Source organism: Kitasatospora sp. NBC_00039 (assembly GCF_045160625.1).
Taxonomy (GTDB): Bacteria; Actinomycetota; Actinomycetes; order Streptomycetales; family Streptomycetaceae; genus Kitasatospora.
Genome location: NZ_CP108289.1, coordinates 7,237,460 through 7,293,530, shown reverse-complemented (window position 1 = coordinate 7,293,530; position 56,071 = coordinate 7,237,460). Strand labels below are relative to the sequence as shown.

The window sequence follows — 56,071 nt, the reverse complement described above, 5'->3', positions numbered from 1 at the left end:
CGGCAGCGCACCCGGCTCGCCCGGCGCTGAAGGCGCACCGGACCCCGAGCCCCCGACCCGCTGAGCCGCCCCCGAGTCGGCCCGCCCCGCCGGCGGGCCGGCCGCCTGCCGGTCGACGGCCGCGACGGGACATGCCTCCGGGCGTCACTCCGCACCCTGGAGTGACGCCCGGAGGCCGTTTCGGGGGGGCTGCCCGGGGGCAGCCCGCAGGGCCGTCAGCCCTGGGTCAGGTGGCGGCCGATGACCAGCCGCTGGATCTGATTGGTGCCCTCCACGATCTGCAGCACCTTGGCCTCGCGCATGTAGCGCTCGGCCGGGAAGTCCTGGGTGTAGCCGTAGCCGCCGAGCACCTGGACGGCGTCGGTGGTCACCCGCATCACCGTGTCGGTGCAGAACAGCTTCGCCATCGCCGCCTCCTTGGAGAACGGCCGGCCCGCGTCGCGCAGGCGCGCGGCGGACAGGTAGAGCGCGCGCCCGGCCTCGATCTGGGTGGCCATGTCGGCGAGCATGAAGGACAGGCCCTGGAAGTCCGCGATCGGCCGGCCGAACTGGCGGCGGGTGCGCGCGTAGTCGACGGCGAGGTCGAGCGCGGCCTGGGCCACGCCTATGGCACAGGCGGCGATGCCGAGACGGCCGGAGTCCAGGGCGGCGAGGGCGATCTGGAAGCCCTGGCCCTCGGCGCCGATCAGCCGCTCACGGGCCACCCGGGCGCCGTCGAAGTGCAGCTGGGCCGTCGGCGAGGAGCGCATGCCCATCTTGTGCTCCGGCGGGGCCGCCGAGAGGCCGGCCGTCGAACCGGGCACCAGCAGGCAGCTGATGCCGCGCGGGCCCGGCTCGCCGGTGCGCACCAGGGCGCTATAGAAGTCGGCCTGCCCACCGTGGGTGATCCACGCCTTGGTGCCGCTGACGACGTACTCCTCGCCGTCCAGGTCGGCGCGGGTGCGCAGCGCGGCGGCGTCGGAGCCGGACTGCGGCTCGGAGAGGCAGTAGGCGCCGAGCTGCTCGCCGGAGAGCATGCCGGGCAGCCAGGCGGCGCGCTGCTCGTCGGTGCCGAAGGTGGCCAGGGCGTGGCAGGAGAGGGTGTGCACGCTGACGCCGAGGCCGACGGCCAGCCAGCCGGCCGCCAGCTCCTCCAGGACCTGGAGGTACACCTCGTAGGGCTGGTCGCCGCCGCCGTACTTCTCCTCGTACGGGAGGGAGAGCAGGCCCGCCTCGCCGAGGGTGCGGAAGACCTCGCGCGGGAAGCGGCCGGCGGCCTCGTCCTCCGCCGCGTGCGGCTGGATCTCGCGCTGGACCAGGTCCCGGGTGAGGCTCAGCAGCTCCCGGGCCTCCTCGGTCGGCAGCTGGCGGTCCACGGCTTTCGCAGGGGAGGGGGTCATGGCGGCTGGTCGCCTCCTCGTTCGGGCGGCGGGCCCTGGTGTGGCGGGCCCGACGCGGGTGTGGCAGGTCGGCCCGACCGGCACCGGATTGCGGTGAACGGCCGTTCACATGCGTGGCGAAGTGAGTATGCCCGATCCCGGCGCTGCCGTCACGAGCTGCGGTGCAGCACTGTCCGTACCGGCGTACGGACCGCCGTAGGGTGGCCGATGTGGCTGCTTCCGAAACCTCCCGCACCCCTCCCGGCATCCGGCCCGGTGCGCCCGCCGCGGACCTGAGCGCGCTGGCCGCCGAGCTGCGCGCGCTGGCTCCGTCCTGCGGGCCGGTGCGGCTGGTCGCGGTGGACGGGCACGCGGGCTCCGGCAAGACCACCTTCGCGGGCCGGCTGGCCGCGGCGCTCGGGGGCGCCCCGGTGGTCCACCTGGACGACCTGGCCACCCACGCCGAGCCCTTCGGCTGGACCGGACGGCTGCGCGCCCAGGTGCTGGAGCCGCTGGCGGCCGGGCGGGACGCCGCGTACGAGGTCTACGACTGGACCCTGCGCCGGTTCGCCTCGACGGCGGCGGTGCCGCTCGCGCCCGTGGTGCTGGTGGAGGGGGTGGGCGCCGGGCGCCGGGCGGTGCGGCCGTGGCTCGCCAGGCTGGTCTGGATGGAGCTGGCGGCCGAGGACGCCCGGCGGCGCGGCGAGGAGCGGGACGGCCCGGCACTGGCGGAGTTCTGGGAGGGCTGGGCGCGGGCCGAATCGGCTCATTTCGCCGCCGACCCGAGCCGCCCGCACGCCGGGACGACGGTCGACGGAGTGACCGGGCGGATCTCGCCGGGCACCGTCGGTGAACCTTCAACAAGCCCTTGACCTGCGGTATCACCAGAACGTAGGTTCTCCTCAGTTGCCGGACTCGTTGAGCGGGCAACATTCGGACGCGGCATCCCCGGCTTGTTCCCCCGTGAGCCGGGGGTGCCGTCCCCCTTTCAGCGCCGGCGGCGGCCGGTGGGCCCCGCACGGTCGTGGAATCGACCGGGACCAGCCGGTCGACGCCCCCGGCCGCGCCCTCCTCCGCCCGATTGCGTGGAGCACGGGGCAGGGTCAGGACGCCTGCGACGCTCGGCAGGTCAGGTCCCCGGCCGGGAGCCTGCCCGTGGTCAAGTAGGCCGTGGTGCTCCCGGTCGCACAGGAGTCGCTGGTGATGCCGTAGACGCCGTGCCCCTCGCCTCCGGCGACGGTGACCATCCGGGAGCCGCGCAGGGCCCGGTGCATGCCCTGGCCGGCCGCCAGGGGCGTCTGGGGATCCCACTCGTTCTGCAGGACAAGTGCGCCGGCCGTGTTGTCCACCGTCGTCCCGGGCTCGCTGCCCTCCTGCCAGAAGGCGCACGGCTTGACGGCGGACGCGAAGTCGCCGTACAGCGGGTACCGGGCCCGGTCGCGGACCGCGTCGCGGCGGTACTGCTCGGGGTCGCGCGGCGTTGGCGCGCCCGATGCCGGGAGGGAGCGGCCCGGTCCCTTCTCCGCTCATCGGTCGTTCTCCCGTCAACCGGTCAGGACACGATCCTGGTCTGCGGGGTGTCGGGTGCGCATCGCGGGAAGGCGGGAGAAATCGCTCCCCCGATCGGGGGAGGCCGCCGGTGAGCAGGGAGGTCATACTGCCGATCATGATCACGGGAATCCGGCCGCTGCTGCGCGGCTCCACGTATTCGGGTGTGTTGTTCGCCTATGGCGGCGCGTTGGCGAGCCTTCCGCTGCTGCCTCTGGCCATGCTGCCGGTGCTGGCGTGGCGAACCGCGCCCTACGGAGTGCAGGTTGTCCTGGTCCTGCTGGCCTGGGCGGCACTGATCGGTGCGGTCGGGCTGGCCCGCACCACGCGGCGGGTGCTGGTCGTGTGCGCCCGTCGTCTACTGCGGGTGCCGTTGCCGGATCCCGTGGCCGGCCGTCGGCCCGCGGGCCCGCCCGGCACCGGGCCGGCTCCCACCGGGCCGACCGCCGCCGTGCCGTCCGGCACCGATCGCTGGCGGACTCCGGTCTGGCTGCTGCTGCACGTGGCGGTGGGGTGGACGGGGGCGCTCGTGAGCGGCGTGCTGCTCGCCGCGGGCCTGACCCTCCCGGGGGGCTGGACCGGCGCCGAGGCGGGGCTGAGTCTGTTCGGCCGGTCGGTGCAGGTGGCGGACGGCTGGATGAGCTGGGTGGCGGCGGTCGGCTGCGTGCTGGTGGCGGCGGCCGGGTGCGTGGGGGTGACGAGCGCCCTGCGGTGGTCGGCGCCGAGGCTGCTGGGCCCGTCGTCGGCCGAGCGGCTCGCGCTGGCCTCCGAGCGGGAGCTGCGGCTGGCCGAACGCAACCGGCTGGCCCACGAGTTGCACGACTCGATCGGGCACACGCTGACGGCGGCCACGATCCAGGCGGCGGTGGCGGGCGAGGTGCTCTCCGCCGATCCGGTGGCGGCACGGGCCGCGATGCGCAGCATCGAGGAGTCGACCCGGGCCGCGCTGGAGGATCTGGACTACGTGCTGGGCGTGCTGCGCGAGGAGAAGGCGGGGACGGCGCCGACCCGGACCTTGGCGGACCTGCCCGAGTTGCTGGAGCGGTTGGGCCACGCGGGCGCGGTGGTGGAGCCGGAGCTGTCGGGCGAGCTGGCGCAGGTGCAGGGGACGCTCTCCCGGGCGGCGTACCGGATCCTCCAGGAGGGGCTGACCAACGCGTTGCGGCACGGGGCGGGCGGTCCGATCGAGGTCCGGGTGGTGGCCGCGTCGGACGCGCTGGAGCTCAGTGTGGTCAACCGGACCGGGGCGGGGGCAGCGACCGGCAAGGGCCCGGGCGCCTTCCCCACGTCCGGGCACGGCCTGCCCGGACTGGCCGAGCGCGTGCGGCTGTTGCACGGCGAGCTCGACGCCGGCCCGGACGGACCGCAGCGCTGGCGGCTGGCTGTCCGGCTGCCGGTACGCTTGTCGGCATGATCGGCTCTGAGACGAGCGCATCCGTCACGGCCGGTCCGGGCCTCGCCCCGACCACCCCGACCGTCACCCCCGTCACCCCTGTCACCCTCCTGATCGCGGACGACGACGAGGTGACCCGCAGCGGTCTGCGCACGCTGCTCGCCGCGCAGCCGGGGATCACGGTGGTCGGCGAGGCCGCCGACGGCGTCGAGGCCGTCGAACAGGCACAACGGCTGCGGCCGGACGTCGTCCTGATGGATGTGCGGATGCCGCGCCGCAACGGGATCGAGGCCACGCGGCAGCTGCTTGCCGAGTCGGCCGAGCCGCCGAAGGTGGTGGTGATCACCACCTTCGAGAACGACGACTACGTCACCGCCGCGCTCAGCGCGGGGGCCGGCGGGTTCGTGCTCAAGCGGCTCCCGGTCCGGCAGATCGCTGAGGCGGTGCGGGTGGTGGCGACGGGGGAGGCGATCCTCTTCCCGGCCGCCCTGCGCCGGATGGTCGCCGCCCGCCCGCTGGGCTCCGCCGAGGCGTTGCCGAAGGCGGCGTTGACGGGGCGGGAGGAGGAGGTGCTCCGGCTGATGGCCACCGGCCTGTCCAACCCGGAGATCGCGGACTCGCTCACGGTGAGCCTGGAGACGGTCAAGACCCACGTCGGGAACGTGCTGACCAAGCTCGGCGCGCAGAACCGGACCCACGCGGTGGTGATCGCGTACGAGTCCGGCCTGGTGGTGCCGGGATTCACCGGCTGACGCGGCCGGACCCGGACGTGGGTCGGGCCTCGTCGCCTGACGCGCCCGGACCTGCGCCCGGTGCGAGGCCGTGCGGGTTTCCGGCCAGGGCGCACGCCCGCCTGCCGGCTCGGACTCCGGTTCGAACCCGTCCGACCCGTGCGAACGCCCAACAACCGCGCCCCCGATCGCATTTGACTGCGCGCGGCACCCTTCCGGATCAGCGCCGCGCCGGTACGATTCCTGGCAGGCGCATTGGCGCCCCGGGGGCTTCGACCACCGGCCGGCTCTCCGCACGCGACGCGCCGGCCGAGCCCCGAGGCACACCGCGGGGGGCGTGAGTGACGACGGTGGACAGTTCCGACAGCAACAACGCGGGCGGCCCGGCTCCGAACCGGCTCGCCGACCGGGCCTGGCTGCGCGCCATGGACGCCTACACGGCGGGCGCCTACGCCCGTGCGGAGGAGGAGTTCCGCGCGGCCGTCCGGCTGGACCCGGGGATGGCCGACGCCTGGCTCGGCCTGCACGCCCTGCGCAGCGACACCTCCGGGGCGCTGCTGGCGATGTACCGCCACCAGAAACGCTTCGGCGAGCAGCGCAGACTCCACCGCCGCCCGCTCAGCTCCTGGTACTGGCTGGGCTGGTGGGTCCAGCCGGTCCTTGAGGACGCCCGTGACCTGGCGCTCGCGCACGCCTCGCACTGGCTGGACGGCCGCCATCTCGCCGAGCTGGACCAGGCGTTGGAGCAGTGCCCGGCCCCGAGCGAGGACCCGTCCGCGCGGTTCCTGCACGCCTGCCGCTCCTACCTGTTCAAGGACTGGGAACAGCTGATCCGGGACACCGACCGGTTGCTGGACGACCCGCTGCTCGGCATCGAGGCCGGGCTCTTCGCCGGGATGGCACGGGTCCGGCTGGACATGTGCGCGCAGGCCCAGGCACCCCTGGCGGCCTCGCTCGCCCGCTGCCGCTCCGAACAGCCGCAGCGCAAGGAGCTGCGGTACTGGCTGGCCCGGGCGTACGAGGGGGCCGGGCGCAGCGCCGCCGCGCTGCCGCTCTACCGGGCGGTGCACCGGGCCGATCCGGCGTTCATGGACACCGCGGCACGGCTGGCGGCGATCTCGGCCGAGGACGGACTGGTCGACGGGCTGCTGGACGCCGTCGGCGGGGGCGGCGGCCGCGAGCCCGGGGGCGCCATGTCCGGTGAAGAGGCGTTCGACGCGGCCGAGTCGGACGCGGCGCTGTCGGACGCTGCGGAGGCGGAGGCGGCGGGCCCGGAGAGGGCGGGGGCGGACGTCGCGGGGTACGGGACTCCCGGGTTCGGCCCGGGGACGTTCGAGGCCTCGGCGTTCCCCGGGGACGCCTTCCCGGCCGAGGAGCTCCCGGCCGGGGACTTCCCGGGTACTGCGTTCCCGGCAGGGGAGTTCCCGGCCGAGGTGATCCCGGCCGAGGTGATCCCGGGTGGGGCGTTCCCGGGTGGGGCGTTCCCGGCCGGGAACCCGGCGTCCGGCGAGGAGGCGGCCGGGCCCGCCGAGGCGGGGGCCCCGCCACTGGCCGCCGGCGAGCGGTCCGGCTCGGCCGTCCCGCCCGCCGCCCCGGCTCCCGCCGCCGGGCAGGTGCCGGGCCGGGGCGAGTCCCTCCCCCGGGTCGCGAGCACCTTTGCCCCCGAGGAACGGGAGGGCGGTGAGCGGGAGCTGGACGAGGCCCTGGCAGAACTCGCCCGGATGGTCGGCTTGGAGCCGGTCAAGCGGCAGGTCCGGGCGCTCTCCGCGCAGCTGCGGATGTCCCGGCTGCGGGCCGCGCAGGGCCTGCCGGTCCAGCCGCCCAAGCGGCACTTCGTCTTCTCCGGCCCCTCCGGCACCGGCAAGACCACCGTGGCGCGCATCCTCGGCCGGGTCTTCCACGCCCTCGGCCTGCTCTCCGGCGACCATCTGGTCGAGGCCCAGAGAGCCGACCTGGTCGGCGAGTTCCTCGGCCAGACCGCGGTCAAGGCGAACGAGCTGATCGACTCCGCGCTGGACGGCGTGCTCTTCATCGACGAGGCGTACAGCCTCTCCAACTCCGGCTACAGCAAGGGCGACGCGTACGGCGACGAGGCACTGCAGGTGCTGCTGAAGCGGGCCGAGGACAACCGCGACCGGCTGGTGGTGATCCTGGCCGGCTACCCGGAGGGGATGAACCGGCTGCTCGCCACCAACCCCGGCCTCAACTCCCGCTTCACCACCCGGGTCGACTTCCCCAGCTACCGCCCCGGCGAGCTGACCGCGATCGGCGCGGCGCTCGCCGGCCGGGACGGCGACGGCTGGGACGAGGACGCCGCCGAGGAGCTGGCCAGCATCTGCGCCCATGTGGTGCGCGAGGGCTGGATCGACGACCTCGGCAACGGCCGGTTCATCCGCACCCTGTACGAGAAGTCCTGCGCCTACCGGGACCTCCGGCTCTCGCTGCTGCGCGAGCCGCCGGGCCGCGAGGACCTGGCGACGCTGCGGCTGCCGGACCTCGTACAGGCCTACGGCGAGCTGATCGACGGCCGGGGCTGACTCCGCCGCCCCCGGCCCCCGTCGCCGCTCAGCCGGCCAGGACCTTGGCCTCCCGCTCCGGGTCCAGGCCGACCACCGGCCGGTCCGGGCGCTGCGGGGCCGTGCCGCCGATGGACCGCAGCCAGGCCCAGGTGTCCGCGACCGTCTCCGCCACCGGCCGGCAGCGCAGCCCGGCGGCCACCGCCTTGGCCACGTCGGAGCCGTGCATGGCCTCGTGCAGCTCGCCCGGCGGCGTCCAGACCGGCAGGTCGCTCCACGGCTCGATGCCGGCCGCCAGGATCGCCCCGGGCTCGGTCCAGCGCAGCTCGGCGTCCGAGCCGGTGGCCCGGACGCAGGCCTCCAGCAGCCCGCCCATGGTGGCGTGCCCCTGCGGACTGACCAGGTCGTACGCGCCGCCGAGACCGGCCGCCAGGGCGTCGAGGGTCCAGACCGCGACGTCGCGGGCGTCGATGTACTGGATCGCGAGCTCGCGCGGGCCCGGGGCGAGCACCGGGCCGCCGCGGGCGATCCGGCCCAGCCACCAGGGCAGCCGGCCGATGTTCTCGTACGGGCCGATGATCAGCCCGGCGCGGGCGAGCAGGGCCCGGTCCCCGAGGGCGTCCAGCAGAGCCAGCTCGGCGCCCCGCTTGGCCTGCGGGTACGGCACCTCGCCGGCGTCCGGCGAGCCCTCGACCAGCGGCGCGCTCTCGTCCGCCCCGGCCGGGGTCGGGTACGTGTACACCGACCGGCTGGACACGTACGCGTAGCGGCCGATCCGGCCGGCCAGCAGGCGGGCGCTGTCGCGCACCGCCGCGGGGGCGCCGGACCAGGTGTCCACGACGGCGTCCCACTCCCCCTCGGCCAGCGCGGCCAGGCCGCCCTCGGCCGTGCGGTCCCCGTGCAGGGCGCGTACGCCCTCCGGGGGCTCGTGCGTCCCCCGGTGGAAGACCGTCACCTCCCATCCCCGGGCCAGCGCCTCCTCCGTGACGGCGCGACCGACGAATTCCGTTCCACCCAGCAGTAGAAGCCTCATGCCGACCACCCTGCACAGAGGGTGGCCGGCATGGGAACAGGCGAACGCTCAGAGCGGAATCGCCCACAGCGGAATGCCCGGTGGCGGATCAGGCGGCGGAGCGGTGGTCCGGGTCGTGCACCTCGCCGACCAGCTCCTCCACCACGTCCTCCAGCGTGACCACACCGAGCGTGCGCCCGTCCTGGTCGAGCACGGCGGCCAGGTGGCAGGCGGCCCGGCGCATCGCGCCGAGCGCGTCGTCCAGCAGGAGCGTGCCGCGCAGCACCGTGATCGGCCGCCAGAGGCGCGCCGGAACGGGAGCCGACTGGTCCTCGACGTCCAGGATGTCCTTGAGGTGCAGGTAGCCGAGGTAGCCCTGCCCGGCCGGGTCGCCGTCGGTGACCGGGAACCGTGAGAAGCCGGTGCGCAGCGCCAGCTCCTCGACCTGCGCGGCGGTCACCTTGGTGTCCACGGTGACCAGCTGCTCGGGCTTGAGCAGGACGTCGGTGACCGGGCGGCGGCCCATCTCCAGGGCGTCCTCCAGGCGTTCCTGGCGGTCCTCGTCGAGCAGACCGGCGTCCCGGGAGTCGAGCAGCAGGTACATCAGCTGCTCGGTGGTGAAGACCGACTCCACCTCGCCCTTGGCCTCGACCTTGAACAGCTTCAGCACGCCGTTGGCGAAGGCGTTCAGGAAGCGGATCACCGGCGTGAGCCAGCGGGCGAGCCGGTCCAGCGGCGGGCCGAGCCAGAGCGCGGCCTTCTCCGGGCCGGCCAGCGCCATGTTCTTCGGCACCATCTCGCCCATCACCATGTGGAGGTAGACCACCACGGCCAGCGAGATGCCGTACGACAGCGGGTGCATCAGGCCGGACGGGATCCCGATCGCGTGGAACGGGCCCTCCAGCAGGTGGGCGATGGTCGGCTCGGCGAGGGCACCGAGGCCCAGCGAGCAGACGGTGATGCCGAGCTGGGCGGCGGCGAGCATCGCGGAGACGTTGGAGAGCGCGTGCAGCACGGTGCGGGCACGCCTGTTGCCGGCGTCGGCGAGCGGTTCGATCTGGCTGCGCCGGACCGAGATGACGGCGAACTCGGCGCCGACGAAGAACGCGTTGCCGAGCAGCAGCAGGACGGCGACGGCCAGTTGGAGCGCGGTCATCGGGTCCCGTCCTCGTCGTCGCCGAACTGGTGCTGGCCGTCGGTGCGTTCGACCCGCACCCGGCTGGTGCGGTGGCGGTCCACGGCCTCGACGGTGAACCGCCAGCCGGGCAGCTCGGCCTGCTCGCCCGGGACGGGCAGGCGGCCGAGCAGGTCGGAGACCAGGCCGGCCAGGGTCTCGTACGGGCCGTCGGGGGCGTGCAGGCCGATGGCCTCCAACTGGTCGATCCGGGCGCGGCCGTCGGCGGCCCAGACGGGCTGCCCGCCGACCGGTGGCAGCGGGACCAGCTCGGGGGTGTCGGCCGGGTCGTGCTCGTCCTGCACCTCGCCGACGATCTCCTCGACGATGTCCTCGACGGTGACCACGCCGGCGGTGCCGCCGTACTCGTCCACCACGATGGCCATCGGCTGGAGGCGGCGCAGCTGGTCGAGCAGCCGCTCGGCCGGGAGCGTCTCGGGCACCAGCAGCGGCGGCACGGCGAGCTCGCCGACGCGCACCAGGCCGCGGCGGGCGGACGGGACGGCGAGGGCGTCCTTGAGCGTGACGGTGCCGGTGACCTCGTCCAGGCTGTTCGTGTAGACCGGGAAGCGGGAGAGGCCGGTGGCCCGGGTGAGGTTGAGCACGTCGGCGGCGCTGGCGTCGCGCTGGAGGGCGGCGACGTCCACGCGCGGGGTCATGACCGACTCGGCGGTCAGCTCGCCCAGGCCGAGCGTGCGCACGAACAGGGCGGCCGACTCCTCGTCTATCGCACCGGCCTTGGCCGAGTGCCGGGCCAGCGAGACGAGCTCGGCCGGGGTGCGGGCGTGGCCCAGCTCCTCCTGCGGCTCGATCCCGAAGGCACGGACGGTGCGGTCCGCGGAGCCGTTCAGGAAGCTGATCAGCGGGCGGCAGGCGCGGGAGAAGGCCATGTGCGGGGCGGCCACCGCGCGGGCCACCTGGAGCGGCCGGGAGATCGCCCAGTTCTTCGGGACGAGCTCGCCGATCACCATCTGCACCACGGTGGCCATCATCATGCCGACGACGACGGCGGCGGCGCGGGCGGCGCCGTCGGACAGGCCGATACCGGTGAACACGGGCTTCAGCAGCACGGAGAGCGCCGGCTCGGCGAGCATGCCGACCACCAGCGAGGTGACGGTGATGCCGAGCTGGGCGCCGGAGAGCTCGAAGGAGAGGTGGCGCTGGGCCCTGGCGACCCGGCCGGCCGGCGCGTCGCCGGCCTCGGCGGCACGCTCGACGGCCCCGCGCTCGACGGTCACGAAGGCGAACTCGGCGGCCACGAAGAGGCCGTTGGCGAGGATGAGCAGAAGTGCCGCGAACAGCAGCAGCCAGGCGGTGATCACAGTGCCGCCTGCCTTCCGGTGGTCGGAAGTGGGGCGGCGTGGGTACTACCGGACGGATCGTCCATGGACGGGGGGTGTCACTCCTCTGGTCGTCGGAAGCAGGGCCAGGGGACCGCCGGCGGTGCGCTTTGCCCTGCTTTTACCAGCGTAGACGATACCCGTACGGCCGTCGGATCCGTGTTCGGACGGGCCGCCCACGGCTTCGTGCGGCCTGCCGGGCCCTCTACGACGCCGGGGCCCTTTACGGCCGTGCCCTCGGCGGCCGGCCGGTCAGCGGCCGTGGTGCTCGACCAGGTCGCGCAGCGCGCGGGCGTCCGCGATCGCCTGAGCCTTGCCGACGCCGGACTGGATGCCGACCACCGCGAGCGAGGTGCCGTCGGCGAGGTCGAGTGTCGCCCACGGGTCGCCCTGACGGAAGTTGACCCGGACGATCTCGGCCCAGCCCAGCCGGCGACGCCGGACGAAGTTCACCACGGTGACGCCCTCGGCGTCCGCGCTCACCCGCGGGCGGGCCAGCATCAGGCCGGCGGCGGCGAAGAAGACCCCGCTGAGCACCATCATGATCCGGTCGTTGAGCTGCCAGCTCGCCGGGAGCGCGACCGCGATCACGGCGAACAGGACGACCAGCAGCGCGCAGACCGGCAGCAGCACGGCCCGGGTACGGCGCGGTGCCCAGGTGACGGGGAGCTCGGCGGGGGTGGACACGTGGGGTCTCCGGGGGTCGTTCTGAGGAGGTCCGGCCTGGGGGAGGCCGGCGGAAGGGGTGGGGATGCCGGCCGGCGTCCCCACCCCATTGAACCGGTACCCGGCTCCGCGCCGGCGACCGCCCCGGGGGCCGGAGGCGGCGGGCGGTCAGAGGCGGCAGGCGTGGATGTTGGTGACCAGGATCGCCCGGGCGCCGATACCCCACAGATCGTCCATGATCCGCTGGGCCTCCTTGCGGAGCACCATCGAGCGGACCGCGACCCAGCCCTCGGTGTGCAGCGGCGAGACGGTCGGCGACTCCAGGCCCGGGGTCAGCGCGACGGCCGCGCCGACGTTCTCGGCGCGGATGTCGTAGTCCATCAGCACGTAGCGGCGGGCCACCAGCACGCCCTGCAGGCGGCGCAGGAACTGGTCGACGCCGGCGTCCTCGCCCGCGCCCTTGGGGCGGATGACCACGGCGTCGGAGACCAGGATCGGCTCCCCGAACACCTCCAGGCCGGCGTTGCGCAGGCTGGTGCCGGTCTCCACCACGTCGGCGATCACGTCGGCGACGCCCAGCTGCACCGCGGTCTCCACCGCGCCGTCCAGCTTGGTCACGGTCGCCTTGACCCCGTGGTCGGCGAGGTGCTGCTCGACCAGGCCGGTGTAGGAGGTGGCGATCCGCAGCCCCTCCAGGCCCTGCACGTCCTTGACGTCCACGCCCTCCGGGCGGGCGAAGCGGAAGGTGGAGCCGCCGAAGCCGAGCGCCAGCACCTCCTCCGCGTTGGAGTGCGAGTCCAGCAGCAGGTCGCGGCCGGTGATGCCGACGTCCAGGCGGCCGGAGCCGACGTACACCGCGATGTCGCGCGGGCGCAGGAAGAAGAACTCGACCTGGTTGTCCGGGTCGACGAGGACGAGCTCCTTCGGGTCCTTGCGCTGGCGGTAGCCGGCCTCATGGAGCATCTCCGCCGCCGGACCCGAGAGCGAACCCTTGTTGGGGAGGGCGATGCGCAGCATGGAGGTCGGTTCCTTACCTGTTTTGGTGGGGTGGTGCGGTTTCTCTGGACCGGTGACTAGAGGTACTTGTAGACGTCGTCGAGCGTCAGCCCGCGGGCGACCATCATCACCTGAAGGTGGTAGAGGAGCTGGGAGATCTCCTCGGCGGTCTGCTCGTCCGACTGGAACTCGGCGGCCATCCAGACCTCGGCGGCCTCCTCCACGACCTTCTTGCCGATCGCATGGACGCCCTGCTGGACGAGCTGCGCGGTACGGGAGGACGAGGGGTCGCCGGTGGCGGCCTTCTGCTGGAGCTCGGTGAAGAGCTCCTCGAATGTCTTCGAAGCCATGATGGACTCACCTTACGGCGTGCGGGCTTACAGGCGGTAAACGATCCCGGACCGTGGACAGTCCAATGGACATCCACGGTCCGGGGTCCCGTACGCGGGTTCGCGGGGAGCGCGCGCGGGGTCGGCTCAGAGCGCGCGCAGGGCGGCGGCGGTGGCCACGGCGGCGGTGACGGCCTCGTGTCCCTTGTCCTCCGCGGAGCCCGGCAGACCCGCGCGGTCCACGGCCTGCTGCTCGTTGTCGCAGGTCAGGACGCCGAAGCCGACCGGAACGCCGGTGTCCACGCTGACCTGCGTGAGGCCGGAGGCGGCCGCCTGGCAGACGTAGTCGAAGTGCGGGGTGCCGCCGCGGATGACCACGCCGAGGGCGACCACGGCGTCGTAGCCGCGCTCGGCGAGCCGCTTGGCGGCGACCGGCAGCTCGAAGGTGCCGGGGACGCGCAGCACCGTCGGCTCGGCGATGCCCAGCTCCTTGAGCGCGCGGTGCGCGCCGTCCAGGAGGCCGTTCATCACCTGCTCGTGCCACTGGGCGGCGATCACGGCGACCTTGAGGTCGGCGGCGTTGTCGATGGTCAGCTCGGGGGCGCCGTGGCCGCTCATGGGCTGGTCCTCTTTCGGGGTGCGGGGTCGGTCGGGAGGTGGTTCGGGTTCAGGAGCCGAGGCCGGGCAGGTCGTGGCCCATCCGGTCGCGCTTGGTGCGCAGGTACCGCAGGTTGTGCTCGCCCGCCGGGGTCTCGACCGGCTCGCGGCCCTTGACCTTGAGGCCGTGCTCGGTGAGCGCGGCGAGCTTCTCCGGGTTGTTGGTCAGCAGGGTGAGCGAGCGCACCCCGAGGTCCCCGAGCATCTGCGCGCCGATGCTGTAGTCGCGGGCGTCGGCGGGCAGGCCGAGGTCCAGGTTGGCGTCGACGGTGTCGCGGCCCTGCTCCTGCAGCTCGTAGGCGCGCAGCTTGTGGGCCAGGCCGATGCCCCGGCCCTCGTGGCCGCGCAGGTAGAGGACGACGCCGCGGCCGGCCTCGGCGACCTTCCGGAGCGACGCCTCCAGCTGCGGCCCGCAGTCGCAGCGCAGCGAGCCGAACACGTCGCCGGTCAGGCACTCGGAGTGGACCCGCACCAGCACGTCCTCGCCGTCCGGCAGCCGGCCGTCGGCGTCCAGGCCGCCCGCGACCAGGGCGAGGTGCTCGATCCCGTCGATGCTGCCCTGGTAGCCGACCGCGGTGAACTCCCCGTACGCGGTGGGCAGCGCGGTGACGGCGGCCCGGTCCACGTGCAGCTCGGTGCGGCGGCGGTAGGCGATCAGGTCCTCGATCGAGATGATCGCCAGGCCGTGCTCACGGGCGAAGGCGACCAGCTCGGGCAGCCGCGCCATGGTGCCGTCGTCGTTGACCACCTCGGCGATGGCACCGGCCGGCGCCAGCCCGGCCAGGCGGGCCAGGTCGACGGCGGCCTCGGTGTGGCCGGGGCGGACCAGCACACCGCCCTCGACGGCCCGCAGCGGGAAGACGTGCCCGGGGCGGGTCAGGTCGGCCGGCTCGGTGCCGGCCGAGGAGAGCAGCCGGACGGTACGGGCGCGGTCGGCGGCCGAGATGCCGGTGTCGACCCCGTCGCGGGCGTCTACCGAGACGGCGTAGGCGGTGCCCTTGCGGTCCTCGTTGACCTGGGTCATCGGGGGCAGCTTGAGCCGGTCAAGCTCGTCGGCGGTCATCGGCACGCAGATCACGCCGGAGCTGTAACGGATGGTGAAGGCCATCAGCTCGGGGGTGGCCGCGGAGGCGGCGAAGACGATGTCGCCCTCGTTCTCGCGGTCCTCGTCGTCGACCACGATCACGGCGCGGCCGAGCGCGATGTCGGCGACGGCCCGCTCGACCGGGTCGAGCACGAGGTCTTCGGCCACGAGGCCTTCGGTGGCGCGGTCGGTGCTCATGCGGAGGCTCCCTGGAGGACGGTGGCGGACGAGGTGCGGGGCTCACGGGTGCTCAGCCACCAGGAGCGCAGGCCGAGCAGCACCAGAACGAAGTAGATCGAGTAGGTGAGGCCGGAGAAGGAGTAGCCGCTGTTGAAGGCGAGCGGGACGCCGACGACGTCGACGGCGATCCAGGCGAACCAGAACTCCACCCAGCCGCGGGCCTGGGCGACCATCGCCGCCAGCGTGCCCACGAAGATGTAGGCGTCCGACCAAGGGCTCCAGGACAGGCTGGGGTTGGCCAGGAACAGCCAGGCCAGAGCACCCGTGCCGAGCGCGGTGCCGGCCACCAGGGCGGCCCGCTCCGGCCAGCTCGCGAACCGGACGGCGATCCCACCGGTGCCGCGGCGGCCGCGCTGCCACTGCGTCCAGCCCCAGGCGGCCGTGGCGACGACGATCAGCTGCTTGCCGATCAGGCCGGGCACATGGCCGTTCAGGTACGCCGTGATCAGCACGAGGCCGGAGAGCAGCTGCACCGGCCAGCTCCACACCGAGCGGCGCCAGCCCAGCGCGAGGGCGGACAGCCCGAGCAGGTTGCCGAACATGTCGGCCCACTTCACGTGCTCACCGAAGACGGTGAACGCTTCTCCACTGAGCCAGTTCACTGGGACTCTCCGGTCGTCTCGGCGGCGATCGTGGGGGGAAGGGTGCGCGATTCGAGCAGGCGCTCCACGTACTTGGCGAGCACGTCGACCTCGAGGTTGACGCTCTCGCCGACGGTCTTGGCGCCCAGCGTGGTCAGCGCGAGGGTGGCGGGGATGAGGCTGACGGTGAAGCTGTCCCGGGCCGCCTCGACCACGGTGAGGCTGACGCCGTCCACGGTGATCGAGCCCTTCTCCACCAGGTAGCGGGAGATGCTGTCGGGCAGCGAGAAGCGCAGCACCTCCCAGCGGAGGTTGCCCTCCGCGTCTCGCTCGCCGGGCTCACGGCCCAACAGGGCGCCGGTGGCGTCGACATGACCCTGCACGAGGTGGCCGCCGAGCCGGGCACCGAGCGCCATCGCCCGCTCCAGGTTGACCCGCGAGCCGGGCTTCAACTCGCCCAGGCTGGACCGGTGCAGCGTCTCGGCCATCACGTCGGCACTGAACTCGCCCGTCTCGGCGGCCAGTTGCTCGGGGCTGTCGACGACGGTGAGGCAGACGCCGTTGACCGCGATGGAGTCGCCGTGGTGCGCGCCCTCACAGACCACCGGGCCACGCAGGCGGATACGCGAGGAGTCGCCGATCTCCTCGATCGACACGACCTCGCCGAGCTCTTCGATGATGCCGGTGAACACCCGGGTTCTCCTCGCGCTTGGGGCGCGGACTCCGGGGCGGCATGGGAGAGGACACGGACGGGCACGGGTGCACGAGCCCCGGGGCACGACCCGTCGCCGGGGTGCCGCAGAACCGCCGGGAGAGAGCTCTCCCGTCGCACACCTTCCCGAGGCCCACCGGGGGACCACGGGCACTGCTCTTCGTCCGCCGCGCACGCCTCCCATCCGGACTTTAACCGTCGGTCCAGGAATTTCACCTGGTCAACCGGCCGCTGGCTGCGGACGGGTCGCGGACTGTAACCGCCGGTTCGGATTTTCACCGACCCCGGAGTGCGCTGAACGTCACTGCTACTACTGACGTCATTGTGCCATGATCCGCGCGAAGCGAGGGAGACACTTCCGCTGTGGTCTGTTTCACGTACGGCGCGGGAATGCGCCGGGCGCGCGGGCGACGGATTCCGGCCGCCCGGCGCGGGGCCGCCGCCGTCCGTCAGGGCTCCAGCAGCGTCACCTCGGCGTGGTGGCGACGCTGCTGTGCGGCGTCCCAGTCCCCCGTGCAGTAGACGGAGAGGCGCTCGATCGCGCCGTCCCGGACGTCGGCGCGCAGCAGTTCGCGGCAGTACTGGCGCTCGCCGTCCTGCTCCCAGCTCTCCTCGACCTCCAGCACGAACCCGGCGTCGGTCAGGTCCAGCCGGTGGCGCGGGACGCTGCCGGGCGCCGGGTGGCCGCTCCGCCGAAGGGCGACCAGGCCGTCGACGCCGCGGGACTGCAGGCGCCAGGACGGGACGGTGAGGTCGCAGAACACGTCGGGGCGGAAGAGGCCCTCGGGCGGGGTGCCGGTCTCCAGGAAGGCGATCAGGAGGGTCGCTAGGCGGTCGGTGGTGGTGGCGGTGGTGGTGGCGGGCGCGGCTGCCGTGGTCGTCATGGTGCGGCCCTCCTGGTCAGGCTTCGGCGCCGGCGGCGATGCCGGCTTCGGCGGGCGGGGTGGCGCTGGGGGCCGGGGTGGCGCTGGGGGCTGCGGCGGCTTGGGCGGCTTTGGTCGCGGCCAGGTTGCGGCCGACCACGGCCATGGTGTGCTCCAGCGCCTCGGTGGGGCTGAACTCGATCAGCTCCGTCCCGGCGAAGATCAGCGGGAGGTGGCCGGGGGCGCCGTAGTAGGCGTCGCCCGCGCGGTAGGCCTCGTCGTGGTCGGCATAGCGGAACACCACCTTGCCGGTCACCACGACGCCCCAGTGCGGGCTCTGGCAACGGTCCTGCGGGAGGCCGGCGAAGAGCGGGCCCGGGTCCACGTCCGCCTTGTGGGTCTCGAACCCGACGGTGTAGCCGCCGAGTTGGGCGTAGCGGCCCTCGATGACCGGTTCGTCCAGCGCGAGCTCGGCCTCGGCCTTGGAGATGCGGGGCATGGCATCCTCCTCGGGTGGTTCGCCCGCGGGGCGGTTCGTCCGTGGGCGGTTCGTCTCTGAGGAGGAGGCGTGAGGAACGGGCGCACGATGTGAGGCGGGTCGTCGTCAGGTCTGCCAGTGGACGGGCTGCTCCGGCTCGTACACGCAGAGTGTGCCGGTGCGGACGGCGTTGGCCAGGTGACGGCCGAGGGCGGGGTGGGCACGCGAGACGCGGTCGATGGCGGCGCGGATCCTGGCGGTCACGGCCGTCCGGGCCCGTTCGGCGGCCGAGCCGGTGCGGCGCACGCGCCCGCCCAGTCCGTAGGCCGCGGAGAGCTGGCCGACGAGCGCGTCCCGTTCGACGGCGATCCGGGCGGAGCGCTCGGCGTCCCCCGCGGCGTCGGCCTCGGCGGCCTCCTCGTCCAGTTCGCCCAGTCGGCGGCGGTAGGCGGCGCGAGCGGAGGCGTCGATCAACTCGCCGGTGTCGGTGGGGTGGTGGAGGCCGAGCGCGGCCTCCACCGTTTCGTCCGCCGCGGCGGCGGGCCTGGGGGTCGCCAGGTCCAGGGCCGGGACGGGCGTGCCAGGGTGGGAGAGGAGAGTGGCCAGGTCGTGCAGGCCCTTGCTGTCGGGGAGCCGCACCTCCTCCCCCGCGTACCGGAGCTGCCAGAACTCGCCCTGGCGGAGGAAGATCCGGCCGTCCTCGGCGGGCGGACGGCCGGCGCCCGCCTCCTGGGCGATCCGGTCGGCCAGGCGGGGTGCGCCGAGCGCGCGGGCGGTGGCCAGCGCCCGGGTGAAGTGCTCGCGGGCGGTGGCGGGTTCGCCGAGCGCGGTGGCCAGCAGGCCGAGGTGCCGGTGCACCGGGCCGCGGACGGCGGCCGCGATGCCCTCGACCGCGAGCAGGTCGCGACAGGGGTACAGGGCGTCGTAGAGCTCGCGGGCGAGCGGCTGCAGTTCGGCCTCGGCGGTCGTCCCGCCGACGAGCGCGAGCGCCTCCGCGGCCTGGGCCATCATCGGCAGCCACTCGCTGTCCACCGGGGCGGACGCCAACAGCGGTGCCACGGCCGCGAGTCGGCGCCCCGCATCGGCGCGGTCGCCGAGCTGGGCGGCGATGAGCGCCCTGGTCACCCGGGGCCAGACGCCCGGCAGGCTGTCCAGCGGGGGTGGTCCGGCGAGCAGCCGGCCCAGCTCGTCGGACGCGCCCGACTCCGCACAGAGGCACCAGCGTTGCGTCGCGCCGAGGACGGCGGCGTTGGCGCTGCCGGCCCGCCCGCCGAGCTCCGCCGTCTCCGCGAGGGCGGCACGGCAGTCGGCGTACCGGCCCTCCAGCAGGGCCCGCATGCCCCGCCAGAGCGGCACGTACCACGTGTAGAGCGGTCGGCCCAGCGCCCGGGCGCCCGCTTCGTACGCCTGGATCTCGGCGTACGCCTCGGCGGCCTCCCCGCGCTCCAGCAGGGCGACCAGGCGCAGGCGCCGGCCGAGCAGCTCCAGCTCCCGGTCCGGCTCCGGCAGCCCCCGCGCGAGGTCCACGATCTCCCCCGCCCAGGCCCGCCGTTCGCCGCAGTGCGCGGGCCCGGAGCGGGCGTCGCAGAGCGCGGAGAGCGCGTACGCCAGTACGGCGTCGTCCCCGCTCCCCCGCGCCGCACGGACCGCCTCCTCGGCCAGCGCGAGACGGTCCCGCTCCGGCTCGACCAGCGCGTCGGCGACGGAGAGCCGCGCGGTCACGGCGGCGAGCAGCGCGGCGTGCGGGGACGGGGTGGGGTGGGGGTCGTCGGATGCGCTCGTGCCGCCGGGCGGTCCGGGGGCGGGCGGCGCGGGGGCGGGCGGTCCGGGGGCAGGCGGCGCGGGGGCGGGCGGTCCGGGGGCAGGCGGTCCGGGGGCAGGCGGTCCGGGGGCTGGCGAGGCAGCCAGGAGGCGGGTGCGGGCCTCGCCGAGAAGGTCGATCTGCGGGCGGTCGAGGAGGTCCACCTCGAAGCCCGCGGGGCCGGAGCCGAGGCCGAGGGCGGCGCGGGCCAGGAGGTCCGGGCGGTCGGCGCGGCGGGCGGGAGCGGCGGCGGCGAGGAATGCCTCGCGGCTCTCCTCCCGCCGGCCGGCGCCGAGGCGCGCGGTGCCGAGGCCGAGCAGGAGCGCGGCTCGGCGGAAGTCGTCCGCGCCCGCCACCTCCCCGAGCGCCGTCAGGGCCCGTTCGTACCACTGGGCCGCGTCCTCGAAGGCCAGCAGGCCGGCTGCTCGGTCCGCCGCCCGTCCAGCGAACTCCGCTGCGGCAGTGGCCTGTTCGGGCCCGGCCTGGAGGAGGTGGCGGGCGGCCTCGGCCGGGCCGGTGTCGCGGCCGCGGTCGGCGAGGGCGGCCAGTACCGCGCCCGCGCGGCCGTGCAGGGCGGCGCGTTCGGCCGGGCCGAGCGCGTCGTGGACGGCCTCCCGCATCAGCTCGTGCCGGAACCCGCCCACACCCGGCTCGTCCAGCGTCAGCAGGCCCTCCGCTGCCGCGGCGGCGAGCAGCGGCCTGAGCGCACCGAGTGGTACGGCGGCGAGTTCGGCGAGCACGTCCAGTCCGAAGCGGGTGCCGAGCACCGAGGCCGCGCCGAGGACCCGCGCACACTCGCCCGGCAGTTCGTCCAGTCGCGCCGCGACCGCCGCGCGGACGGTCGCGGGCAGCGGGTCCGGCCGTCCGGCGCCGCCGTGGCGCAGCAGTTCGGTGACGAAGAAGGCGTCTCCGCCGGTCCGGTCCAGCAGCTCATGGACGGCCGCCGGTTCGGTGCGTCCGCCGGACGCGGCGGCGAGCAGCGCCCGGACGTCCGGCTCGGTGAGCGGGCCGACCGGAAGCGTCCGGCCGGCTCGCAGGAGCGCGGCCCGGGCGGCGGTGCGCCCGGGCCAGGCGGCGCCGTCGTCGCGGGCGGTGGCGAGCAGCAGGGCGGGCGCGGTGCGCAGCGCGGCGGCGAGTTCGGTCAGCAGGCGCAGGGAGGAGACATCGGCCTCGTGGACGTCGTCGAGGACGAGCAGCAGCGGGCGGGAGGCCGCGCCGGTGCGGAGCAGTTCGGCGAGGTCGCCGCCGAGGCGCTGCCGGGCCGCCTCCGGGTCGGCGGTGCGCGGACCGGCGGCAGGCGCACCGGCGGGCGCGACGGAGGGGGCCGGCTCGCCGAAGACCAGGGCGCGCAGCCCGGGCGAGGCCCCGACCAGCCGCCCGCAGGCGGGGTCGGCGGCGGCGAGCTCGCGCGCGGCCTGCGACCAGGGGCCCAGCGCCCCGGAGCCCGCGCGGCCGCCGGACTGCGGCGGGCACCAGAGCCAGAGCACCCGGCACCCGTCAGCCCGGCGTACCGCCTCCTCGGCCGCCCTGGTCTTGCCCGCGCCGGCCGCGCCGGTCAGCACCGTCAGGCCGCCCCGGCCGGCACGCGCGTCGGCGACCGCCGCCGCCAGCTCGGCCAGCAGGTCGGCGCGGCCGACGAAGGGAAGCACAGGCATCGGGCCGTCCTCTCACCGGGGCCGGGGAGGTGCAGGGGTGGCTCCGTTCCGAGCGTAGGCCGCCGGGCCGACGGCTTGCCCGGTGGCGGGCCCGGTGGCGGGCCCGGGTGCGGCGGGCGCACGCTGGTGGTAGGCGGCCGGCGACGGCCGGGGAGTCCCGGAGGTGTGCGAGAGCGATGGCCAAGTTCGTGACTCCTCCCCCGGATGAATCCGGGGGCTTCTCGCTAGGCCGGGTTGGCCTCGCGACGGACCAGCCCGGCCCGTAGAACGTTGATGGCTCCCACCGTGTCGGCGTGCGCGCGGTGGTCGCAGGCGACGCAGTGGAAGGTGTCCCGAGTGGGCCGGTTCTCCGCCGAGACATGCCCGCACCGGGGGCAGGTCCGGGAGGTGTTGCGGATGCCACACGCCACTGACAATGCGCCGTGTGCTCCGGCGCTCCGCGCCTGCGGGCCAAGGATGCGTCTCCCTCCCCGGCTGAAGCCGGGGATACCCACGCAAGATCTGGGATGGACGTCCACCACGGCATGGCGGGGATCACCGAGGAACAGCTGCGGATGGCCCACCGGGCCGACCTGGCGATCGAGGGCGACGAGGGCGTGCACTTCGAGCAGGCGTGGGCCGACCCGGAGTCGGGCACCGTCTACTGCCTCTCCGAGGCGCCGTCCAAGGAGGCCGTGCAGCGCATCCACGAGCGCAGCGGGCACCCGGCGGACGAGATCCATCCGGTGCCGCTGATGGTCTGAACGCCGACGGCCCGCGCTCGTCCGGTCGGCACCTTGACGGTCCGGCGGTCCGGGTCGGACGCGGTCCGCCGGTCCGCGTCGGCGCGCGTCACACCGGCCGGACGGCCGGGATCGGCGTGAAGTGGGTGACCTCGGGCGGGTGCACCAGGTAGCGCAGCTCGCCCTCCGACCAGACCGGCCGGATCCGCCACATCGGCCCCGCGTACCCGCGCAGGGCCTCCTCGTCCCGCCACCGGCTCACCACCAGCACCCGGTGGCCGTCCTCGGTCACCGACCGCAGCAGCTCGCCGCCCAGGCAGCCGTCCGTCTGCCCGAGCTGCGGGATCACCTGTGATGTCAGCAGGGCGCAGAACTCTTCGATGTGCCCGGCCATGACCTGCCCGGCCCAGATCCTCACGATCACGGCCACCACCTCCCTGAGGCACTCCGCACCAGGCTGCGGGCCGATGGAAACACCACAATTATCCGCCGCGGCGCCGTTCCGGCACCTGCCCCTTTTCCGGCGCCCGCTCGGTACTCTCCCGGCACCCGCGCGGAGGGTGTCCGGCCAGTCCCGATCAGCCCCCGGACGGGGCGGACGGGGCTTCCGGCCGGGGCTTCCGGCCGGTCGAGGGGGCTCCGCTAGATTTCCGGTATGACCAGCACACCGGAGACTGTCGTTCCGTCAACCACCGGGCCGGACGGGCCCGCCCCGCAGGGCACGCAGGGGGGCCTGTTCGAGGCGCTCCGCGCGGATGCCGTGAAGGACGCGGCGGGCCTGCGGGAGATCTACGAGCATCCGAGCGACCATGCGCGGCGCAAGCAGGTGGACCGGATCCACGAGGTGGCCCGGCAGCTGATCGCCTGCTCGTCACTGGTCTTCGTGGCCAGCGCGGACGCGGCCGGGCGGTGCGACGTGTCGCCGCGCGGCGGGCCGGCCGGGCTGGTCTCCGTCCTGGACGAGCACACGCTGGCGATTCCGGACGCCACCGGCAACAAGCGGCTGGACACCCTGCACAACATCATCGAGACCGGACAGGTCGGGCTGATCTTCGTGGTGCCCGGCCGGGACACCACGCTGCGGGTCAACGGGCGGGCCTGCGTCTCCACCGATCCGCGGCTGCTGGAACAGCTGACGGCGGTCGGCAAGCCGCCGCGCAGCGCGATCGTGGTGGCGGTCGAGGAGGTCTACGCGCACTGCCCGAAGGCGCTCCTGCGCGGTTCGGCGTGGAAGCCGGAGAACTGGCTCGCCAAGGACGCGCAGCCCACCTCGGCGGCGGTCACCCTCTCCCACCTGCGGGATCCCTCGCTGACGATCGAGATGATCGAGCAGAACGAGCGGGAGGCGCTGCTGTACCGCTACGAGTAGCCGGGCGGTCGGCGCACAGCGGTCGAGCGGAGGCGCGCAGAGGCGCAGAGGCGCACCGCAGACGTGCGAGGAGGCGGTCCCGGGTGCTCGGCCGGGGCCGGTCTCCTCGCTTCTGCCGCCCCGCGCCTGCGCGCGCGGTGGGCGGCCTCCGCCCGTGGGCGGCCGGCGTCAGGCAGTCGCGGCCTTGGGAACGTCCACCACGTTCGCGCCGACGGCCGCCCGCTGGACGGCCTCGACGCCCTTGTGCGCGGCCTCCTTGCTCGCGTAGCCCTGGCCGGTCGCGACGATCTCGCCGTTGCCCGCCTTGAGCCGGAAGCGGTACTTGCCGCCGGCGTCCTCGGAGTCCTCGAACCTGCCCGCCATCCGGGCCACCTCCTCAGCGGGGCGCGCGGCGCGCACTCCTGCACCGTGCGCCCGGCCGGGGGCCCGCCGCACCTGATCGGCGGCCGGACGGGTGAAGCCTCGCCGTAGGGGGTTCGCGGGCGTGCCGGGGCGGCGGGTGGTCGCTTGAATGGACGGATGGACTGCGTCTTCTGTGCGGTGGTGGCGGGCGAGGAGCCCGCGCACCGGGTGCTGGACGACGACGCGGCGGTGGCCTTCCTGGACCGGCGGCCGCTCTTCCCCGGCCATGTACTGGTCGTTCCGCGCGCCCACCACCGCACGCTGGCAGACCTGCCGACGGCGGAGGTGGGCCCGTTCTTCCTGCAGGTGCAACGGGTCGCGGCCGCCGTGGAGCGCGGGCTCGGGGCGGCGGGCAGCTTCGTCGCGGCGAACAACCGGATCAGCCAGTCGGTGCCGCACCTGCACGTCCACGTGGTGCCGCGCAATCCGAAGGACGGGCTGCGCGGCTTCTTCTGGCCGCGCGGGAAGTACCCGGACGAGGCGGGCGCGGCGGAGGTCGCCGAGCGGCTGCGCGCCGCGCTCGCCCCGTCGTGACGTTCGCCGGCCGGGCGCGGCTCAGCCCACCCGGACGTTGTCGAGCACCCAGTACCAGTTGTTGCTGCCGGTGTACCGGAACCGCAGCCGGCTCGCACCGGCCGGGACGGCCAGGGCCGGCGTCTGCCGGCCGTTGGTCTGCGCGCTGCAGCTCTTGACGACGACCGGCGTCCCGCCGTCCCAGACCGCCAGCACCTGGGCGGTCTGGCTGCCCTCCTGCTGGTAGTGGGTCGTGAACGAGACCGGGACGCTGCTCAGCCCGGCCACCGGGTACTCCGGGCTGACGAGGGTGGAGTCGTAGCCGCCCTTGAACGTCTTGTCGGCCCACTCGTCGGAGTCGGCGACGGCGAAGACGTCGCGGGAGCGGACGTTCAGCTCGCGGTACTGGTCACGCTGGGTCTTGGTCCAGAACTCGTCGGTGGTGAACGCCAGCCGCGCCACTCGGTGACGCCGCCCGTGCCCGTCGCGGAGTTGTCGACCGACCAGCCGCTCGGCGGCGTGTGGGTGACGCCGATGGTGCCGGCCGCGATGCCCGTCTCGTCCACCGGCCGGTGAGCTGCGGGCGAAGCGGGGTCTGCGGAGGGGTCCACGGGGGGGCGATCCCGGACATCGCGCGGGCGATCCCGGCCCAATCCGCGGTCAACCCCTTGACAGGTATAGACCATTGCGCTTGAGTCTCGGTCAGCCCCGCACCCGGCCCGCACCCCGGTCGGCCCGTCCCCCCACGACGCGCCCCCGCGCGGGGCACCGAGGCCCCCTGGCACCACCGTCCCTGTCCCACCGATGTGCGGCCCCCACCGCACAAGGGGTGATCACGTGTCAACGAAACGCCTGCTCGCGCTGATCTCCGCCATGGTCACGGCACTCGCGCTCGCGCTGCTGCTGCCCGCCGCCAGCGCCAGCGCCGCCGCCTGCGCCGCCCCCTGGAACGCGGCCACCGCCTACACGGGCGGCGCCGCCGTCTCCTACAACGGCCACAACTGGTCCGCCAAGTGGTGGACCCAGAACGAGACCCCCAGCACCGCCGGCACCGGCGTCTGGGCCGACCAGGGTGCCTGTGGCAGCGGCCCGACCGACCCGACGCCCACCCCGACCTCGGGAAGCTGCGTCTACCCGGACTGGGCCGCCGGGCGCACGTACACCACCGGGACCATCGTCCGTTACACCAACGGCGGGCTCTACCGGGCCACCCACGACAACCCGGGGTACGACCCGGTGATCAGCACCTGGTACTGGGAGCCGTACAGCTGCGGTCCGACGCCGACACCGACCGGCACTCCGACCACGCCCCCGAACCCCGGCGGATTCCCGGTCAGCCAGGCGCAGTTCGACCAGATGTTCCCGAACCGGAACTCCTTCTACACCTACCAGGGCCTGCTCGACGCACTCGGCGCCTACCCCGGCTTCGCCGACACCGGCAGCGACACCGTCCGCAAGCAGGAGGCCGCCGCCTTCCTCGCCAACGTGAACCACGAGACCGGCGGCCTGGTCTACGTGGTCGAGCAGAACACCGCCAACTACCCGCACTACTGCGACACCTCGCAGCCGTACGGGTGCCCGGCCGGACAGGCCGCGTACTACGGGCGCGGTCCGATCCAGCTGAGCTGGAACTTCAACTACAAGGCAGCCGGCGACGCCCTCGGCATCGACCTGCTGCACAACCCCGACCTGGTGCAGACCGACCCGGCCGTGGCCTGGAAGACCGCGCTCTGGTACTGGAACACCCAGACCGGCCCCGGCACCATGACCCCGCACAACGCCATGGTCAACGGGTACGGCTTCGGCGAGACCATCCGCAGCATCAACGGCTCCCTGGAGTGCAACGGCGGCAACCCCGCGCAGGTGCAGAGCCGGATCAACGCCTACCAGGGCTTCACCCGGATCCTCGGCACCGTCCCCGGTTCGAACCTGAGCTGCTGACGCTTCGACAGCTCTCCGCCCTGTCATGCGCCGGTACGCCCCTGTCTCGCCCCGATACCTCACGGGGAGTAGCGGGGGCGTACCTCGGGTGGAGGACCGGCGGGGGTGCGGAATCATCGTCACGGCGGACGACGGGTGGGTGGTGGCGGCCTAGGCTCGCAGCCATGAACGACCTTGGCAGCCTTGTCCAGCAGACCGCCGACCGGCTCGCCGGCCAGCAGGTCGGCGCCGTGGTCGCCGGCCTGGCCGGCGGCGCGGTGGAGATCCGCGGCGCCGGAAGCACCTCCGCCGGCCCGGGCGGCAGCGTGCCCGGGGCACAGACACTGTTCGAAATCGGCTCGGTCACCAAGGTGTTCACCTCGCTCGCCCTGGCGCGGCTGGTGCTCGCGGGCTCGGCCGCGCTCGACGAACCACTGGCCCACGTCCTGGCGGACGCGCTGCCGCCCGGCGTCACCGTGCCCACCAAGGGCAGCGCCCCGATCACCCTGCAACACCTGGCCACCCACAGCTCCGGGCTGCCTCGGCTCCCCGCGGGGATGCTGCTGCGGGCCCTCGCCACCCCCAACAACCCGGACCCGTACCGCCATTGCACCACCGACACCCTGCTGTCCGGGCTCGCCCGCACCAGACTGCGCGCAGTGCCCGGCCGGAGCTTCCGCTACTCCAACCTCGGCGCAGGCCTGCTCGGCCTGGCCCTCGCCCACCGGGCCGGCACCGGCTACGAGGAGCTGGTCACCCGGGAGATCTGCGAGCCGCTCGGACTCGCCGACACGGTGATCACCGTCGACGAGGAGCGATCCGGCCGCCTCGCCCACGGTCACACGCCGGGCCGGCGCCCCGTCCCCGGCTGGCACCTGGCCGACCTCGCGGGCGCCGGCGGACTCCGCTCGACCGCCGCCGACCTCGCGACACTCCTGCGGGCCCAACTGGCCTCCGCCACCCCTTCCGCCACCACCTCCGCCGCGGCACCCGAAGCCTCATCGCCGGCACCCGCCATCGCGCTCACCCGGGAGGTCAAGCACCACGTCAACCCCTTCGCCTGGATGCACCTCGGCTGGCTCGCGCACCGGCTCCACCCCCGGCAGGGCGGCCACCTCCAGATCTGGCACAACGGCGAGACGGGCGGCTTCCGCTCCTTCGTCGCCTTCGACCCCGAGAAGCAGGTCGGCGTCATAACCCTGGCCAACACCCGCCGTTCGGTCGACCCGGCCGGGGTATCCCTACTGCGCAGCCTGCAGAACGGCCACGCGACGGGCGGTGGCGGGGCATGACCGTACCCCGAGTGGCCCGGACCACAACTTCATAGCGTTGGAGTTCCAAACTCACTGGCTCTATAGTGAGTTTGCTTTTCCAACCACCCGCAGAGGAAGGCGGCCGCCATGCGTGACGCCGTGATCGTCGAAGCCGTTCGTACCCCCATCGGCAAAGGCAAGCCCGGAGGCACCCTCTCGTCCGTCCACCCGGTCGAGCTGCTCGCGCACACCCTCCAGACCCTGATCGGCCGCAGCGGCGTCGACCCGGCGCTGGTCGACGACGTGATCGGCGGCTGCGTCGACCAGGTCGGCGAGCAGGCCATGAACACCACCCGGTACGCCTGGCTGGCCGCCGGCCTGCCGGACTCAGTCCCGGCGACCACGGTCGACCGGCAGTGTGGCTCCTCCCAGCAGGCCGTCCACTTCGCCGCACAGGGCGTGATCGCGGGCGCGTACGACATGGTGGTGGCGTGCGGGATCGAGTCGATGAGCCGCGTGCCGATGTGGTCCAACGTGCCGCCGGGAGCGGACCCGTTCAGCGCCGCGATCGCCGCCCGCTACCCCGGCGGGCTGATCCCGCAGGGCGTCAGCGCGGAGCTGATCGCCGCCAAGTGGTCCGTCTCCCGCGAGGCGATGGACGCGTTCGCCGCCGGTTCGCACGCCAACGCCGCGCGCGCCCACGCCGCCGGCCTGTTCGAGGCGGAGCTGGCACCGGTGACCACCCCCGCCGGAGTCGTCGCCATGGACGAGTCTGTTCGCCCCAGCACCACGCCGGCGATCCTGGCCGGCCTCCGCCCGTCCTTCGCCGACCCCGGCTTCGCCGAGCGGTACCCGCAGATCGACTGGTCGGTGACGGCCGGCAACAGCAGCCCGATCAACGACGGCGCCTCCGCCGTCCTGATCACCAGCAGCGAGACGGCGGCGCGGCTCGGCCTGCGCCCGCTGGCCCGGCTGCATTCCTTCGCGGTGACCGGTTCGGACCCATTGCTGATGCTCACCGGCGTCATACCCGCCACCGAGAAGGTGCTCGGCCGGGCCGGGCTGTCGCTGGCGGACGTCGACCTGTTCGAGGTGAACGAGGCGTTCGCCAGCGTCGTGCTGGCCTGGCTCCAGGAGACCGGCGCCGACCCGGCGAAGGTGAACGTCAACGGCGGCGCGATCGCGCTCGGCCACCCGCTCGGCGCCAGCGGCACCCGGCTGATGACCACCCTGGTGCACGCGATGCGCGAGCGCGGGGCGCGGTTCGCGCTGCAGACCATGTGCGAGGCGGGCGGCCTGGCCAACGCCACCATCCTGGAGGCGCTGGACTGACACCGGCCGCCCGGTCCCGCCCGGGAGGCCACCCCCGGCCCGCTCCCACCGCGTCTGCGCGCCCGCGCCGCCGCCCCGACCGTCGCGAGCACGCGGTGGGGGCGGGCCGGTGCACGTGAGACTGCGTACCGTCGGGCGCCCCACCGTCCGCTTCCGTACCGTCCCGTCCAGTTCCGTCCAGTTCCGTTCCGTTCCCTTCCGTTCCCTTCCGTTCCGTGGAACGAGCGGGGCCGTGGGGCTGCGTGGGAAGATGGCAGGGCTGGTGGAAACGATCTCCGGGCGGTTCTCTGGCCATGGTGAACGAGCAGCGTGATGCCGGCGAGCCCAAGCGGCCGCGTCAGGATGCCCTGCTGATGGTGCCGATCGCGACCGCGCTGATCGAGGCCGACGGCCGGATCCTGCACTGGAGCAACGACGCCGAGGCACTGCTCGGTTACACGGCCGAGGAGGCGATCGGCGCGCGGGCCGCGCAGCTGCTGGCCTCGGACGAGCAGCGGCCGGAGGTGCTGGAGCTGTTCCAGGAGATCCTGGACGGCCGCGGCTGGTCGGGCGTGTTCCCCGTCCGGCACCGGGACGGGCACCTCGTCAACCTGGAATTCCGCACCCACCCGATCTCGGGACCGGGCGGCAGCCCGCTGGTGCTCGCGGTGGCGTCCGACGTGACGACGCTGCGCCGGATCCAGGCGGATCTCGCCGTCCTCGACGGGTTCTTCACGCAGTCCCCGGTCGGGATGGGCGTGTTCGACACCCGGCTCGCCTTCGTCCGGCTGAACGACGCGCTGGCCCGGGTGAACGGCCTGCCCGCCGGGGCGCACGTGGGCCACCGGCTGAGCGAGCTGCTGCCCGGGATCAACGGCGAGGAGAGCGAGGCGGTGATGCGGCAGGTGCTGGAGAGCGGCGAGCCGGTGGTGGACTCGCGCTCGCACGGCCGCACCCGGGGCGATCCGGAGCACGATCACGCCTGGTCGGCCTCGTACTTCCGGTTGGAGGACCCGGCCGGGCAGGTCCTCGGGGTGAGTTCGACGGTCATCGACATCACGGAGCGGTTCCGTGCGGACGCCAGGGCGGCGCGGGCACAGGAGCGGCTGTCGCTGCTGGTGGACGCCACCGCGTCGATCGGCACCACGCTGGACCTGCGGCAGACCGCGCGCGAGCTGGCCGACGCCATGGTGCCCAGGGTCGCGGACATCAGCGGCGTGTTCGCCCTGGAAGCCCTGGTCGCGGGGCGCAACGTGGAGCCGCTGGACCCGTCCACCGCGCAGCTGGTGCGCCGCCTGGCGCTCGCCACCACCGACCCGCTCTACCCGGCCGAGGCGCTGCCGGTGGACACGGTGTACGAGGTGGCGCCGGACTCGCCGTACGCGCGGGCGCTGGCGACCGGGCGGACGGTGGTGGTTCCGTCCTGGGAGCTGCCGCTGCTGAGCCAGGGGCTCTCGGAGAGCCGCCGCCAGGCGTATCTCGGCGACCGGCCGCGTTCCGTGCGGATCACTCCGCTGGTGGCGCGCGGCACCACGCTGGGCATGGTGGTGTACTCGCGGCGCGGCGAGCGGGAGTCCTTCGTCGAGGCCGACATCACGCTCGGTGACGAGCTGGCCCTGCGGGCCGCCGTGGCGATCGACAACGCCCGGCTCTACCTGCGCCAGCACCAGACCGTGCTGGCCCGGCAGCAGGCGCTGCGCGAGGCGAAGGCCGCGCAGGAGCGGCTGGCGCTGGTCAACTCCGCCTCGGCGCGGATCGGCACCACGCTCGACCTCGCCCAGACCGCCAAGGAGCTGGCCGAGGTGGCGACGCCCCGGCTGGCCGACACGGTCGTGGTGGAGGTGCTGGACGACCTCGTGCGCGGCGAGCGCGAGGCCCGCCCGCTGGCGGACGGTTCGGCCGTGCTGCGCCGGATGGCCTTCCACTCGGCACACGGCTCGACGCTGGAGCCGATCGACCGCACCGACGGGGTGCAGCGGTTCCGACCGGGATCGCCGTACGCGTGGAGCCTGGCGCACCGCAAGCCGGTGCTGGTGCCGCGGATGGACGCGGCGGGCATGGCCTGGTTCACCGATGACCCCGTCCGCACGGCCGCGGCCAGGAAGCAGAACGTGCGCTCGTTCATGGTGGTGCCGCTGATCGCCCGGGGCTCGCCGGTCGGTGTCGCCGCGTTCTACCGGACGGTGGTGGAGCGGCCGTACGAGGACGACGATCTGGCGCTGGCCGGGGAGTTGGCGGTGCGGGCGGCGGTGTCGATCGACAACGCGCTGCTGTTCACCCGGGAGCGCGACGCGGCAGCCGCCCGCCAGCGCGCCTTGGACGAGGCGTGGGCGGCGCAGCAGCGGCTGTCGCTGCTCAACGAGGCCAGCACCCGGATCGGCACCACCCTCGATCTGCACCGCACCGCCGAAGAGTTGGTGGAGGTGGTGATCCCGCGCTTCGCCGACTTCGTCACCGTCGACCTGCGCGAGGCGGTGCTGAGCGGCGACGAGCCCAGCCCCGTCCCGGACGACGGCACGGTGCTGCTGCGGGCGGTCGCCGTCGGCGAGGCCAACACGCGCGGCATGCTGGCGGGCGCCGCCGACCAGGTCGGCGCCAACTCCCAGTCCGCAAAGGTGTATGCGGAGAGCCTGCGGACGGGGCGCTCGATCCTGGTGTCGGAGGTGGACGAGGCGGCGCTGCGGCGGATCGTCGCCTCGCCGGACCGGGTGCAGCCGGGCCTGGAGGCCGGGGTGCACTCGTACCTGATGGTGCCGCTGCTGGCGCGCGGACTGGTGCTGGGGGGCGCGGAGTTCATCCGGATCCGCAACCAGGTGCCGTTCGGCCAGGCCGACCGGGCGCTGGCCGAGGAGCTGGCCGCCCGGACGGCCCTGGCGATGGACAACGGCCGGCTCTACCGCCGCGAGCGGGACACCGCGCTCACCCTGCAACGCAGCCTGCTGCCGCAGGAGATCCACCGTACGCTGGGCCTGGAGATCGCCTACCGGTACCTGCCGAGCAGCGTGGTCAGCGAGGTCGGCGGCGACTGGTTCGACGTCGTGCCGCTCTCCTCGGGGCGGGTCGCGCTGGTGGTCGGCGACGTGATGGGCCACGGTATCCGGGCCGCCGCGACGATGGGCCAACTTCGCACGGTGGCCCGTACGTTGATCACGCTTGAACTGGATCCGGCGCGGGTGCTGCACCGGCTGGACGAGGCGACCACGGCGCTCGGCGAGGGCCAGTTCGCGACCTGCGTCTGTGTGGTGTACGACCCGGTGGACCGGCACTGCACCGCCGCCTGCGCGGGCCACCTGCCGCCGGTGGTGGCCGACGCCGAGGGCGGAGCCCGGCTGCTCGACCTGCCGCCCGGGGCCCCGCTGGGGGTCGGCGGGGTCCCGTTCGAGAGCGTCGAGTTCACGCTCCCGGAGGAGGGCATCCTGGCGCTGTACACCGACGGGCTGGTCGAGCGCCGGGGCCGCGACCTGGACGAGGGCCTGGACCAGCTCTGCCGGACCATCGCCGACCGGCGCCGCTCGCTGGAGCAGACCTGCGACGCCGTCCTGGCCGAGCTCACCGGCCGCACCAGCGAGGACGACATCGCGATCATCCTGGCGCAGGTCCGGCCGGCCGGCTCGGACCGGATCGCCACCCTGCCGCTCACCGACGACCATGCGATGGTCGCGCACTCGCGCCGGTTCACCCGCGAAACACTCATCGGCTGGGGGCTCGCCCCGCTCGCCGACTGGGCCGAGCTGCTCACCAGCGAGCTGATCACCAACGCCCTGGTGCATGCCGGATCCCCCACCCAGCTACGGCTGTTCTACAACCGGCTGCTCACCGTGGAGGTCGCCGACCGGGACGCCGAGTCGCCCAGGATGCGGCGCGCCCGCGAGGAGGACGAGGGCGGGCGCGGCATGCACCTGGTCAACGAGCTCGCCCACCGCTGGGGCAGCCGGCGCACCCGGGACGGCAAGGTGGTCTGGTTCGAACTGGAGCTGCCGCCGGGCACGCCGGCCCGCTGACCCGCCGACCCCGCCGACCCCGCACGACAACCGCCGTTTGTCGCTGCCGCCGTGCGGTTGTTCGCCCGCGCGCACCCCGAGGAGCTTGGCTTGGTCCCGGCAGAACGACCGATCCCGAGCATCAGGAGCAGACCATGGACCAGCTCGACCCCCGTACCGTCGTGGAGCGCTACGTCACCGCCATCGCGACCGGCGACCTCCCCACCGCGGTGGCCTCGTTCGCCGAGCACGCCACGTGGTCCTACCCCGGCAACCTGCCGCTGTCGCGCGTCTGGAGCGGCCGGGACGCCATCGTCGAGGACTTCCTCGGCTCGGTGGGCACCCTGTTCGCCCCCTACGGCGCCCCGCAGGTGACCCTCACCGGCCTGCTGGCGGACGGCCCGCAGGTGGTCGCCGAGTGGACCGCCAAGGGCACGGCGGCCGACGGCAGCGCGTACGACAACCAGTGCCTGGGCATCTTCACCGTCGAGAACGGCCTGATCACGGCGGTGCGCGAGTACCTGGACACCCACCACGCGGCTCTCACACTGTTCGCGGACCGGTCCGCCTGAGCCCCTGGCCGGGCCGCCCGGGAGCCCAGAGGTGGCCCTCCCCGGGCGATCGCGCCCACGTCCTGTCCGGCCCTAGTCGGGCAGCAGCAGGTTGACGTCGCCGAACTCGTGCCACAGGTAGCGGTGCCGGACCGCCTCCGCGTAGCAGCGCTCCAGCAGGGGGCGGCCGGCGACGGCGGCGAGCATGAGCAGGTGGGAGGCGCGGGGCTCGTGCCAGCCGGTGAGGAGGCCGTCCACGGCACGGACGCCGCGCTCGGGGGTGATCACCAACTCCGTCCAGCCGTCGGCCTGGTGGACGGTGCCGTCCGGGGCGGCGGCCGACTCCAGGGCACGGACGGCGGTGGTGCCGACCGCGATCACCCGGCCGCCGCCGGACCGGACGTGGCCGACCAGGCGGGCGGTGGCGGCCGGCACCTGGAACCGTTCGGCGTACGGGGCCTCGTGCGCCTCGGGGGAGGCGACGCCGGTGTGCAGGGTGATCGGCGCGACCAGCACCCCGCGGCCGGCCAGCCGGGCCACCACCTCTGCGGTGAACGGGCGGGCGGCGCTGGGCATTTCGCTGCTGCCCGGGACGGCTGCGAAGACCGTCTGGTACGCCTCGATCGGCCAGTCGCCGTCCACGTAGCCGTACCGGATGGCCTTGCCGTGGCTGGCCAGATAGCCCAACATCGGTGCGGGCAGGTCGAGTCGGGCGTACCAGAGGCGGGCGGTGAACGCCTCGACCAGCTCGGCCGAGCCGCCGCCCGGCAGCGCCACCCGCAGCCCCGGGCGGGCCGGGGACTCCTCCGGCGGGTAGTAGGCGGCGGCCTCGCCGGGTGCCGGCCGGCGCAACTCCACCAGGAAGGAGCCGCGTTGGTCGGGCTGGGCGGAGGAGAGGTGCAGCGCGACGGGGCCGCCGTCAGGCAGCCGGCCGGCCAGCGCGGCGGGCAGGGTGGCCGAGTTGTTGACCACCAGGACGTCGCCGGGGCGCAGCACCTCGGGCAGGTCGGTGAACCGGCGGTGCTCGACGGCGGTGCCGTCGCGGCGGCCGACCAGCATCCGCACGCCGTCGCGGGCGGTCCCGCGGGCCTCCGCGGGTGCGCGGGCGGAGAGTTCGGGCGGGACGGTGACGTCGATCCCGGGGTCGGTGAGTGCGGTCATCGGTCGCCCTGGGCAGTGGCTGCGGCGGCAGCGGCAGTGGCCGTGGCAGTGGCTACGGCGTCGGTGGCGGTGTCGGTGTCGGTGTCGGTGTCGGTGGCGGCGAGCAGGTCGGCGGCCCGGTAGCGGCCGGAGGCGGGACGGTCGCGGAGCAGGCCGAGCAGGGCGGGGGCGACGGCCTCCGGCAGCGGCTCGGCGGAGATGTCCTCGCCCGGGCAGGCCTCCTGGTACATCCTGGTCCGCATGGTGCCCGGGTCGACCGCCCAGACGTGCAACTGCGGCTCCTCCCGGGCCAGTACGGCGGAGGCGTGGTCCAGCGCGGCCTTGCTCGCGCCGTATCCGCCCCAGCCTTCGTAGGCCTCGACGGCCGCGTCGGAGCTGATGTTGAGCAGGGCGCCGGAGTGCGCGCGCAGCTGCGGCAGCAGGACCTGGGTCAGGGCGATCGGCGCGAGGACGTTGACCTCGAACATCTCCAGCAGGTCGGGAAGCGGGACGTCGGCGAGACGGGGCAGCGGCTCACCGCCCGCGTCAGAACCGTTCAGCGTGCCGGCGTTGTTGACCAGGAGCGTCGCGCCGCCGAGCGCGGCGGCGGCCTCGGCCAGGCGCGCGCGGTGGTCGTCGTCGACGACCGAACCGGCCGGCGCGGTGACCTTGGTGACGGCGGCCAGCTCGGCCTCGGCGGCGGCGAGCGCGGCCCGGTCGCGAGCCGTGACCACCAGCTGCCAGCCGTCGGCGGCCAGCGCCCTGGCGAGCGCCAGACCGAGGCCGCGCGAGGCGCCGGTGATCACTGCAACGGGCTGGGCGGTGTCCTCGGCGACGGGCTGGACGGCGTGCTGGACGGCGTGCTGCGATGCGGTGTTCATGGCACCACGATCGCCCCGGACGGCCGCCGCCGGATCGGCCACCCGGCCTGGGACCGGCTCGTCCCTTGGGCCTAGGGCCGGCTCGTCCTCCCGGCCGAGCCGGGGACCAGGCCGCGTTTCAGCGCGGCGTGGGCGGCGGTCAGGGCGAGCGTCGTCTTGCCGATCCCGCCCGTCCCGAGCACCAGCGCCGGTATCGCGGGCGGGGACGCCCCGGGGGCGGAGGCGGCGCTGCCGGTTGCCCGGCCGCCGTCCGCGTGGGGTGCCGGCACGGAGAGCAGGGTCGCCAGGTCGTCGTCGCGACCGGTGAAGCCCGTGACGGGGACGGGCGGGGCTGCCAGGGGCGGCGGTGCCGGCGCGGGTGGCGCGGCGGCGTCGCCGCAGGTGATGTGCACGGTGCCGCCCAGCACGGTCGTGCCGAAGAACGTGCCCCCGCCGATCTGGTTGCGGGCGCAGGGGGCCGGCACGGCGGCGGACGCACCGCCGCCGTCGCGCCCACGGGCCGCCTCGTCCCCGGGGTCGTGCGACCACCGTGAGCCGACCCCCTGCGGGCCCTGCCCCGATGCCATCCGGCCCCCACCCCCGTGTGTCGCCCCCGCCCTGCGACGCCCGCACCCACGCCGGCCACCGGCCCTCCGGTGGCGGCGCGGCACCGCGCCCGCCGTGTCACCCCGCCGCCCCGACGCCCCGCCGCCGGCCGCCCCGCCGCCCGATCACGTGTCGGACGAGGCTGTTCAGCGTAGTGCGGCCGCCGTGCCCGACGGGGGCGATCCGGGATATCCCACTCCCCGCCCACGGGCCCGGGGCGTGCCAGGCAGTTGCCGCCGGGCGCGCGACGCGAACCGTCGGACGCGCCCTACGGCGCGTCGGGCACCGTGGCCGGGTGCTCCCGGCCCTCCGGCCATCCCTCCGGGCGCGCCCAGGCGGCCGGGTCCGACCAGGCGGCGAGCGTGCGGCGGCTCTCGAAGCGGCGCGGGCGGCCGGTCAGCGGGTCGGTGAACTCGACGGTGGAGGCGAGCAGTTGCAGCGGACGGCGGAAGTCGTCCGGGGCCGCCTCCGGCAGCAGCACCGGGTACACCGGGTCGCCGAGGATCGGCAGGCCCAGGCCGCTCATGTGCAACCGCAGCTGGTGGGTGCGCCCGCTGAGCGGGAGCAGCCGGTAGTGGCCGAGGCCGTCGCGGTGCTCGACGAGCTCGATCCGGCTCTCGCTGTTCGGCGGGGCGTCCAGCTCCCGGGCCGCGATCACGCCGCGCTCCTTGACGATGTGGCTGCGCACGGTGCGCGGCAGCGCGAGCGCCGGGTCGTACGGCGCGATCGCCCGGTACTCCTTGCGGACCAGCCGGTCGCGGAAGAGCGTCTGGTAGGCGCCGCGCTCCTCGGGGCGCACCACGAACATCGCCAGGCCCGCCGTCAGCCGGTCCAGCCGGTGGGCCGGGCTGAGGGCGGGGAGGCCCAGCGAGTGGCGCAGCCGGGAGAGCGCCGTCTCCACGACGTGCCGGCCGCGCGGGGTGGTGGCCAGGAAGTGCGGCTTGTCGACCACGACGAGGTGCTCGTCGCGGTGCACCACCGCCACCTCGAACGGGACGGGGACCTCGTCCGGCAACTCGCGGTAGAGCCAGAGGTGCGCCCCCGGCCGGAACGGCTCGTCCGGCCCGATCGGCCCGCCCTGGCCGACGATCTCGCGGCCGTGCAGCAGCGCGTCGATCCGCTCCGGCGCCACCGTGGGCAGCCGCTCGGCCAGGTACGCGCGCACCGTCGGCCAAGGCCCTTCCACGGGCAGCCGCAGGTGCACCGGGTCCACCCCGCGGCGCTGTGGAAGGGGGGCGACCGGCTTGCTCTTGCGTCTCATCTCGCCGCCAGCCTATCCGGGCCGTCGTCGGCACCCCGGGGCGACTGGTGGGAGAGCGGAGCGGCCGGTGGGAGAGCGGAGCGGCCAATGGGAGAGCGGAGCGGCCAATGGGAGAGCGGGGCGGCCGGTGGGAGGGCGGGACGCCCCCGTCCGACGTGCCGATGGCGGCCGCCGCGGTGGAGAGTGGACGGTGAGGCCCCCGCCGACCCCGCTGGAGGCGTACGCGTGACCGTCGACCGACCGCAGGACGCGGTGCCGCCGCTGCACCTGCCGCGGCGGACGAGGCTGCTGCTCGCCGGCGCGTACCTCCTGCTGGTCGCGGCCGTGGTGGCCGACCTGGTGTCCGGGCCGGGGACGACCCTCTCCCCCGTGCTCGCGGTGGCGCCGGTGCTGGCCGGGGCGACCACCCGGCGGGCCCGGGTGCCGCTGCTCACGGGAGCGGCCGCCATCGTCGCGGTCGGCCTGCTGGAGGTCACCAACCACGGCCTGCCCGTCTCCGTCCACCTGACCGCGCTGATCACCGTGCTCGCCGCCACGCTGGCCAGCGCCGGGAACGTGGTGCTGGTGGCCGCCCGGGAACGCGAGCTCTTCCAGGTCCGTACGGTGGCCGAGGCGGCGCAGCGGGCGCTGCTGCGGCCGCCGCCGGAGCGGCTCGGGCCGCTGCGGGTGGCGGTGCGGTACGTCGCCGCGGCCGCCGAGGCGCGGATCGGCGGGGACCTCTACGAGGTGGCGCAGGGCCCGTACGGGATCCGGATCCTGCTGGGGGACGTGCAGGGGCACGGGTTGCCGGCGGTGGAGACGGCGGCGGACGTGCTCGGGGTGTTCCGGGAGGCGGCCCGCACGGAGCCGGAGCTGGCCCGGGTGGCGGAGCGGCTGGACTCGGCGCTGGCGAGCCGCCCGGTGAACGAGCGGTTCGTCACGGCGCTGCTGCTGGGGGTGGACCCGGCGGGCGGCGCGGCGCAGCTGGTCAACTGCGGCCATCCGCACCCGCTGCTGCGCACCGCGGGCCGGGTGAGGGAGCTGGAGCCGCCGCAGCACGCCCCGCCGCTGGGACTGCTCGACCTGATGGGCGGGAGCTACCGGGCGGGCGGCTTCGAGCCCCGGGCGGGTGACCTGCTGCTGCTCTACACCGACGGCGTGTCCGAGGCCCGGAACGCGGCGGGCCGGTTCTTCCCGTTGGCTGAGCGGCTGACGGGGGCGTCCGCGGTGAGCCCGGAGGACGTGCTGGACGAGCTGCTGGCGGAGGTCCGCGCCTGGGTGGACGTCGCCGGCCTGGCCGACGACGCGGCCCTGCTGGCACTGCGCTGGGAACGCTGAGCGGCTCGGCGCGCTCCGCGACCGTCCCGCCTCGGTCGGCCGCCACTGTCAGTGCCGTGTGCAACGCTGTCGGTGCGGTCGGCGGAGCGCCGTCCACGGGCAGGTTCGTCGAAGGGGCGGTGTCATGGGGATCAAGACGGGCGGGGCGTTCGAGGTGACGGCGTTCGAGCCGGAGGAGACGGACGAACGACCGGGCGCGACGCTCGGCCGGGTCCGGATGACCAAGGAGTTCACGGGCGGCCTGACGGGCAGCAGCGTGGTGCGGATGCTCTCCGTGCTGGGCGGCTCGGGCACCCCGGCCGGGTACGTCGCGATGGAGCACTTCACCGGTGAGCTGGACGGCCGCAAGGGCTCTTTCGTGCTCCAGCACACGGCGCCGGACAGCCGGGGCGAGCGGCTGGCGATCCGGGTGCTGGCGGGCACCGGCGCGGGCGAGCTGGAGGGGATCACGGGCACGTTCGAGCTGATCGTGGACGACGAGGGCAGGCACGGCTACGCCCTGGAGTACGAGCTGGGCTGATCCGGGCCGGTCCGACACGAGCCGATCCGGGCCGGGTCGGTACGGGCCGACGGGCCGGTACGGTACGCCGGCGCGCGTAGCTGCGCGGCGTCGGCGGCGCCCGGCCCGCCACTGTCACGATGATGCGATCGGTGAACGGTCGATCGCGGAAGGTGACGGATGGCTCGGAACATGGCACACGCGGTCGACGACGTGATCCACCGGCTGCGCGGGATCGGCGCCGGCCTCCCGCACGGCGACGGTGTCGCGGTCTTCAACCGGATGTACCTCACCGTGACGGAGGCGGTCCGCCGCCACCTCGGACGCCGGTACTTCGCCGACCCGGCCGCGATGGCCGAGCTGGACGTGGTGTTCGCCGGGCGGTACCTGCTGGCCGTGGACGCCGTCGCGGCGGGGCGGCGGCCGCCGGCCTGCTGGCGGCCGCTGTTCGACCTGCGGGCGGAGCCGGGGGTCCACCCCCTTCAGTTCGCGCTGGCCGGGATGAACGCCCACATCCAGCACGACCTGCCGCTCGCCGTGATCGACACCTGCCGCCGGCTCGGCCGCACGCCGGGGCAGCTCGCCGCCGACTACCACCGGATCAACGGCCTGCTCGCCGCGGTGGAGACGGCCGTACGCGAGCAGCTGATGCCGGGGCCGGACGTGCTGGAGCGGGCCGAGCCGCTGACGCACCGGGTGGGCGCCTGGTCGGTGGATGCCGCCCGGGACGCGGCCTGGGCGAGCGTCGGCGCACTCTGGGAGCTGCGCGAGGTGCCGTGCGCCGCTGCGGCGCTCACCGCCGCGCTGGACACCTCGGTCGGCCTGCTCGGCCGGGCCCTGCTCACGCCGCTGGGGCTCCACGACACCCGACCGGACGGGCCCCGCTGCCAGGAGGCCTGCTCGCAGGAGGCCCGCCCGCACGACACCCGGTCCGCGGGAACGTGCTCCGACGGTGCCCGCCCGGACGGCTCACGGTTCCCGGGCGCGGACAGCGGAACGGCCGGCCGGCTCCCCGAGGCGAGGAACCGGCCGGCCGTGCGCTGAGCGGGATCAGGCCCAGCTGGAGTGCAGCGGCTTGCCCTCGGCGTAGCCGGCCGCGCTCTGGATGCCGACCACGGCCTTCTCGTGGAACTCCTCCAGGCTGGAGGCGCCCGCGTAGGTGCAGGAGCTGCGGACACCGGCGACGATCGAGTCGATCAGGTCCTCGACGCCGGGGCGGACCGGGTCGATGAACATCCGGGAGTGCGAGATGCCCTCCTCGAACAGCGCCTTGCGGGCCCGGTCGTACGTGGAGTCCTGGGCGGTGCGGTTGCTCACCGCGCGCGCCGAGGCCATGCCGAAGCTCTCCTTGTACTGGCGGCCGTCGGCGGTGGTCTGGAGGTCGCCGGGCGACTCGTAGGTGCCGGCGAACCAGGAGCCGATCATCACGTTGGACGCGCCGGCGGCCAGCGCCATCGCGACGTCGCGCGGGTGGCGGACGCCGCCGTCGGCCCAGACGTGCTTGCCGAGCCTGCGCGCCTCGGCGGCGCACTCCAGCACGGCGGAGAACTGCGGGCGGCCGACGCCGGTCATCATCCGCGTGGTGCACATGGCGCCGGGGCCGACGCCGACCTTGAGGATGTCGGCGCCCGCCTCGACCAGGTCGCGGACACCCGCGGCGGAGACCACGTTGCCGGCCACGATCGGGATCTGCGGGTCCAGCCCGCGAACCGCGCGCAGCGCGCTGATCATCGACTCCTGGTGGCCGTGCGCGGTGTCGACGACCAGCACGTCGGCGCCGGCCTCGATCAGGGCCTTGGCCTTGCCGGCCACGTCGCCGTTGATGCCGACGGTGGCGGCGATCCGCAGGTGGTTCCGCGCGTCCACGGCCGGGGTGTAGAGGGTGGCGCGCAGGGCGTTCTTGCGGGTCAGCAGGCCGACGAGCTTGCCCTCGGCGTCCACGACCGGGGCGAGCTTGCGGTGCGCCTCGCTGAGCCGGTCGAAGGCGGCGCGCGGGTCGATGCCCTCGTCGAGCAGCAGCAGGTCGCGCGACATGACGTCGGCGACGCTGGTGAAGCGGTCGACGCCCTGGCAGTCGGAGTCGGTGACCACGCCGACCGGCCGGCCGTCCTCGACCACGACCAGCGCGCCGTGCGCCCGCTTGGGCAGCAGCGAGAGCGCCTCGGCGACGGTGGCGCCGGGGTCGAGGGTGATGGCGGTGTCGTGCACCAGATGGCGCTGCTTGACCCACCCGATGACATCGGCGATCACGTCGGCGGGGATGTCCTGCGGGATGGCGACCAGGCCGCCGCGGCGGGCGACGGTCTCGGCCATCCGGCGGCCGGCGATGGCGGTCATGTTGGCGACGACGAGCGGGATCGTGGTGCCGGTGCCGTCGTTCGAGGAGAGGTCGACACCCTGCCGGGAGCCCACGGCGGAGCGGCTGGGGACCATGAAGACGTCGTCGTACGTGAGGTCGTACGAGGGCTTGAGGTCGTTCAGGAAGCGCATGAAGATAGGGCTCTCTGGCTGGGAGAAGGTACACCTCGGGTGCGGTTGCGGCGAGGCCGCGGGGCGCACTCGGGCGCCCCGCACCCAACATTCGATTCTCCGGCACGGTGGGGGCAAAAGCCAGTTCGAGGACGATTGCTGGCGCAGTGCACAAACCATGATCACCCGGGGACCCGCAGGCTTGGAGGTTTCTCCAAGTGATCGGCTTTTCGCCCCGGCCGGGGCCGCTCCCGTAGCATTCACGCGGTAACGGCGAGGCAATCCAGGAAAGCGGCAGCGGGCGATGACGGCGGGCGTGGACATCCAGCAGGAGAACGGCACCGAGGGGTCCGAGGAGGAGATCGACTACGGTCCCGGCCTCGACCCGGAGCGGCTGCGGCTCTGCCTCGACGTGCTCGCCGAGCTGGACGAACTGCACGTCGACCACCCGGACGCGATCACCGTCCGCCAGGCGGTCGGCGGCATATTCCGCACGCTCAAGCAGCGCCGCCGCCAGGAGACCCGGGCCCGCAAGACCGCCAACGACCGCGCCGTCACCGCCCGGACGGCCACCGGCGCGCCGACCCGGATCGACGACGAGACGGCCGGCGCCTTCGGCCTGACCACCGTCACCACCACCGAGATCGCCGGCATCCTGGAGCGCCCCCGCTCCTGCTACACCTGCAAGCAGCGGTACGTCGAGGTGGACGCCTTCTACCACAACCTCTGCCAGGCCTGCGCGGTCAAGAACCGCGCCCGCCGCGACGCCCGCGCCGACCTCACCGGCAAGCGCGCGCTGCTCACCGGGGGCCGGGCCAAGATCGGCATGTACATCGCGCTGATGCTGCTCCGCGACGGCGCCCACACCACCATCACCACCCGCTTCCCCAACGACGCCATCCGCCGCTTCACCGCGATGCCGGACAGCGCCGACTGGCTGCACCGGCTGAAGATCATCGGGATCGACCTGCGCGACCCTGCCCAGGTGATGGCGCTGGCCGACGAGGTCGCCGCGGACGGCCCGCTGGACATCCTGATCAACAACGCCGCGCAGACCGTGCGCCGCCCGCCGGAGTCCTACCGCGAGCTGGTCAACGCCGAGTCGGCCCCGCTGCCGGCCGGCGAGCTGCCGCAGTCCACCACCATCGGCCGCTTCGGCAGCGGCAGCGTGGACCTGCCGGCCCTGCCCGCGCAGGCCACCGGCGCCCAGGAGCGGCTGTCCGCCGAGGACGTCACCTCGCTCGCGCTGGTCACCGGCTCCGCGACGCCCGCCCGGATCGAGGCCGGCACCGCGATCGACGCCGGCGGCCTGGTGCCCGACCTCGCGCCCACCAACAGCTGGGTGCAGACCGTCAACGAGGTCGGCCCGGTCGAGCTGCTGGAGGTGCAGCTCTGCAACTCCACCGCGCCGTTCATCCTGATCAGCTGCCTGCGCCCGGCGATGGCCGCGTCGGCGTCCCGCCGCAAGTACGTGGTCAACGTCTCCGCGATGGAGGGGGTGTTCCAGCGCGGCTACAAGGGCGCCGGCCACCCGCACACCAACATGGCCAAGGCCGCGCTGAACATGCTCACCCGCACCAGCGCGCAGGAGATGTTCGAGACCGACGGCATCCTGATGACCGCCGTCGACACCGGCTGGATCACCGACGAGCGCCCGCACCCGGACAAGATGCGCCTGGCCGACGAGGGCTTCCACGCCCCGCTCGACCTGGTCGACGGCGCGGCCCGGGTGTACGACCCGATCGTCCGCGGCGAGCAGGGCGAGGACCTCTACGGCTGCTTCCTCAAGGACTTCGACCGCGCCGCCTGGTAGCCCTGCGACTGGTAACCCCTGCGAGGAGAAACCGAGTTGACCACCGCACCACTGCTCGGCGCCGGCGTCATCGTGCCCACCGGGGACGGCCGGGTCCTGCTCGGCCGCCGGATCACCGCCGGCGAGCCGCCCACCTGGAGCCTGCCCGGCGGCAAGGTGGACGCCCCGGGCGAGTCCTTCGAACAGGCCGCCGCCCGGGAGCTGGCCGAGGAGACCGGCATCGTGCTGCCGGCCGAACGGATGCGGGTGCTGGCCGTGCTGCTCGACCACGAGCTGGGCCGCCCCAGGCTCACCGCGGCCGTGCTCGCGCCGCCGAGCCTGGCCGCCGCCGAGGTCACGGAGCCGCACGCGTGCGCCGGCTGGGAGCGGTTCCCGCTCGACGCGCTGCCCGGGCCGATGTTCTACCCGTCCGCGCTGGTGCTGGGCAGCTGGCTGCCGGACGCCCCCTCGGCGCTCCGGGCCGGGACGTACGCGTACCCCGTCACCGGCGGAAGCAGGTGACGGGGTAGCCGTTGCGGGCCGGGCGCGGTGCGTGCGTGACCGCGGCGGGTTCAGCCGTTGCGGGCCGCCTCCGGGCCGGTGATCCGCTTCAGCAGCGGGAGCGTCGAGGCGATGATCCCGAGCGAGGCCACCAGGCCGACCGCGGTCAGCACGTAGTACAGCGTGCCCGGCGACACCAGGTCGTAGTTCATCTGCGACTTGAGGAACATGGCCGCCGCCGAGAAGCCCGTCCCGATCGAGAGCGCCGATACCAGGAGCAACGGCAGCGCGCTCTCCAGGCCGATCACCCGTTGCAGCAGGCCGAGCGGCGCCCCGGTGAGCCGCAGCATCGCGAACGGCCGCTTGCGGTCGGTCAGGCCCGCGACCACGCTCACCGCCAGGCTGCACCCGGCGATCGGCAGGGTGGTCAGCAGCACGACGTTGGCCAGCTGCCTCCAGCCCGACAGCTGCTTCTGCTGGGCGGAGCCCCAGTCGCCCACCGTCCGGGGCCCGTACCCCGGGTAAGCCTTGGTAAGCAACGTCCGGGTCTGCTCCTTGGCGGCGGCGGAGCCGTCCGTGGTCACGTAGATGCTGCGCACCGGCAGCATGGCCGCCTCCTCTGCGGAGACGGGTGCGGCCGGCCACTCGAACCCGGAGGTGGAGCGCAGGCTCATGAAACCCCACTGCGGGATGCCGACGACGCTCGCGCCGGCCGGGCACCGGCCCACCACCGGGACCTGGGCGAGCTCGGTGCAGAGCACCAGGCTCGGGGAGAACCCGGGGCGCTCACCCGGCAGCGCGCCGAGCCCCTGCGGGTTGTCGTGGCCCAGCGCGAGGCCGTGGAAGCCGGGCACCGCCCGGAGGTCCGCCAGCAGCTGCGCCGGAACGGCGCCCGTCATCGCGGGCTCGTCGACCATGCTGCTCTGCTCGACCGCGGTCCGGGTCTCCGGGTCCCCGCTGAGCGTGCCCCGGTTCTCGTTGATGGTGCCGATGATGCAGACCGTCGCCGTGGTGACGAAGAGGGCGAGGACCAGGCCCGCGACCGAGCGGAAGCCCGCCTTCGGGTCGTCCGCGAGCCGCCGGACGGCGATCAGCGTGGCAGGGCGGCTGGTGCGCAGCGCGACGGCGCGGGCGCCCACCATGGTGAGCCAGGGTCCGGCGATCACCAGGCCGAGCATGATCACCAAGAATCCGGTCAGATAGGCCGCGGTCTGCCCGTTGGTGGTGTCCGGGCGCCGGTTGACGAAGTAACCGAGCTCGGCCAGACCGGCCAGCAGCGGGACCACCCGCCAGTGGCTGGGCGGCTCCGGGGTGACCCGGCGGGTGACACCCAGCGGGGAGATGGTGACCCGCCGCAGCGCCAGCCGCGCCGCGACCGCCGCCGCCCCCGGGACGCCCAGCGCCGCGGCCGCCATCTGGAGCGGAGTGAGCGTCAGGTCCTCGGCGAAGAACCGGTCACCGGTGAACGGGATCGTCGCCACCAGTGGGCGCAGCAGCAGGAAGAGACCGAAGCCGACGACCGTGCCGGCCACCGCGGCCACGGTGGACTCCACCGCCGAGATCACCGAAACCTGCCGCGGGGTGGCGCCGACCAACCGCATCGCGGCGTAGCGCTGCTCGCGGGTGGCGGCGGAGAGGCGGGTCGCGGTGCCGATGAAGATGACCACAGGGAAGATCAGCGCGCCGGCCACCACGGAGAGGATCAGCGTCATGGCGTCGCCGCGCGTGCCCAGCCCCGGGCAGTCGTTGTCGCAGGAGGGCGGGAGAGCGGTGGCGATGGTGGTGACCTTGCTCGCCCCGGGCATGTGCTCGATCTCCGCCGGAGTGCGGCCCTCGATCAGGTAGAGCGAGTCCGGGGAGGGCAGTGCCCCGTCGCCGAGGATTCCGGCCATCCGGCCGGGGAAGCGGTCGCCCAGCTCGACGGCCGGGGTCTTGCGCAGCAGTTCGGCGAGCGCGGGCGAGGCGTAGTACTCACCGGGCGCGGGCAGCTTGTCGAGACCGGGCGGGACGGGCGCGGTCGGCCCGGTGGCGGCGACGTCGAGCCGGAAGAGCTCCTTGCCGTCGAAGTAGTCGCCGTGGTCCCACCACCAGAGCGGGTCCACCGGCGCGGTCTCGGTCCGGCTCGCCGCACCGCTGTTGGTCCACAGCACCCGCTCGTTGGACTTGCCGACGGCGTTGATGCTCGCCAGCGTCGAGAGCAGCAGGCCGACGCCGATCGCCACGGCCGCCGCGATCATCACCAGCCGGGCCACGGCCTCCCGCCCGCCGCTGACGGCGAGGCGCAGTGCGAAGGGGATCACGAGGCGATCCGTTCCGCCGCGCGGTCGGCCGCCGGGCCCGCCGGGAGCGAGGTGGCCTTGCCGTCCCGGACGATCGCCTCGCGGTCGGCGTAGCAGGCGACCCGCGGCTCGTGGGTGACCAGGATGACGGTGGTGCCCTGTTCGCGCGCGGCGCCGACCATCAGCTCCATGACCTGCTCGCCGGTGAGCGAGTCCAGCGCCCCCGTCGGCTCGTCGGCGAACAGCACCTGCGGCCGCGCCACCAGCCCGCGGGCCAGCGCGACGCGCTGCGCCTGACCGCCCGACAGCTCGCCGGAGCGGCGCCGCTCCATGCCGTCCAGGCCGAGCCTGGCGAACCAGGGCCGGGCCTCGGCCAGGGCCGCCGCCCGCTTGGTGCCGCTCAGCAGCAGCGGCAGTGCGACGTTCTCCTCGGCGGTCAACTCCGGGACGAGCTGGCCGAACTGGAAGACGAAGCCGAACCTGTCGCGGCGCAGGGCGCTGCGCTGGGCCTCGCCCATGGTGTCGATCCGCTGCCCGTTGAAGCGGACCTCGCCCGAGTCGGGGGTGAGGATGCCGGCCAGGCAGTGCAGCAGGGTGGACTTGCCGGAGCCGCTGGGGCCCATGATGGCGAGCACCTCGCCGGCGTGGACGGCCAGGCTCGCCCCGCGCAGGGCGGGGGTCTCGCCGAAGGCGAGGGTGATGTCGTGGGCCTCGATCAGCAGCGTCATGACCGCACCGCCTCGGCCAGCGCGTCCAGGCGGGCGGTGGTCAGGTCGATCCAGCGCAAGTCGGCCTCCAGGTGGAAGAGTCCATGGTCGGCGAGCAGGGCGTCGACCAGCGCTCCGTTACGGCGCAGGTCGGTAAGTTCGCGCATCCGCCGCATGTGGGCGGCGCGCTGGGTGTCGAGGTAGACCTCGGCGTCGCGGCCGAGCATCAGGGCCAGCACGACCTTGGTGAACAGCACCGTCTGCAGGTTCGGTTCGGGCGAGACGGGCTCGGTGAGCCAGTGCTCGAACTCCGTCACACCGGCGTCGGTGATCACGTAGCGCTTGCGCTCGGGCCCGTCGCCGGGCTCCGCCTCGCCGGCCACGACCTTGCCGTCCCGCGCCAGCCGGCCGAGCGTGGCGTAGACCTGACCGTATGGCAGGGGCTTGCCCCGCCCGAAGAAGGCGTCGTAGTCGCGCTTGAGGTCGTAGCCATGGCTCGGCTCTCGCTCCAGCAGCCCGAGAAGGGTCAAAGGAACACTCATGAGATGACCATACATCAGGCGTATACTCCGAGTGTATATCTGGCGAGATTACGGCTGTGACCTGCGAAGACGATGAGCGAGGCGTCCGGGCGGAAGCGTTCGGACGGCACGAGCGAGCCGGCGAGGAGGGAACCGGCGCGTTCAGGTGGAAGCGTTCGGGACCGCGCGTCCGGGACGGCCAGGTGGACCGCGCGTTCAAGCGGAGGCGCCGCGTTCAAGCGGAGGCGCCGCGTTCAAGCGGAGGCGCCGCGTCCAGGCGGAGGCGTTCGGACGGCACGAGCGGGAGGCGGCCCCACGTCCGCCCCCCGCCCCGCACCACGGTCCGGCACGCCCCCACAGCACGCCGGACCTGCCGCGCCCCGGCACTCGGAGGGCGCGACCACTCCCAGCCTGCCCCGCCGACCCCTCCCCCGCCGAGGGCCGAACGTCCCGGTTCGCGGGCCGGACCCCGGGTGGTGCGGGCCCGCACGCTCTTGTGCGCGGGCGGGGAGCGGAGGGAGATTGGATGCCCGCAGTACCGCCGGCTGTGGCAGTCCGGGCATCCGGCGGGGGCGCCCCGACCGGGCGCCTCGCCCCATCGCCCCGCACCGTTGCCCCGCGTACCCCGAGGAGCGCGCATCGTGTCCAGCACACCCCGCCCGGCCAGGCCCGGGTCACTGCCGCGGCGAGTCGGCCGGGAGCTGCGGCGGGCCCTCGGCGCACGCCCCGCCGCTTCGGCGCGGCCGCTGGACGGGCCCTTCGGCCGAGCGCTCGACCTGCCACTCGACCGCCCGCTGGACCGCAGTCGCAGTCGCGCACGGCTCGCGGCGGCGCTGGGCGTCCTCCTCGCCCTCGTGGCCGCGGTCGCCGGTGCGCTGCTCGGCTACCAGGCCACCACGCGGGCGGCGGCCGCCGCCCGCGCCCGCCTGCACCCGGTCGACGCCGTCGTCCAGAGCGTCGACCGGCCCGGTGCCACGACGAGCGCCCGCCGCACCGGCGGCTACCAGAACCTGCTCACCGCCGAGGCCACCTGGACGGCCCCCGACGGGCAGCCGCGCACCGGCGCGATCGAGGTCCGCCGCACCACCACCGCCGGTTCCACCGTCGCCCTCTGGCTCGACGGGGCCGGCACCCCCACCGCTCCGCCCATGACCAGGAACGGTCTGATCGCCGACGCCGTCTGCGCCGGACTCGCCGGCTTCCTCGCCGTCGCCACCGCGCTCGGCGGCGCCCTCGCACTACGCCTGCGCGTCCTCGACCGGCAGGCCGACCGGGCCTGGGAGGAGTCCTGGGCCCGGCACGAACCCAGGTGGAGCGGCCGCACCACCAGCAGCCCCGGCGGGCCGCAGGACGAATGACGGAGACCCCCGTGCCCATCGCCTTCACCACCGACCTCGGCGGCGGTCTGCCGGCGCCTCGGCATGGCGCCGCTCGGGCGGACGACCCGGTGGCGCGGGGTCGAGGCGGACGCCTTCCTGGCCGTCCGCGAGACCGCCGTGGGGACCGAGGCCGCTGAGGCTGCCGTGGGTGCCGAGGCTGTCAGGGCCGCTGCCGTGGGTGCCGGGGTGGCCGGGCTTCGCGGGAGTGCCGGCGGTCCCGGGGCCGGGGCGACGTGCCGCCCCACCCTCCGGCTGCCGGCCGAACTCGTGGACTGGGTCCGCACGTTCGCGGAGATCTCGCACCGCACGGTCGAGGAGGTGGTCGGCCCGCTGATCGCCGCGGAACAGGCCAGGGCCGACGCCGGCCGGCCGCCCCGGCCGGGGCAGGCGCCGGACGCGCGCCAGGTGGAGTGACCCGCTGGGCGCGGCGGTCCGCCTGGGCGCGCCGGTCCCTCAGGGCGCGCCGTCCGGGTCCACCCAGGCGGGGTGGGTGCGCGAGGCGTGATGGGCGAAGGCCGCGACGGCGGCGAGCAGGGCGAGGGCGAGGGCCAGCGCGGCCGGGACGTCGGCGTGCAGGACGAGCACCGCCCCGAGCAGGGCGCCGCCGAACATCCAGACCGCCGAGGCCAGTCTCCGGGGGCCGGACCGGTCGGCGGCGAGGGCGGTGATGGTCATGGTGAGGACGGTGGTGGTGAGGTCCGGCACCCCGATACGGCGGACGACGGCGTTCTGCAGGCCCATCGCGAAGCCGAGCAGGCCGATCAGCGGGTAGCGGACCGCGTCGGCGGTGTGCCCCGCCAGCACGGCGAGGGCGGTTCCGCCGGCCAGCAGGACGGACTGGACGACGGCGGCGACGACCAGCAGCCGCCCCCGGTGGCCGGGCAGCCGCTCGCAGAGCCGGCCGCCGGCGAGCGCGCCGAGGAGGAAGGCGGCCAGCGCCGCGAGCGAGGCCGTCACCGAGAGGCCGGGCGCGCCCGCGAGGGCGAAACCGAGGAAGACGACGTTCCCGGTCATGTTGGCGACGAAGACGTGTCCGAGGGCGAGGTAGCTGACCGCGTCGACCAGCCCGGTGACGACGGTGAGCACGAGCAGCATCGGGACGAGCGGGCCGTGGCGGGGGTCGGTCTTCAAGCCTGTTCTCCTCCGGTCGTGCGGCGCGCCCGGTGACACCCGGCGATCTCTCCGTCCGTTCTACGCCCGCCCGGCCCTCCGGGTCGCGCCGAACCCCGGTCGCCACGCCTCGCGCCCCCGGACAGGGCGCCCGACCCACCGCGGCCCCAACCGGGCCCCGACCCACCGCGGCCCCAACCGGGCCCCGACGAGCCCTGCCCCAACCGGGGCCCCGACGAGCCCCCGCCACTCTGCCCCGGAAACGGCACCGCCCCCGTCCCGGAGAGCGTCCGGGGCGGGGGCGGTGCCGCGGGCGGGCCGTCAGACGGCGAGCGCCGGGCGGTGGTGGTCGAGCCAGAGCGCGAGGTCGACGACCCGCTCCAGGCGCAGCCGGTGGCCCCACTCCAGCTGCTCGGCCGGGGTGTCGAGGCTGGCCTTGATGACCGTCTCGTCGGCGATGTCGCGCACGTGCGGCGCGTCGAGCGCCTCGCGCGCGAGGCGCTGCAGGCCGCTGTTGTAGTCGGCGTGGTGGGTGGTCGGGTAGTGGTTCTTCGGCCGCCAGAGCACCGAGTCCGGCGCGACGCCCTGACCGGTGGAGCGGAGCAGGCTCTTCTCCCGCCCGTCGTGGCTCTTCATCGCCCAGGGGATGTTGAAGGCGTACTCGACCAGACGGTGGTCGCAGTAGGGGACGCGGACCTCCAGGCCCTGCGCCATCGAAAGACGGTCCTTGCGGTGCAGCAGCTGGCGCAGCCAGCGGGTGAGCGAGACGTGCTGCATCTCGCGCTGGCGGTGTTCGGCGGGGCTCTCGTCGTCCAGGTGCGGGACGGCGGCGAGCGCGGTGCGGTAGGTGTCGTCGCGGAACTCGCCGATGCGCAGGTGTGCGGCGAGGTCCGGGTTGATCGGCATGGCGGCCTCGTCGCCGGTGACGAGCAGCCAGGGGAAGGTCTGCGCGGCGAGCGCCCTGGGGGTGTGGAACCACGGGTAGCCGCCGAACACCTCGTCCGCCGCCTCGCCGGACAGGGCGACGGTGGAGTGCCTGCGGATCTCGCCGAACAGCAGGTAGAGCGAGGTGTCCATGTCGCCGACTCCGATCGGCGAGTCGCGGGAGACGACGACGGCCCGGCGGTTCTCCGGGTCGAGCAGGGCGGCCGGGTCGAGGACGACGGTGGAGTGGTCGCTGCCGATGAAGGCACCGGCCTCGGCGGCGTACGGGGTGTCGTGGCCGGTGCGCAGCACGTCGCCGGTGAACTGTTCGGCCTGGTCGCTGTAGTCGACGGCGTAGGAGCGCAGCTTGGCCTGCGGGCCCTCGGTCAGCCGGAGTTCGTCGGCGACCAGCGCGGTGACGACGGTGGAGTCCAGGCCGCCGGAGAGCAGGCTGCAGAGCGGGACGTCGGCCTCCAGTTGGGCGCGGGCGGCGCGGTTGACCAGCGAGCGGACCTGCTCGGTGGTGGCGGCGAGGTCGTCGGTGTGCGGGCAGGCCTGCAGCTCCCAGTACCGCCGCTCCCGGATGCCGTCCCGGTCGAGGACGAGCAGGCCGCCGGGCCGGACCTCGCGGACGCCGGCCCAGACGGTGGGGCCGGTGTTGAAGAGCAGGCTGTAGGCCTCGCGCAGGCCGTCGGCGTCGACGGTCGGGGTGATCTCGGGGTGGGCGAAGAGCGCCTTGGGCTCGGAGCCGAACGCGAGGCCGCCCCCGACGGGCGCCCAGAACAGCGGCTTGACGCCGAGCCGGTCGCGGACGAGCAGCAGGCGCTCGGCCCGCTCGTCCCAGATGGCGAAGGCGTACATGCCCTCCAGGCGGTCGACCAGGGCGTCGCCCCACTGCTGGTAGGCGCGGAGCACCACCTCGGTGTCGCTGCGGGTCTCGAACCGGTGCCCCTTGGCCTGGAGTTCGGCGCGCAGCTGGTGGTGGTTGTAGACCTCGCCGCTGTAGGTCAGGACGACGCCCGGGTGGTCGCGGCGGTCGGCCATGGGCTGTGCGCCACCCTCGATGTCGATCACGGCGAGGCGACGGTGGCCGAGCGCGGCGCGGGCGCCGAGCCAGACCCCGCCGGCGTCGGGCCCGCGCAGGGCCATGGTGGCGGTCATCGCCTCGATGACGGGGGCGCTGTGGCGGACGTCCTGGTGGAAGGACGCCCAGCCGGTGATTCCGCACATGCGCGTGCACTCCTCGGGGCGGGCAGAGTCGGACCGGGCTGGCGGGGCGGGCGGACCGCGCCGTCCGCCCGGAGCTCCCGGCCCGGCACGGCCGCCCGTCGGCGCCCGGTCCACCAGTCGTGCGGCGAGGGCCCGGGGTTCCCTCGATTCGGACACATTTCCGGCCATGCCGTACGAGGTCGGACACGAACCGCCTTAGCCTCCTGCCGCTCGCAACGGTCCGCCCTCCACCGGGAGCGCGGACAGCAGGGGACGCGGGAGTGGAACAGCGGGCGTCGGGCGCTTCCCGCACCCGCCGCCCGCTGTTCGCCGTCAGCCGTACTCCGTCCGGCGTTCTCCGTCCGGCGTTCTCCGTCCGGTACTCGCCGTCCCGCTGATCGCCGTCCGGCCCTGCCCGGGCTCAGCAGTCCTTGAGGGCGGTGCAGAGCGCCGAGTCCATCGCCTTGGCCACATCGGCGTCGGCGGGGCCGGCCCACGGGACCTTGGGCTGGGCGCCGGGCTTGCCGGCCGTCCAGAGCGACAGCTCGTTCACCGTGCCGTCCGGGGCGGTCAGGTACTCGTGCAGGGTGACGGTGGTGCCGCCGGCCTGCGGGACGGTCACCGTCGCCGCGAAGTACTTCCCGTCCTCGGGGCTGGTCACCTTGACGGTGGCGCCCGGGACGGTCTTGGCGCAGGCCTTGACCTCGTCCCGGAGGTCGCCGAAGACCGCGTAGGCGCTCTGCGCGACGCCGCTGCTGGGGCGCGGGTCGCCCTCGTAGAGGAGGGTCTGCTGGGCCTGCCACTGGTCGGCGCCCCCGGCCCCGATCACGGACTGGGCGGCGGCCCGGCCGGCGCCGAGGCTCTCGTTGTCCTGGGACAGCTTCGAGTGGCACAGCTCCTGGAGCTTGAAGGCCGGCGTGCCGCTCACCCCCTTGGCGGTGCCTGCCGGGGCCGGCCACTTGTAGACCGCGTCGAGCGGGACGGCACGCGGGTTGATCCAGGCGCCGGCCGGGATGTCCTTGGAGACGGCGGGCCCGGCCGAGGACGGCTTGGCCGCGCCGGTCGACGGCTGCGCGGCGCCGCTCGCCGGGGCGGTGGCGGCCGCGGTGGCGGCGGTACCCGGGGCGGCGTTCTGCCCGCCGCTGTCGTCCGGTCCGCAGGCGTTCAGCACGCCGAGGCAGAGGAGCGCGGCGGCGGTGACGGCCGTCCTGGTGATGACGGTGGTCCCGTGGCCTCGCCTGGTGCCGCCGGCCCCACTGGTTCCGCTGGTTCCGCTGGTTCCGCTGGTACGCAACTGACTGTTCCTTCCCCCGATGCGATGTTCCTGGCGACACGACCGGGCGGCCAGCCGCATGACCAGTGGTCAGCTCCCCTGCGGCCCACCCGCGTCGACGGCGTCGAAACCTAGTGCGAACCGGCTGCGTCACGCAAAACGGTCCGCCCTCCATCGGAGGGCGCCACCCGGACACCATCCCTTTTGAATGCGTTCATTTTCGTATCAAGCTAAAGACGACAACGCCGAACTGCTGCTCAAGAGCCGCTCGGTGGCACCCGGACGGCTCCAGGACGCGGGCTTCGGCTTCGAGCACCCGCACTGGCCCGCGGCCGCCGTCGACCTCGCCCGCCGGCTGCGACACCGACCGGCACCAGGCCCTGCCCGTACGACGGGCGGCGAACCCGGCCTCCGCCCGGCCCTCCCCCACCTCCTCGCCTGGACCCCGCACCCGCAGCGCGGGCGGGCTGCGGCGGCTACGGCCGGACGGCGCCCATGTAGGGCATGACGCCGATCGGGAGGACCTCGATGTTCTTGCCGGTGCGGGGGGAGTGGATCATCTTGCCGTCGCCGATGTAGATGCCCACGTGGTGCAGGTCGTCGTAGAAGAAGACCAGGTCGCCGGGCTGGAGGTCGCCGCGGGCGATGCGGGTGCCGGCGTTCCACTGGTCCTGGGACATGCGGGGGAGCTTGACGTCGGCCGCGCGGTAGGCGGCACCGGTGAGGCCGGAGCAGTCGAAGCTGTTGGGGCCGGTCATGCTCCAGCCGTAGGGCTTGCCGAGCTGGGCGTAGGCGAACTGGACGATGGCGGCGGCGCGGCCACTGGCGGCCGGCGGCGGCGGGGTGTTCGTGCCGGGGCGTTCGGCGGAGCGGGAGGCGCGGTCGGCGGCGGCGGCCTGCTGGGCGGCGGCCTTGGCCTTGTCGGCGGACTCCTGGGCGTTGATCTTGGCGCGCTCGGCGGCGCTGAGCTTGTTGAGCAGGGCCTGGGCCTGGGCGAGCTTGGTCTGGACCTGTCCCTTCTCCGCGCCGAGCGAGGCGCCGACGGTGTCGAGCTCGGCGAGGGTGGCGGCGGCCTCGGTGCGGTCCTGGTCGAGCTTGCGCTGTTCGTCCTGGGCCTGCTTGAGCAGGTTCGTCTGGGAGTCGGCGACCTGGTTCTGCACCGAGGCGCGCGCCAGGTAGGCGGCCGGGTCGGAGTCGAGCATGAGCTGGACGCCCGGGTCCATGCCGTTGCTGCGGTACTGGTCGGCGGCGACCGCGCCGAGCCGGACCCGCAGTTCGTTCATGGCCTCCTGGCCGCGGGCGACCTTCTCCTGGATCCGGTTGGCCTCGCCCTGGAGCTTCTGCTGCTTGGCCTGGAAGCCGTTGTAGCGCTCGGTGGCCTGCTCGGCCTCCTGGTTGAGCTGGTCCACCTGCTCCTTGACGGAGGCGAGGGTGGGGGTGGGCTCGGCGTGGGCCGTGCCGGAGGCGAGCACCGCGCCGCCGGCCATGGCCGTGGTGAGGACTACCAGGCGGGCCCGGCTCGCAGGGTTGGGCTTGCGGCGCTTTCCCATGGCGGTGGGCTCTCCTTCGGGGACGCTGGAGGGGACATTGGAGAAACGTCCAGGGGGCGTTCGTGGGTTCACCTCGAGGCGCCGGGAGCTGCGAAAGGCACGGCGAAGGCGAGCAGGGACGCATGGGGGTGCCGTCCCCGTGCGCCTTCCTCGAAGGGCCTCGACTGCCGAGGGGCGGGGTTCCGCAATTCCCCCGTTCCGGGCGATTCCGGTCAGTCGATCATGGTCCGTGACACCGGCGTCGACCTCGGGTGCCGCCACCCGTGACACCGGCGTCGACCACGGGTGCCGCCGCCCGCGACACCGGCCCTGACCTCGGGTGCCGCCGCCCGCGACACTCCTCGCCGCCCGGAGTGCTGAGGCTTCGCTAAATCGAGGGAAAGGTCACACGCGCCTCCCCTCCTGCGCCCTCGCTAACGGGCGCTAACCTGCGGTCATGAAGGTCCCGCCCGAAGGGCTCCCCCTCGCTGCCGAGTTCCCGGCCGCGCACCGTGAGCAGTGGCAGCAGCTCGTCGAGGGTGTGCTGCGCAAGTCCGGTGCCCAGCCCGAGGACGGCGCCGCCGCCGAGCAGGCGCTCACCACCGGCCTCCAGGACGGCCTGCGTGCCCGCCCGCTGTACACCGCCGAGGACACCGCGGCCGAGCCCGGCTACCCGGGCTTCCCGCCGTTCGTGCGCGGCGGCAGGCCGCAGGGCTCGGTCGTCGCCGGGTGGGACGTCCGCCAGCGACACGCCGACCCGGACCGCCGGCGCACCAACGAGGCCGTCCTGGCCGACCTGGAGCACGGCGTCGGCTCGATCTGGCTGGAGCTGGGCGGCGAGGGCCTCCCGGTGACCGCCCTGCCCGAGGCGCTGACCGGGGTGTACCTGGACCTGGCCGCCGTGGCGCTCGACGCCGGCCCCGAATTCACGGACGCCGCCGAGCAGTTGTTCAAGCTGTACGAGGAGCGCGAGGTCTCCCCCGGCGCCGCCGCCGGCAACCTCGGCGCCGACCCGCTGGGCCTCCAGGCCCGTACCGGCCAGGCCGACCGCACCCCCTCGCTGCTCGCCGAGGCCACCGCACTGGCCGCCCGCTGCGCCGCCGCGTACCCGGGAGTCCGGGCCCTGACCGTCGACGCCTTGCCCTACCACGAGGCCGGCGCCTCCCCCGCCCAGGAGCTGGGCTGCTCGCTCGCCACCGGCGTCGCCTACCTGCGGGCGCTGACCGCCGCCGGGCTGTCGGTCGACGCCGCGCTCGGCCAGCTGGAGTTCCGCTACGCGGCGGACGCCGACCAGTTCCTGACGATCGCCAAGTTCCGTGCCGCGCGCCGCCTCTGGGCCCGCGTCGCCGAGGTGTCGGGGGCGTCCGCGGAGGCCTCGGCGCAGCGCCAGCACGCCGTCACCTCCCGGGTGATGATGACCGCCCGCGATCCGTGGGTGAACATGCTGCGCACCACCGTGGCCTGCCTGGCCGCGGGGGTCGGCGGCGCCGACGCCGTCACCGTGCTGCCCTTCGACAGTGCGCTCGGCCTGCCGGACGCC

The 56,071-nt window shown here is 74.5% G+C and carries 52 protein-coding genes, 1 pseudogene and 1 riboswitch (2 of these 54 cut by a window edge); of the genes and pseudogenes, 22 read left to right on the top strand and 31 right to left on the bottom strand.

Annotated elements, in window-relative coordinates; all coding sequences use genetic code 11:
• A protein-coding gene (locus OG286_RS32590) for a hypothetical protein (RefSeq protein ID WP_396323922.1) crosses the window boundary here: on the top strand, positions 1-30 show its 3' portion. The gene continues 426 nt to the left of window position 1, outside the view; 30 of the gene's 456 nt are visible here — the last part of the coding sequence; its start codon lies off the left edge, out of view; its stop codon occupies positions 28-30.
• A gap of 185 nt (positions 31-215) precedes the next feature.
• Here the strand turns inward: OG286_RS32590 and OG286_RS32585 are convergent, their stop codons facing one another.
• The gene (locus OG286_RS32585; protein WP_396323920.1) at positions 216-1,379 is read right to left on the bottom strand and encodes an acyl-CoA dehydrogenase family protein; all 1,164 of its coding nucleotides are present in this window, start codon (positions 1,377-1,379) and stop codon (positions 216-218) included.
• Positions 1,380-1,588: 209 nt separating this feature from the next.
• On the opposite strand from OG286_RS32585, the gene OG286_RS32580 reads away from it, so the two are divergent.
• On the top strand, positions 1,589-2,230 hold the full coding sequence (locus OG286_RS32580; protein WP_396323918.1) for a uridine kinase: 642 nt from the start codon (positions 1,589-1,591) through the stop codon (positions 2,228-2,230).
• Between the two features lie 231 nt (positions 2,231-2,461).
• Here the strand turns inward: OG286_RS32580 and OG286_RS32575 are convergent.
• A pseudogene (locus tag OG286_RS32575) lies at positions 2,462-2,836 on the bottom strand (alpha/beta hydrolase); the annotation flags it as partial.
• Between the two features lie 188 nt (positions 2,837-3,024).
• On the opposite strand from OG286_RS32575, the gene OG286_RS32570 reads away from it, so the two are divergent.
• The 3 genes from OG286_RS32570 to OG286_RS32560 all read left to right on the top strand — a co-directional run bounded on the left by OG286_RS32570 (position 3,025) and on the right by OG286_RS32560 (position 7,567).
• Positions 3,025-4,320, top strand: coding sequence for a sensor histidine kinase (locus OG286_RS32570; protein WP_396323916.1), 1,296 nt, complete (start codon positions 3,025-3,027; stop codon positions 4,318-4,320).
• On the top strand, positions 4,317-5,051 hold the full coding sequence (locus tag OG286_RS32565; RefSeq protein WP_396323914.1) for a response regulator: 735 nt from the start codon (positions 4,317-4,319) through the stop codon (positions 5,049-5,051). Before OG286_RS32570 ends, OG286_RS32565 begins: the two co-directional genes overlap by 4 nt.
• 329 nt (positions 5,052-5,380) lie before the next feature.
• Positions 5,381-7,567 (top strand): AAA family ATPase, encoded by a 2,187-nt coding sequence (locus OG286_RS32560; RefSeq protein ID WP_396323913.1) that lies wholly within the window; start codon positions 5,381-5,383, stop codon positions 7,565-7,567.
• 28 nt (positions 7,568-7,595) lie between these two features.
• Here OG286_RS32560 and OG286_RS32555 read toward each other — a convergent pair whose 3' ends face one another.
• From OG286_RS32555 to OG286_RS32490, 14 genes are all read right to left on the bottom strand, one after another.
• Positions 7,596-8,579: an NAD-dependent epimerase/dehydratase family protein gene (locus OG286_RS32555; protein WP_396323912.1), complete on the bottom strand. Its 984-nt coding sequence runs from the start codon at positions 8,577-8,579 to the stop codon at positions 7,596-7,598.
• 88 nt (positions 8,580-8,667) lie between these two features.
• Entirely contained in the window at positions 8,668-9,714 is a 1,047-nt protein-coding gene (locus OG286_RS32550; RefSeq protein ID WP_396323911.1) for a hemolysin family protein, read from the bottom strand.
• Positions 9,711-11,054 (bottom strand): hemolysin family protein, encoded by a 1,344-nt coding sequence (locus OG286_RS32545; RefSeq protein WP_396323910.1) that lies wholly within the window; start codon positions 11,052-11,054, stop codon positions 9,711-9,713. Before OG286_RS32545 ends, OG286_RS32550 begins: the two co-directional genes overlap by 4 nt.
• Before the next feature lie 270 nt (positions 11,055-11,324).
• A complete protein-coding gene (locus tag OG286_RS32540; protein WP_396323908.1) occupies positions 11,325-11,759 on the bottom strand; it encodes a PH domain-containing protein in 435 nt (144 codons plus the stop codon).
• A gap of 147 nt (positions 11,760-11,906) precedes the next feature.
• Positions 11,907-12,755 carry an ATP phosphoribosyltransferase gene (hisG, locus tag OG286_RS32535; RefSeq protein WP_396323907.1) on the bottom strand — a complete coding sequence of 283 codons (849 nt, stop codon included), beginning with the start codon at positions 12,753-12,755 and terminating at the stop codon, positions 11,907-11,909.
• A gap of 56 nt (positions 12,756-12,811) precedes the next feature.
• Complete coding sequence (locus OG286_RS32530; RefSeq protein WP_030306151.1) at positions 12,812-13,084, bottom strand: phosphoribosyl-ATP diphosphatase; 273 nt, start codon at positions 13,082-13,084, stop codon at positions 12,812-12,814.
• Positions 13,085-13,210: 126 nt separating this feature from the next.
• A complete protein-coding gene (ribH, locus tag OG286_RS32525; protein ID WP_396323906.1) occupies positions 13,211-13,681 on the bottom strand; it encodes a 6,7-dimethyl-8-ribityllumazine synthase in 471 nt (156 codons plus the stop codon).
• 49 nt (positions 13,682-13,730) lie between these two features.
• A complete protein-coding gene (locus OG286_RS32520) occupies positions 13,731-15,002 on the bottom strand; it encodes a bifunctional 3,4-dihydroxy-2-butanone-4-phosphate synthase/GTP cyclohydrolase II (protein ID WP_396323905.1) in 1,272 nt (423 codons plus the stop codon).
• On the bottom strand, positions 14,999-15,646 hold the full coding sequence (locus OG286_RS32515; protein ID WP_396323904.1) for a nicotinamide riboside transporter PnuC: 648 nt from the start codon (positions 15,644-15,646) through the stop codon (positions 14,999-15,001). The genes OG286_RS32520 and OG286_RS32515 overlap by 4 nt, the downstream gene beginning before the upstream one ends.
• On the bottom strand, positions 15,643-16,317 hold the full coding sequence (locus tag OG286_RS32510; protein ID WP_396323903.1) for a riboflavin synthase: 675 nt from the start codon (positions 16,315-16,317) through the stop codon (positions 15,643-15,645). The genes OG286_RS32515 and OG286_RS32510 overlap by 4 nt, the downstream gene beginning before the upstream one ends.
• 188 nt (positions 16,318-16,505) lie before the next feature.
• Positions 16,506-16,633, bottom strand: a riboswitch (FMN riboswitch).
• A 153-nt stretch (positions 16,634-16,786) separates the two neighbouring features.
• Positions 16,787-17,221, bottom strand: a complete 435-nt coding sequence (locus OG286_RS32505) for a hypothetical protein (RefSeq protein WP_405365961.1) — start codon at positions 17,219-17,221, stop codon at positions 16,787-16,789.
• 16 nt (positions 17,222-17,237) lie between these two features.
• Positions 17,238-17,699, bottom strand: a complete 462-nt coding sequence (locus OG286_RS32500; RefSeq protein WP_396323901.1) for a hypothetical protein — start codon at positions 17,697-17,699, stop codon at positions 17,238-17,240.
• Positions 17,700-17,804: 105 nt separating this feature from the next.
• A complete protein-coding gene (locus OG286_RS32495; protein ID WP_405365960.1) occupies positions 17,805-21,134 on the bottom strand; it encodes an ATP-binding protein in 3,330 nt (1,109 codons plus the stop codon).
• Between the two features lie 224 nt (positions 21,135-21,358).
• A complete protein-coding gene (locus OG286_RS32490) occupies positions 21,359-21,544 on the bottom strand; it encodes a zinc ribbon domain-containing protein (RefSeq protein ID WP_396323898.1) in 186 nt (61 codons plus the stop codon).
• 96 nt (positions 21,545-21,640) lie between these two features.
• Between OG286_RS32490 and OG286_RS32485 the strand changes: the two genes are divergently transcribed.
• Entirely contained in the window at positions 21,641-21,877 is a 237-nt protein-coding gene (locus OG286_RS32485) for an SCO4226 family nickel-binding protein (RefSeq protein ID WP_396323897.1), read from the top strand.
• Positions 21,878-21,965: 88 nt separating this feature from the next.
• On the opposite strand, the gene OG286_RS32480 is transcribed toward OG286_RS32485, so the two are convergent.
• Positions 21,966-22,280, bottom strand: coding sequence for an antibiotic biosynthesis monooxygenase family protein (locus OG286_RS32480; RefSeq protein ID WP_396323896.1), 315 nt, complete (start codon positions 22,278-22,280; stop codon positions 21,966-21,968).
• A gap of 231 nt (positions 22,281-22,511) precedes the next feature.
• Here OG286_RS32480 and OG286_RS32475 point away from each other — a divergent pair, with 231 nt between their 5' ends.
• Positions 22,512-23,225 carry an MSMEG_1061 family FMN-dependent PPOX-type flavoprotein gene (locus OG286_RS32475; RefSeq protein ID WP_405365959.1) on the top strand — a complete coding sequence of 238 codons (714 nt, stop codon included), beginning with the start codon at positions 22,512-22,514 and terminating at the stop codon, positions 23,223-23,225.
• A 168-nt stretch (positions 23,226-23,393) separates the two neighbouring features.
• Here the strand turns inward: OG286_RS32475 and OG286_RS32470 are convergent, their stop codons facing one another.
• Positions 23,394-23,588, bottom strand: coding sequence for a YegP family protein (locus OG286_RS32470; protein WP_396323894.1), 195 nt, complete (start codon positions 23,586-23,588; stop codon positions 23,394-23,396).
• A gap of 156 nt (positions 23,589-23,744) precedes the next feature.
• Here OG286_RS32470 and OG286_RS32465 point away from each other — a divergent pair, with 156 nt between their 5' ends.
• A complete protein-coding gene (locus tag OG286_RS32465) occupies positions 23,745-24,161 on the top strand; it encodes an HIT family protein (RefSeq protein ID WP_396323893.1) in 417 nt (138 codons plus the stop codon).
• A 21-nt stretch (positions 24,162-24,182) separates the two neighbouring features.
• Here OG286_RS32465 and OG286_RS32460 read toward each other — a convergent pair whose 3' ends face one another.
• A complete protein-coding gene (locus tag OG286_RS32460) occupies positions 24,183-24,602 on the bottom strand; it encodes a hypothetical protein (protein WP_405359060.1) in 420 nt (139 codons plus the stop codon).
• Between the two features lie 375 nt (positions 24,603-24,977).
• Here OG286_RS32460 and OG286_RS32455 point away from each other — a divergent pair, with 375 nt between their 5' ends.
• From OG286_RS32455 to OG286_RS32435, 5 genes are all read left to right on the top strand, one after another.
• Positions 24,978-26,081, top strand: a complete 1,104-nt coding sequence (locus OG286_RS32455) for a glycoside hydrolase family 19 protein (RefSeq protein WP_405359062.1) — start codon at positions 24,978-24,980, stop codon at positions 26,079-26,081.
• Positions 26,082-26,245: 164 nt separating this feature from the next.
• Positions 26,246-27,352 (top strand): serine hydrolase domain-containing protein, encoded by a 1,107-nt coding sequence (locus OG286_RS32450; protein ID WP_396323890.1) that lies wholly within the window; start codon positions 26,246-26,248, stop codon positions 27,350-27,352.
• A 108-nt stretch (positions 27,353-27,460) separates the two neighbouring features.
• The gene (locus OG286_RS32445; RefSeq protein WP_396323889.1) at positions 27,461-28,645 is read left to right on the top strand and encodes a thiolase family protein; all 1,185 of its coding nucleotides are present in this window, start codon (positions 27,461-27,463) and stop codon (positions 28,643-28,645) included.
• Positions 28,646-28,938: 293 nt separating this feature from the next.
• Positions 28,939-32,625 (top strand): SpoIIE family protein phosphatase, encoded by a 3,687-nt coding sequence (locus tag OG286_RS32440; protein ID WP_396323888.1) that lies wholly within the window; start codon positions 28,939-28,941, stop codon positions 32,623-32,625.
• Positions 32,626-32,759: 134 nt separating this feature from the next.
• Positions 32,760-33,176 carry a nuclear transport factor 2 family protein gene (locus tag OG286_RS32435; protein ID WP_405365958.1) on the top strand — a complete coding sequence of 139 codons (417 nt, stop codon included), beginning with the start codon at positions 32,760-32,762 and terminating at the stop codon, positions 33,174-33,176.
• Positions 33,177-33,248: 72 nt separating this feature from the next.
• Here the strand turns inward: OG286_RS32435 and OG286_RS32430 are convergent, their stop codons facing one another.
• The 4 genes from OG286_RS32430 to OG286_RS32415 all read right to left on the bottom strand — a co-directional run bounded on the left by OG286_RS32430 (position 33,249) and on the right by OG286_RS32415 (position 37,022).
• Entirely contained in the window at positions 33,249-34,316 is a 1,068-nt protein-coding gene (locus tag OG286_RS32430) for an S-adenosylmethionine:tRNA ribosyltransferase-isomerase (RefSeq protein WP_396323886.1), read from the bottom strand.
• Positions 34,313-35,176, bottom strand: a complete 864-nt coding sequence (locus OG286_RS32425; protein WP_405365957.1) for an SDR family NAD(P)-dependent oxidoreductase — start codon at positions 35,174-35,176, stop codon at positions 34,313-34,315. The genes OG286_RS32430 and OG286_RS32425 overlap by 4 nt, the downstream gene beginning before the upstream one ends.
• A gap of 71 nt (positions 35,177-35,247) precedes the next feature.
• Positions 35,248-35,742 (bottom strand): hypothetical protein, encoded by a 495-nt coding sequence (locus OG286_RS32420; RefSeq protein ID WP_396323884.1) that lies wholly within the window; start codon positions 35,740-35,742, stop codon positions 35,248-35,250.
• Positions 35,743-36,029: 287 nt separating this feature from the next.
• A complete protein-coding gene (locus tag OG286_RS32415; protein ID WP_396323883.1) occupies positions 36,030-37,022 on the bottom strand; it encodes a pseudouridine synthase in 993 nt (330 codons plus the stop codon).
• A 225-nt stretch (positions 37,023-37,247) separates the two neighbouring features.
• Between OG286_RS32415 and OG286_RS32410 the strand changes: the two genes are divergently transcribed.
• The 3 genes from OG286_RS32410 to OG286_RS32400 all read left to right on the top strand — a co-directional run bounded on the left by OG286_RS32410 (position 37,248) and on the right by OG286_RS32400 (position 39,882).
• Positions 37,248-38,339, top strand: a complete 1,092-nt coding sequence (locus OG286_RS32410; protein WP_396323882.1) for a PP2C family protein-serine/threonine phosphatase — start codon at positions 37,248-37,250, stop codon at positions 38,337-38,339.
• Between the two features lie 124 nt (positions 38,340-38,463).
• Positions 38,464-38,859, top strand: coding sequence for a DUF3224 domain-containing protein (locus tag OG286_RS32405; RefSeq protein WP_396323881.1), 396 nt, complete (start codon positions 38,464-38,466; stop codon positions 38,857-38,859).
• 171 nt (positions 38,860-39,030) lie between these two features.
• Positions 39,031-39,882, top strand: a complete 852-nt coding sequence (locus OG286_RS32400; protein ID WP_405365956.1) for a DUF5995 family protein — start codon at positions 39,031-39,033, stop codon at positions 39,880-39,882.
• A 6-nt stretch (positions 39,883-39,888) separates the two neighbouring features.
• On the opposite strand, the gene OG286_RS32395 is transcribed toward OG286_RS32400, so the two are convergent.
• Positions 39,889-41,328 (bottom strand): GuaB1 family IMP dehydrogenase-related protein, encoded by a 1,440-nt coding sequence (locus OG286_RS32395; RefSeq protein ID WP_396323879.1) that lies wholly within the window; start codon positions 41,326-41,328, stop codon positions 39,889-39,891.
• Between the two features lie 295 nt (positions 41,329-41,623).
• On the opposite strand from OG286_RS32395, the gene OG286_RS32390 reads away from it, so the two are divergent.
• Both OG286_RS32390 and OG286_RS32385 read left to right on the top strand, forming a co-directional pair.
• The gene (locus tag OG286_RS32390) at positions 41,624-43,120 is read left to right on the top strand and encodes an SDR family NAD(P)-dependent oxidoreductase (RefSeq protein ID WP_405365955.1); all 1,497 of its coding nucleotides are present in this window, start codon (positions 41,624-41,626) and stop codon (positions 43,118-43,120) included.
• A gap of 36 nt (positions 43,121-43,156) precedes the next feature.
• Positions 43,157-43,621 carry an NUDIX hydrolase gene (locus OG286_RS32385; RefSeq protein ID WP_396323877.1) on the top strand — a complete coding sequence of 155 codons (465 nt, stop codon included), beginning with the start codon at positions 43,157-43,159 and terminating at the stop codon, positions 43,619-43,621.
• Between the two features lie 50 nt (positions 43,622-43,671).
• Here OG286_RS32385 and OG286_RS32380 read toward each other — a convergent pair whose 3' ends face one another.
• The 3 genes from OG286_RS32380 to OG286_RS32370 are packed head-to-tail and all read right to left on the bottom strand — an operon-like array spanning position 43,672 to position 47,128.
• On the bottom strand, positions 43,672-45,900 hold the full coding sequence (locus OG286_RS32380; RefSeq protein ID WP_405365954.1) for an FtsX-like permease family protein: 2,229 nt from the start codon (positions 45,898-45,900) through the stop codon (positions 43,672-43,674).
• The gene (locus OG286_RS32375; RefSeq protein ID WP_396323875.1) at positions 45,897-46,607 is read right to left on the bottom strand and encodes an ABC transporter ATP-binding protein; all 711 of its coding nucleotides are present in this window, start codon (positions 46,605-46,607) and stop codon (positions 45,897-45,899) included. Before OG286_RS32375 ends, OG286_RS32380 begins: the two co-directional genes overlap by 4 nt.
• Positions 46,604-47,128 carry a PadR family transcriptional regulator gene (locus OG286_RS32370; protein ID WP_396323874.1) on the bottom strand — a complete coding sequence of 175 codons (525 nt, stop codon included), beginning with the start codon at positions 47,126-47,128 and terminating at the stop codon, positions 46,604-46,606. Before OG286_RS32370 ends, OG286_RS32375 begins: the two co-directional genes overlap by 4 nt.
• Positions 47,129-47,748: 620 nt before the next feature.
• Between OG286_RS32370 and OG286_RS32365 the strand changes: the two genes are divergently transcribed.
• Together OG286_RS32365 and OG286_RS32360 are read left to right on the top strand one after the other, a co-directional pair.
• Positions 47,749-48,465: a hypothetical protein gene (locus OG286_RS32365; protein ID WP_405359077.1), complete on the top strand. Its 717-nt coding sequence runs from the start codon at positions 47,749-47,751 to the stop codon at positions 48,463-48,465.
• A 63-nt stretch (positions 48,466-48,528) separates the two neighbouring features.
• The gene (locus OG286_RS32360) at positions 48,529-48,900 is read left to right on the top strand and encodes a hypothetical protein (protein WP_405359079.1); all 372 of its coding nucleotides are present in this window, start codon (positions 48,529-48,531) and stop codon (positions 48,898-48,900) included.
• Positions 48,901-48,939: 39 nt separating this feature from the next.
• On the opposite strand, the gene OG286_RS32355 is transcribed toward OG286_RS32360, so the two are convergent.
• The 3 genes from OG286_RS32355 to OG286_RS32345 all read right to left on the bottom strand — a co-directional run bounded on the left by OG286_RS32355 (position 48,940) and on the right by OG286_RS32345 (position 53,023).
• Complete coding sequence (locus OG286_RS32355) at positions 48,940-49,581, bottom strand: YoaK family protein (protein WP_396323965.1); 642 nt, start codon at positions 49,579-49,581, stop codon at positions 48,940-48,942.
• Positions 49,582-49,917: 336 nt separating this feature from the next.
• Positions 49,918-51,750, bottom strand: coding sequence for an asparagine synthase (glutamine-hydrolyzing) (gene asnB, locus OG286_RS32350; RefSeq protein WP_405359081.1), 1,833 nt, complete (start codon positions 51,748-51,750; stop codon positions 49,918-49,920).
• A 400-nt stretch (positions 51,751-52,150) separates the two neighbouring features.
• Positions 52,151-53,023: a hypothetical protein gene (locus OG286_RS32345; protein ID WP_405365953.1), complete on the bottom strand. Its 873-nt coding sequence runs from the start codon at positions 53,021-53,023 to the stop codon at positions 52,151-52,153.
• A 187-nt stretch (positions 53,024-53,210) separates the two neighbouring features.
• Between OG286_RS32345 and OG286_RS32340 the strand changes: the two genes are divergently transcribed.
• On the top strand, positions 53,211-53,510 hold the full coding sequence (locus OG286_RS32340; protein WP_405365952.1) for a DUF1731 domain-containing protein: 300 nt from the start codon (positions 53,211-53,213) through the stop codon (positions 53,508-53,510).
• On the opposite strand, the gene OG286_RS32335 is transcribed toward OG286_RS32340, so the two are convergent.
• Entirely contained in the window at positions 53,479-54,552 is a 1,074-nt protein-coding gene (locus OG286_RS32335; RefSeq protein ID WP_405359087.1) for an NlpC/P60 family protein, read from the bottom strand. The two genes, OG286_RS32340 and OG286_RS32335, sit on opposite strands and share 32 nt — an antisense overlap.
• A 436-nt stretch (positions 54,553-54,988) precedes the next feature.
• Between OG286_RS32335 and OG286_RS32330 the strand changes: the two genes are divergently transcribed.
• On the top strand, positions 54,989-56,071 hold the 5' portion of the coding sequence (locus OG286_RS32330) for a methylmalonyl-CoA mutase subunit beta (RefSeq protein WP_405359089.1). Its footprint extends 825 nt past the window's final position; 1,083 of the gene's 1,908 nt are visible here — the first part of the coding sequence; the start codon lies at positions 54,989-54,991; its stop codon lies beyond the right edge, outside the window.

Coding starts and splice junctions, on each gene's coding strand:
- OG286_RS32585 (WP_396323920.1), bottom strand. CDS start 1,379: ATGACCCCCTCCCCTGCGAAAGCCGTGGACCGCCAGCTGCCGACCGAG.
- OG286_RS32570 (WP_396323916.1), top strand. CDS start 3,025: ATGATCACGGGAATCCGGCCGCTGCTGCGCGGCTCCACGTATTCGGGT.
- OG286_RS32565 (WP_396323914.1), top strand. CDS start 4,317: ATGATCGGCTCTGAGACGAGCGCATCCGTCACGGCCGGTCCGGGCCTC.
- OG286_RS32555 (WP_396323912.1), bottom strand. CDS start 8,579: ATGAGGCTTCTACTGCTGGGTGGAACGGAATTCGTCGGTCGCGCCGTC.
- OG286_RS32550 (WP_396323911.1), bottom strand. CDS start 9,714: ATGACCGCGCTCCAACTGGCCGTCGCCGTCCTGCTGCTGCTCGGCAAC.
- hisG (WP_396323907.1), bottom strand. CDS start 12,755: ATGCTGCGCATCGCCCTCCCCAACAAGGGTTCGCTCTCGGGTCCGGCG.
- OG286_RS32530 (WP_030306151.1), bottom strand. CDS start 13,084: ATGGCTTCGAAGACATTCGAGGAGCTCTTCACCGAGCTCCAGCAGAAG.
- ribH (WP_396323906.1), bottom strand. CDS start 13,681: ATGAGCGGCCACGGCGCCCCCGAGCTGACCATCGACAACGCCGCCGAC.
- OG286_RS32520 (WP_396323905.1), bottom strand. CDS start 15,002: ATGAGCACCGACCGCGCCACCGAAGGCCTCGTGGCCGAAGACCTCGTG.
- OG286_RS32505 (WP_405365961.1), bottom strand. CDS start 17,221: ATGACGACCACGGCAGCCGCGCCCGCCACCACCACCGCCACCACCACC.
- OG286_RS32500 (WP_396323901.1), bottom strand. CDS start 17,699: ATGCCCCGCATCTCCAAGGCCGAGGCCGAGCTCGCGCTGGACGAACCG.
- OG286_RS32495 (WP_405365960.1), bottom strand. CDS start 21,134: ATGCCTGTGCTTCCCTTCGTCGGCCGCGCCGACCTGCTGGCCGAGCTG.
- OG286_RS32485 (WP_396323897.1), top strand. CDS start 21,641: ATGGACGTCCACCACGGCATGGCGGGGATCACCGAGGAACAGCTGCGG.
- OG286_RS32475 (WP_405365959.1), top strand. CDS start 22,512: ATGACCAGCACACCGGAGACTGTCGTTCCGTCAACCACCGGGCCGGAC.
- OG286_RS32470 (WP_396323894.1), bottom strand. CDS start 23,588: ATGGCGGGCAGGTTCGAGGACTCCGAGGACGCCGGCGGCAAGTACCGC.
- OG286_RS32465 (WP_396323893.1), top strand. CDS start 23,745: ATGGACTGCGTCTTCTGTGCGGTGGTGGCGGGCGAGGAGCCCGCGCAC.
- OG286_RS32450 (WP_396323890.1), top strand. CDS start 26,246: ATGAACGACCTTGGCAGCCTTGTCCAGCAGACCGCCGACCGGCTCGCC.
- OG286_RS32445 (WP_396323889.1), top strand. CDS start 27,461: ATGCGTGACGCCGTGATCGTCGAAGCCGTTCGTACCCCCATCGGCAAA.
- OG286_RS32440 (WP_396323888.1), top strand. CDS start 28,939: ATGGTGAACGAGCAGCGTGATGCCGGCGAGCCCAAGCGGCCGCGTCAG.
- OG286_RS32435 (WP_405365958.1), top strand. CDS start 32,760: ATGGACCAGCTCGACCCCCGTACCGTCGTGGAGCGCTACGTCACCGCC.
- OG286_RS32430 (WP_396323886.1), bottom strand. CDS start 34,316: ATGACCGCACTCACCGACCCCGGGATCGACGTCACCGTCCCGCCCGAA.
- OG286_RS32425 (WP_405365957.1), bottom strand. CDS start 35,176: ATGAACACCGCATCGCAGCACGCCGTCCAGCACGCCGTCCAGCCCGTC.
- OG286_RS32420 (WP_396323884.1), bottom strand. CDS start 35,742: ATGGCATCGGGGCAGGGCCCGCAGGGGGTCGGCTCACGGTGGTCGCAC.
- OG286_RS32415 (WP_396323883.1), bottom strand. CDS start 37,022: ATGAGACGCAAGAGCAAGCCGGTCGCCCCCCTTCCACAGCGCCGCGGG.
- OG286_RS32405 (WP_396323881.1), top strand. CDS start 38,464: ATGGGGATCAAGACGGGCGGGGCGTTCGAGGTGACGGCGTTCGAGCCG.
- OG286_RS32400 (WP_405365956.1), top strand. CDS start 39,031: ATGGCACACGCGGTCGACGACGTGATCCACCGGCTGCGCGGGATCGGC.
- OG286_RS32395 (WP_396323879.1), bottom strand. CDS start 41,328: ATGCGCTTCCTGAACGACCTCAAGCCCTCGTACGACCTCACGTACGAC.
- OG286_RS32375 (WP_396323875.1), bottom strand. CDS start 46,607: ATGACGCTGCTGATCGAGGCCCACGACATCACCCTCGCCTTCGGCGAG.
- OG286_RS32370 (WP_396323874.1), bottom strand. CDS start 47,128: ATGAGTGTTCCTTTGACCCTTCTCGGGCTGCTGGAGCGAGAGCCGAGC.
- OG286_RS32360 (WP_405359079.1), top strand. CDS start 48,529: ATGGCGCCGCTCGGGCGGACGACCCGGTGGCGCGGGGTCGAGGCGGAC.
- OG286_RS32355 (WP_396323965.1), bottom strand. CDS start 49,581: ATGCTGCTCGTGCTCACCGTCGTCACCGGGCTGGTCGACGCGGTCAGC.
- asnB (WP_405359081.1), bottom strand. CDS start 51,750: ATGTGCGGAATCACCGGCTGGGCGTCCTTCCACCAGGACGTCCGCCAC.
- OG286_RS32340 (WP_405365952.1), top strand. CDS start 53,211: ATGCGTTCATTTTCGTATCAAGCTAAAGACGACAACGCCGAACTGCTG.
- OG286_RS32335 (WP_405359087.1), bottom strand. CDS start 54,552: ATGGGAAAGCGCCGCAAGCCCAACCCTGCGAGCCGGGCCCGCCTGGTA.